Raw genomic sequence first — 57,671 nt, 5'->3', positions numbered from 1 at the left:
AGCGCGGGGAACGAGCCCACCGCCGCGGCGATCGGAAACACGATCCGCTGGAGCGGTCGCCCGAACGTCGGCCCCGACAGCCCGGCCAACGAGAACAGCATTCCGAGAGCGACGGCGACGGCTGGAACCCCGGCGTAGAGGAGGTTCCGGGAGAGTCGAGAGAGCTCGATCTGCAGGTAGACCGACTTGAAGTACTGACGCGCGATGTCAATCTCTCGTAGCCGATCGAGCAGGTCGTCGATCGTGGCGTCGGTCTCGTCGGACAGCGCGTCGTCGTGGCTCCGCCGGCACGGGCCGGTTCGTGACCGACTCGACCACCTCGCGGTAGTCAGCGGTCTCCTCGATTTCGGACTCGAGTTCGCCCGGCGACTTCAGCTCCCGTGAGAGCAACAGCTGATTGATCGAGACGACGACCGTGATCAGCGTGAAGTTCCCCGAGATCAGCCCGCTGAATGCGTCGAACAGCGACTGGGGGTCGGCCAGCGGCGCGAGGTTGCTGATCGTGAGGGACAGCAACGCCAGCGCGAACGCGGCAGCGAGAACCGCCGCGAGCAGGAACCGATTGCCGTCGAGCAGGATCCACTGTTTTAGATCGTCGATCCCGATGCCGGAGACCGGGTTCGCGTCGCTCTCGCCAGTCGAATCGACCATCCGTCGATGACGCGGTACGGGCCTGCGGGCGAAAAATCCGATCCGCGCACGTGCACGTCCGGGTATCGATCAGGGACCGCAAAACGACGGTCGGTTACGGCGCGATACGAAATCGAGAGCGGACGAGCGGTTACTCCTCGGCGCCTTCGAGCTCTTCGACGATCTCGTCGGCGTCGACGTCGGCGTCCTCGAGGGCCTCCTCGATGTCGCCGCCGCCCATGCCGCCCATACCGCCCATCATGCCGCCCATTCCGCCCATGCCCATGCCGTCGATGACTTCCTGGACGATGACGCGGTCGACGCCGATCTGGTCGATGATCTGCTGACCGATCTGCTGTTTGCCCATCATCCACTGCTGGTTCATCGTCATCTGGGGCGTGGCCTCGAGGTAGAGCGTCTCTTTCTCGACGGTTTCGGTCTCGAACTCGGGTTCGGCGTCCTCGTCGTCCTCGTCGGGCTCGACGGGGACCTCTTCCTCGACCTCGTCCGTCTCGATCCAGAGCTCGGGCTCCATCCCGAGGAACATCTCGAACAGGCCGGCGGCCTGCTTTTCGCGGTCGTCGACCTCGCCGAGAATCTCGTACTCGTACTCGACGTCCTCGCCGGCCAGCGGGTGGTTGAAGTCGACGCGGGCGCGGCCGCCGATGATCGTGCTGATGTAGCCCTGCTCGCCCTCGATCTGGACGTTCGCACCGGGGTAGCGGTCGTCCTCGTCGATCTTCTCGGCGCTGACGGTCTGGACGTCGTCGGGGTCGTACTCGCCGAAGGCCTCCTCGGCGGACACGGTTACGGTCCCCTCGTCACCGGGCTCGGAGCCGATGATGTCGTCTTCGACGGCGCCGAAGATGTGGCCCTCGCCGAGGACGATCGTCCGCGGCTTGAACTCCTGACCCTGGTCGTCGACACCCTCTTCTTCGGCGACCTCGGGATCGGTCGTGTCGACCAGCTGGTCGCCGTCAGCGGTGTACGCGGTATATTCTAGTTCGACGAAGTCGCCCTCCTGAAGCCCCTCGGCCTCGTCGGCGCCTTCGTCTGTTGCTTCTGCTTCGACGTCATCGGCCTGCTCCTCGAGCTCGGCCTCCTGTTCCTCGGTCATACGTTGTACGTCCCGCCGTCTACATTTAAGGACGACGCTTTTGCGCGAGGAGGAGAACGACCGATACTTACGGCCGGTCCGCGTGCGCTCACCCATGTACGAGGTCGAAGTGAAGGTCTCCGCGGATCTCGAGGCCGTCCGGGACCGCCTCGAGGATCTCGGCGCGACCCGAAAGCGGACCGTCGTGCAGGCGGATACGTACTACGACGCGCCCCACCGGTCGTTCCCCGAGACCGACGAGGCGCTGCGCATCCGGCGGGAGTCGTCCGACGACGGCGACGAGAGCCGGATCACCTACAAGGGGCCGCTGCTGGACGACGAGTCAAAGAGCCGCGAGGAGTTCGAGACCGGCGTCGACGACGGCGAGACGATGGACGCCGTCCTGACGAGCCTCGGCTTCGAGGCGGCCGCGACGGTCCGCAAGGAACGCGAGCGCTACTGGCTCGAGGGGTACACCGTTACCCTCGACGCGGTCGACGACGTCGGCGAGTACGTCGAGGTCGAGACCGAGGTCACCGAGGAGAACGATCTCGAGTCGGCCCGCGAGGGCGCCTACGACGTTCTCGAGCGACTCGACCTCGACCCTGACGACCAACTCAGGACCTCGTATCTGGGACTATTGCTCGAGTCCTGAGTCGACCCGTTTGTGACGGCTGGACGCACGATAACTCCTGACAGTTATGAGCGGGCTGGAGAGTCATATCCGCAAGTTATAGAACGGCGCTCCGCCAATCCCCGGTAATGAGCGAGCGGAACATTCGGGTCGAATCTATCGACCGCCAGGCAGTGGAAGACCAGGAAGTCGAAGTCGTCGAGCGAAAGGGGATCGGCCACCCCGACTCGATCTGCGACGGGGTCGCCGAGGCCGTCGCCGGCGCGCTGGCCCGCGAGTACATCGACCGCGTGGGCGAAGTACTTCACTTCAACACCGACGAGACGCAACTGGTCGCCGGCGAGGCTGCCCCCGCGTTCGGCGGCGGCGAGGTCGTCGACCCTATCTATCTCCTGATTGTCGGCCGCGCGACCAAACACTACGACGGCGAGACCATTCCCGCCGAGACGGTGGCCCTGCGGGCCGCGCGCGACTACCTCTCGGAGACAATCCCGCAACTCGAACTCGGCGAGGACATCGTCGTCGACGTCAAGCTCGGCGAGGGCAGCGGCGACCTCCAGGAGGTCTTCGGGGAGGACGAGGTCTCTGTGCCGATGGCAAACGACACGAGCTACGGCGTCGGCCACGCGCCGCTGACCGAAACCGAGCGGATCGTCCTCGAGGCCGAGCGGCGACTCAACGGGGAGTTCGCCGACGAAAATCCGTACCTGGGGCCCGACGTGAAGATCATGGGCAAACGCGAGGGCGACCGAATCGACGTCACCGTCGCGGCGGCGATGGTCGACGAGTACGTCCCGGACATGGACGCCTACAGCGACTCCGTCGACGAGGTCCAGGCGTACGTCGAGGAGATCGCCGGCGAGTACACCGACCGCGAGGTCGCCGTCCACGTCAACAACGCCGACGACTACGACGAGGGTTCGATCTACCTCACCGTGACAGGCACCTCCGCCGAACAGGGCGACGACGGCTCCGTCGGTCGGGGTAACCGCGCCAACGGCCTGATCACGCCCAACCGATCGATGTCGATGGAGGCGACCAGCGGCAAGAACCCCGTCAACCACATCGGAAAGATCTACAACCTGCTCTCGACGGAGATCGCCGAGTCGGTCGTCGACGACGTCGACGAGATCCGCGACCTGCGCGTGCGCCTGCTCTCCCAGATCGGCCGCCCGATCGACCGGCCCCACGTCGCCGACGTCGAACTGGTCACCGAGGAGGGCGTCGCGGTCGGCGACGTCGAGGGCGACGTCGAGGCGATCGTCGACGAGGAACTCGCCGACGTCACCGAGATCACGCGCCGCGTGATCAACGGCGAACTCTCGACGTTCTGAGCGGTCGAGTACTCTACCCCTTCTCGAACCGAGCGACGAGCCCGTGAGTCGGTCCCCATCGCCGGTTCCGACAGACCCTTCAGACCCAACGCTGTGCGGTTTACGTAGCGTCTTCCGAACGAACAACTCGAGAGCGATCGCCAGTGAAACTTCCCTCCACCGCCGCCGGTTCGAACCGCGTCGTCTTCGCCGTCGTCGCCAGTACCTTCTTCGTCGGCTTCGGCGGCGGCGTGGTCTTTCCGATCCTACCGAACTTGGGCGCGGTGTTGGGAATCTCGCCGTTTCTGGTCGGCCTGATCCTGAGCGCTAACCGGATCACGCGACTTGTGGCCAACGCGCCGGCGGGCGTGCTCATCGACCGCGTCGGCACCCGGACGCCGTTCGTCGCGGGGCTGGCGATCGAGGGACTGGCGACGTTCGGCTACGTCGTCGCCATCGTCTCGTCGTTCCCGGAGGGCTGGTTCATGCTCGCCCGCGTCTGCTGGGGGGTCGGCAGCGCGCTCGTCTTCGCGACCGCCTACACGATCACGGCGGACGTCAGCGAGGCCGACTCGAGGGGAACCAGCATGGGGATCGTCCGCGCGGGCATCACCTTCGGGTTCCCTGCGGGGCTGGTCATGGGTGGCGTCGTCAGCGACGTCTGGGGCAACGTCACGGCGTTCGTCCTCGCGGCCTCCTTCGCCGGCCTCGCGAGCGTCATCGCCTACCTGATCGTCCCCGAGACCCACGTCGAGGGCGAACAGCGCGCGGTCAAACCCTGGGACGTCGAGCGGAGCCTCCCGGCGCTGACGATCGGTCTCGTCAACTTCGGGCTCTACTTCGCGTACATCGGCGTCCTCTTCTCGACGCTGGTGCTCCTGATCGACGCGCGCGCCATCTCCATCTTCGGGCTCGACGCGCAGGGATCCTCGGGGATGCTGATGGCCGTCACCGTGTTGTCGGGATCGGTGTTCACCCTCGGCGGCGGCGCGCTCTCCGACTCGGTCGGCGCGCGCGTCCCCGTCATGCTCGGCTTCCTCGTCACCTCCTGCGTCGGCTTCGCCGTCCTCGCGTTCGGCTCGAGCCTCGAGGTGCTGGTGCTGGCCTGCGTCCTGATCGGCGCCGGACAGGGCGGGGTCGGGGGCCCGCTGACGGCGCTGCTGGCCGACCTCACCCCCGAGGAGCGGGTCGGCCGCGCGATGGGGACGAACAACGTCTTCGGCGACGTCGGCGGCGCACTCGGGCCGCTCGTCTCCTTGCCGCTGATACAGGACCTCGGGTTCGGATTCGACGGGCTCTACGCCGCCAGCGCCGTCATCCCGATGCTCGCGGGAGTCGTCCTCGTCGCGGGAATCTACGTCCACACCGGTCACGTGAGCCCGACCGTCAGCGAGTCGGCGAGTTGAACCGGGCTCGTTCCCCGCGTTCCGCCCTCGAATCCGCGCCTCGTAACCCCCTTATAGGGGCGACCCGCTATCCACGTTCATGTCCCCCCCTGGAGCCGATACTGTCCTCGTTCGTCACGGGGATCTCAACACCAAAAGTAACACCGTCAAGCGGTACATGGTGGACGTCCTCTGCGAGAACCTCGAGGCCCTCCTCGAGGATCGCTCGATCCCAGGCGACGTCGAGCGCAAGTGGAACCGACCGCTGATCCACACGACCGAGGACGCCGTCGAGGCGGCAACCGACGCGGCGACCGACGCCTTCGGCGTCGTCTCGGCCAGCCCCGCCCTGACCGTCAGCACCGAGAAGGAGCGAATCCTCGAGGCGCTGACCGAGGCCGCCCGCGAGTGTTACGACGGCGGCGCGTTCGCGGTCGACGCCCGTCGGGCGAACAAGGACGTCCCCTACAGCAGCGAGGATCTGGCCCGCGAGGGCGGCGACGCCGTCTGGGCCGCCGTCGAGGACGAGTTCGAGCCCGAAGTCGACCTCGACGATCCCGACGTCACCTTCGGCGTCGAAGTCCGCGATAAGTGTACCTACGTCTACCTCGAGAAGCGCTCCGGTCCGGGCGGGCTGCCGCTCGGTTCCCAGGAGCCCGCAGTCGCGCTGGTCAGCGGCGGGATCGACTCGCCGGTCGCGGCCTACGAGATCATGAAGCGGGGGAGCCCGATCGTGCCGGCCTACGTCGACCTCGGCGACTACGGCGGGATCGATCACGAGGCGCGTGCGATGGAAACTGTTCGGCTCCTCTCCGAGTACGCGCCCAATTTCGACATGGACGTCTACCGGATCCCCGGTGGCGAGACGGTCGACCTGCTGGTCCGAGAGATGGACAAGGGGCGGATGCTCTCCCTGCGCCGCTTTTTCTACCGAGCCGCCGAGACGCTGGCCGAGCGTGTCGACGCCCACGGGATCGTCACCGGCGAGGCCGTCGGCCAGAAGTCCAGCCAGACCCTCCAGAACCTCGGCGTCACCAGCCGCGCCGCCGACCTCCCGATCCACCGCCCGCTGCTGACCCGCGACAAGCAGGATATCGTCGCTCAGGCCCGCGATATCGGCACGTTCACCGACTCGACGATCGACGCCGGCTGCAACCGCGTCACGCCCGACCGCGTCGAGACCAACGCCCGCCTCGAGCCGCTGCTCGCACACGAGCCCGACGACCTCCTCGAGCGGGCCGAAGAAGCGGCGAAGCACGCGGACCTGGTCGCGCCCTGACCGCCTCGGTATCGGTCACCGCGTCGCGTTGTAACTCGGCCCCCTCGAGTCGCGTTCCGTTTTCACGCTAGAGTTCGTTGCGCCACATACCGAACGCTCGCCGTTTGCCGTCCGTCCGCGGCTATCGGAGAGCAACAGCTACGGTTCGACCGCCGAACTGGTCCCCATGAGCTCCGTTCTAGAGTTCGCGATCGAGCCCGACGAGTTCGTCCTCGGACCGGCGCTCTCGCGGACGCCCGGTATCGAACTCGAACTCGAGGAGCGGGATCGACTATCGGTTCCAGGACTGGCTGTGCTGTCCGGATTGCGAGGGGAACAGCGACGCGGGGATTCTGGCCTACGAAGCGGATATCGTCATCGAGTGTTACGACTGCGGGATGACCTCCGAGTACACGATCGGACAGGACGTTCCCGCCAGCAATCTCGACACTCGACACCGACGATATCGATCGGTTCACCGACGGACCCGACGACGTGAGCGAACGAAGTCGGTTCGCGGACGACGAACGGTTCTCCGAATCGAACTGAGCGAGGTTGACGACGCGACGAGACCCGCGAGCACCGCGGCGACCCGTCGACCGCGCTCGCCGGAAGGGAGCGAAACCCACATTACACAGACGCACCGACCACAGACTAGTGACTCGCGTCTGTCTCATCGGGGATTCCGACTGCAACCTCCAGTACGAACTCCTCTCCCGGGAGACCTCCCGCGAGGCCCTCGCGACGTACGATCTGCGCCGCCCGTTCGAGAACTCGATTTCCCTGCGGACGGTCAGCGTCGGCGCGGCCGTCTCCCTGCTGAACGACCTGAACTGGTATCTCACCCGGTTCGTCGACACAGCGCTCGTCCAAGAGCCGAGCGTCAGCGAGGACGAGTGGCTCTCGCGAGCGCTCGCGACGGAACTCCGCAACGGCGACCTCGAGCCCGCCGACACCGCCGAGTTCTGCAAGATCTACGGCCTCGAGCGAGTCGGGCCAGATCCCGACGCCGGAGCTGAATCTGCGGACGAGAGCGAGAGTGACGCCGTCGAACCGACGGCGAACGACGCCGAGTCGGACGAGTCGGCGGACGCGGACGAGACGCGCGCCGAGACGACGAGCTGGCGGCTCGTCGAACCACTGTACGTGCGCCGGACCGGCGGCGAACTCCCGACCTACGACCTCCGGGACGTCGACGAGACGCTCGTCGTTCGCCTCACGGAAGCGGAACACTCGCCGTAGCGACGCCACGGCCGAGAACTGAACGCACCGGAACCGGTTTGCTACGCGCCGTCGGCGTCGGAAGCAGACCCGCTCGCTTCGGTCGATTCGCTCGCGCTATCGACGGCGAGCGTTTTCTGAATGGACTCGCCGTCGCTGTCGACGATCGTCACGGACGCGTCCGTCGCGGGCTCGCCGTCGAACGTCGCGCGGACGAGCTGTCCGACGCCGATCAGCTGCTGGCCGCTCAAACGGCCCGATTCTTCGTCCGACTCCCCGCGAACCGCCGCTTCGACGACGAGCGTCGGGTCGCCGTCATCCTCGACGGTCACCGTCTCGAGTGCCAGCTCGTAATCGAGGGACCGCCCCGTCGCCTCGAGGCCGAGCAGGACCGAGTCGTCGAAGGTCGTCTCGTCGACGAACGCGGTGTACCGCTCTCCGTTGAGTTCGCGGTCCGCGAGCCACCCGCGGGCTCGATCGGCGCTGGGAAGCAACGTCGCGTCCGCTTCTCGAGGCTGGTTGTGGTCGAACGAAACGGTGTCGGACGCCTCGAGGCCGTCGTCTTCGCTGGGCGCGTCGCTCGCAGCCGGTTCGGGCTCGCTCTCGTCGGTGTCGACGTCGTCGGTGCCGTCGACGTCGTCCGAGACGTCGGCCTCGTCGAGACAGCCGGCGGAGAGAGTGATCAGTCCGGCGGCCCCGCAGAGGATCGTTCGTCGCGACCGGTCAGTCATTACTCGAGGGGAGACGGGGCTCGGTAAAAGGCATTCGCCAAGGTGAAAGAACGATTTTCGCGTCTCGAACGATTGGGAGTCCGTACGGCGACTCGAGCGAACGAGCGACCGGCCGTTAGTCGAACAGGCCCGTCGAGAGGTAGCGCTCGCCGCTGTCCCAGAAGACCGTGACCACGAGCGGGCAGTCGTCGACCCGGCCTCCGTCGGGCTCGGGCGCGGCCGCCGACTCGTCGAACGCACCCGACACGGTCGGGCAGTCGAGGTCGGGGTCGGCGATCTCGCGGGCGATCCGCTGGGAGACCAGGCTCGTCGCGCCGCTGGACTGGCCGACGAGGACGCCCTCGTCGCGCGCGAGGCGCCGACACTCGTCCTCGGCGTCCTCGAGTTTCACCGTCTCGACGCGGTCAATCAGGTCGAGATCGAGGTTGTCGCTGACGAAACCGGGCCCCATCCCCTGGAAGTTGTCGCTGCCGGATTCGCCGGTCGAGAGGACGGCGTTGCGCGCCGGTTCGACGGCGATGATCTCCATGTCGGGGAACTCCTCGCGGAGCCGCCGGCCGGTGCCGGAGATCGTGCCGCCGGTGCCGACGCCGGCGACGAAGGCGTCGATCTCGCGGTCGCCGACCTGTTCGACGATCTCCTCGCCGGTCGTCTTGTAGTGGGCCTCGGGGTTAGCGGGGTTCTCAAACTGGCCGAGCTGGATCGCGCCCTCGGCCTCGAGTTCGTTCGCTCGAGCGCGGGCGTCCTCCATGTTCCCCTCGACCAACTCGAGTTCGGCGCCGTAGGCGGCCATGACCCGGCGCCGCTCTTCGGACTTGTCCGCCGGCATGACGATCGTCAGGTCGTAGTCGCGGGCGGCCGCGACCAGCGCGAGCCCGATGCCGGTGTTGCCGCTGGTCGGTTCGACGAGCCAGTCACCGGGTTCGATCCGCCCCTCGCGTTCGGCCGCCCGGATCATCTCGCGGGCCGGCCGGTCCTTCGCCGAGCCGCCGGGGTTGAACGATTCGATCTTGGTAGCGATCGTCGCCCCTTCCGGCGAGTCGACCTGGACGAGCGGCGAGCCGATGGTGTCCAGGATGCTGCCTTTCATTGGCAACCCCTAGGAAGTCGATACGTAAACCGGTGCTGGACTCAGGCAGGACGTGCCGGCTATTCGTTCCCGTGACGGAAACACCGTCGTTAAGCCCCCGGACGCGCTATCGGGAAGTATGAGTCTCGAGACCATGGAGCCCAATCCCGCGTGGGACGAGGCCTCCTACGAGGACGCGATCGACACGCTCGAAGCGCACAACGACGAACTGGTGTACAAGGTCTGGGGCGGCGACTGGTGTAAGGACTGCCGGAAACTTCTTCCGGATTTCGGCGCCGCGCTCGATGCCGCGGGCGTCCCCGAGGACCGCATTGACGAAATCGCCGTCGACGAGGACAAGCAGGGTCCCGGCGTCGAGGAGTACGGCGTCGAGTACATCCCGACGGTCGTCGTCGAGAACGACGACGGCGAGGAAGTGACCCGATTCGTCGAGGAGGAGGACCAGCCGCCGGCGATCTGGCTGGCCGACCGCCTCGAGGAAGAACTGCAGTAAGCGATTCAGCTCGTCCCGATTCCGGCCGTTTCGACCCCGTTTCGTAGCGTTCGGACTCGTCCCGACAGCGGCGCGTCTCGTCTCTAAGGGGACCAACACTATCCCCTCCGGCGTCGGACGTGAAACGCTATGGCAGCCGACGCCGACGATCCGGTCTACTACGTGATCAGCGATCTCCATATCGGCGGCGACGAACAGCTGGGCGAGGTCGACTTCCTTCAGGAGTTGCTCGACTTCCTCGAGCGGCTCGCGACGACCGAGGAGGACGCAGAACTCGTCATCAATGGCGACGCGTTCGGGCTGTGGGAGTTCACCGAAGTTGACGGGCCGGCGAAGTTTGACGTTCTGACCGAACGGTACCCCAAACTGTTCGAACAGCTTCGCGAGACGGGCGAATCGATCCCGATCACGCTGTTGCCGGGGAACCACGACAACGAGCTCGCAGCCTACGACGAGTACGCCGAGCGGTTGGCCGCGTACAACGTCGACCTCGTCCAGGCCGAGTCAATCACCCGACCGGTCGGCGAACGGACGATCTACTTCGAACACGGCCACCAGCGCGACCCCAACAATCGGTTCGAGGACTTCGGCAATCCGTACGAGACGCCGATGGGATACTACTACAATACGAACGTCACGAGCAGGGCCGGACGCCTGTCCGAACGGGGGCGGTTCAACTGGTTGAAGGACGTACAGGCGGTGACGCCGACCGAGCGGGTCCCCCGCTGGCTCCTCTCGAAGTACTTCTACCGCGAGATGAACCCCCTCCTGCGGTACGCCGCGATCCCGATCCTTTTGTTGCTCAACATCAGCGTCCTGCTCGCGGTGCTCGCCGGGCTGGACGTGGCCGGCGTCTGGACGATGCCCGTCGAGACGGTGGACGCGGCGCTCGCCCGGCTGGGTCTCGTCGGGGAGGCGGTCCACTTCCTCCTCGTCGTCAACGCGGCGATCGCGGGCGTGTTGGTGCTCGCGGGAATTCCGCTCTACTTTGTCCTCCGCGACGTCGGTAAAACAGTCGATCGGTTCGGCGTGTTCGAGACGGATCTCACCGTCGACCCCGACGAGCCGTACGCGGCGGCCGCCCGCGAGCTGTTCGCCGAGCGGCCGGAGACGGCGGTCTTCTGCTACGGACACACCCACCGCCCGCTGTTGAAGGAGGTCGGCGACGGGGTGCTCGTCAACACCGGGACGTGGCTGAAGCGCCTTCACCGTCGAGACGTCGTCGCGGGGATACTTCCGCCGGTGTTCTACCCGTCCTATCAGCTGTGTGCCGTTCGGATCGCCGCCGAGTCCGACGGCGTGGCCGTCGAGTTCGAGCAGATCGAAAAGGACGATCCGAGCGCGGACGAGATCACCCGCACCGAGCGCCTGCTCACGCTCGGGCGAGCGCCGACGCCAACCCCGCCCGACCGAACGGTCGTCGGCGACGCGGACCTCGAGTCCACGTCCGAGCCGGACGAATGAGCGGGCGGGCGAGCACGCCTCTCGCTCGCACCGTCAGAACGGGCTTTCGTCTTCCTCGAGCGATTCCGCTCCCGAGGTCTCGACCGCCGCGTTATCACCCAGCCACTCGAGGGCGTCCTCGACGTCGTGGGTCGGCGGCGAGCACGTCCGATCGCGACAGACGTACAGCGTCGGCTCGCCGTCGCGGGCCTCGCGACCGTCCCAGATCGGCGGCGCCTCGTCGAGCCCCAGTCGGCCGAGCCAGTCCTCGAGTCCCTCTTCAGTCGGCGGTCGGAGCGCGAACAGCCGATCGGGGTGGTACTCGTCGGCGAACCGATCGCGCCACCCGTCGGGCAATTCGTCGGCCGCGACGGTGACTTCGAGCGCCCCCGCTTCGAGGCGATCGGCGGCCAGACACAGCGAGGCGTGCTCCATGGAGTTGGCCTCGATCTTGTTCGCGTGGGTCTCGAGGACCGTCGCGGCGATGCGCTCGAGGTCGTCTTCCGCGAACTCGTCGAGCGCGAGCAGCGTCTCGACCGCGACGCCGGCCGCCGACGGCGTCGACTGGTCGGTGAGTTCCTGCGGGCGCGTCACGAGCGACTCGCCGCTCTCGGGGGTGAAGTAGATGGTCCCCTGATCTTCATCCCAGAACTCGTCCTCGATGGTGCGAGCCAGATCGAGCGCGAACGCGAGATGGTCGACGTCGCCGGTGGCCTGATAGCAGCCGAGGGCCCCGCGAGCGAGGAAAGCGTAGTCCTCGAGGTAGCCGTCGACCTTGACGTCTCCGTCTTTGTAGCGCCGGTTGAGTCGCTGTTCCTCCGCGTCCCAAAGTCGATCCCGAACGAACTCGAGGGCGTCGACGGCCTGCTCGGCGTACTCGTCGTTCCCGAGGACGAGCGCGGCCTCCGTGCACGCGTTGATCATGAGGCCGTTCCAGCCGGCCAGCACCTTCTCGTCGCGGTTGGGGCGCGGGCGCTGTTCTCGGGCCTCGAACAGCCGCTCGCGGGCGTCCTCGAGCTGGTCTTCGATCTCGTCTTCTGCGAGGTCGTACTCGTTGGCCAGCGACTCGAGCGAGCGCACGCGGTTGGGCTGGTTCTGCCCCTCGAAGTTGCCAGACTCGGTGATGTCGTAGCGAGCACAGAAGAGGTCAGCAGTGGTCTCATCCTCGAGGACCTCGCGGACCTCGTCGGGCGTCCAGACGTAGAACGCCCCCTCCTCGCGCTCGCCGGTCTCGGGGTCCTCGCTCTGGGCGTCGAGCGTACTGAAGAAGCCGCCCTCGTCGTGGGTGAGTTCGCGCTCGAGGAAGTCGAGCGTTTCCGCGACGACCTCGGCGTAGCGCTCCTCGCCGGTGAGCTGGTAGCCGGCGAGGAATGCCCGCGGAATCTCGGCGTTGTCGTACAGCATCTTCTCGAAGTGAGGGACCGTCCAGTCCTTGTCGACGCAGTAGCGGTGGAAGCCGCCGCCGACGTGGTCGTAGAGCCCGCCCGCGGCCATCGCGTCGAGGGTTTCCTCGATCACCTCGAGGTACTCCTCGCGGCCGGTCCGATCGTACGCGCGGGCGAGGACGTGGAGTCGCGAGGGCTGGGGGAACTTCGGGCCGCCGGAGCCGAAGCCGCCGTACTGGCGGTCGGCGCTCCGGAGGACGGCGTTCGCCGCCGTCTCGAGAACCTCGCTCGACGGCGGCTCGGCGGCGCCTCCTGTGGCGCCTGCGCCGTCTGGGGTCTCCTCGAGGCGGTCCTTCGCGGCCTCGGTCCACTGGTCGGCGCGGTGTTCCATCTCCTCGCGGTCCTCCCCGCTCTCCCAGGAGTCGCTGATCCGCTGGCAGAGCTCGAGGAAGCCGGGCTGGTTGCGCTGGCTCTCCTTCGGGAAGTAGGTCCCGACGAAGAACGGTTTCCCCTCCGGCGTGAGCCACGCCGACAGCGGCCAGCCGCCCCGGCCGGAGACGAGCTGGGCGACGGTCATGTAGATGCTGTCGATGTCCGGGCGCTCCTCGCGGTCGACCTTGATCGGGACGAAGTTCTCGTTAAGCACGTCGGCGACGTCGTCGTCCTCGAAGCTCTCGTCTTCCATGACGTGACACCAGTGACACGCCGAGTAGCCGATCGAGAGGAAGATCGGCACGTCGCGTTCTTTCGCGGCCTCGAGGGCCTGTTCGTCCCAGGGCTGCCAGTTGACGGGGTTGTCCGCGTGCTGGCGCAGGTAGGGGCTCTCCTCCTCCTCGAGCCGATTGCGCGCGGTCGGATCGGTCATGGTTTCGCGTACGGCTGTCAGTTGTAAAAGGCCGCGGTACGAGGGAGAGAATCGGATTTGAGGGACGTCGCTTTCTGCGGGGGCAACGGGTGCTATCGTGGCAACGGGGAATCGCCACACCCTCCCCAACCGATTCGCTCGCGTCGATGGATTCACTCCGTTCATCCCTCGCCCCGCTCGCTCATCCCTCACGCGTCTTCGAGTTGCCCCTCACTGGTCGTTCGGCGCAACTCGGCGCGTGCCACCGCGAGTGATCGACCTAGGCGCTGCAGAGAGCAGAGATCGGAGCTCGAATAAACGGCTGCTCGAGCCCGTTACTCGGCTTCTTCCTGCAGCAGCCGCCGAAGAACGAGGTGGAGGACGCCGCCGTTCTCGACGTACTCGACCGCCATCGGGGTGTCGACCTGTGCGGTCACGTCGAACTCGGTTACGTTACCTTCGTCGTCTTCAGCGGTGACCGTCAGTTTGGCGTTCGGCTCGAGGCCGTCCTCCAAGCCCTCGATCTGGAAGTACTCGTCGCCCTCGAGGCCGAGTTCTTCCCAGCCCTCGCCGTCGTCGAACTGGAGGGGCAGGACGCCCATGCCGATGAGGTTGTCGCGGTAGATCCGCTCGTAGCTCTTGCCGATGGTCGCGCGGATGCCCAGCAGGTCAGTTCCCTTGGCGGCCCAGTCGCGACTCGAGCCGGTGCCCAGTTCCTCGCCGGCCATGACGATCAGCGGGGTGTCCTCCTCGCGGTAGCGCTCGGAGGCCTCGAAGACGGTGGTCTCTTCGCCCGTCGGATGATGAATCGTGTAGCCGCCCTCCTTGCCGTCGAGCAGCTCGTTCTTGATGCGGACGTTGGCGAACGTGCCGCGCATCATGACCTCGTGGTTGCCGCGTCGCGAGCCGTACGTGTTGAACTCGTGGGGTTCGACGCCGCGCTCTTTGAGCCACTGGCCGGCGGGCAGATCCTCGCCGAAGAGGCCCGCGGGGCTGATGTGGTCGGTCGTGACCGTGTCGCCGAGGGTGAGCAGCGCGCGGGCTCCCTCGACGTTCTCGACGCCGGGGGCCTCGAGCGGGAAATCCTGGAAGAACGGCGGCTCGCGGATGTACGTCGATTCGTTGTCCCAGTCGTAGACGTCGCCAGTGGGCGCATCCAGCGCCTCCCAGCGGTCGTCGCCCTCGTAAACGCTGGCGTACTTCTCTTCGAACAGCTCCGGCGAGACGCTCTCGTGGATCGTCCGTCGGATCTCCTCGCTGTCGGGCCAGACGTCCTCGAGGTAGACCGCCTCGCCGTCGTCGTCGGTGCCGATCGGTTCGTGCTCGAGGTCGATGTTCATCCGCCCCGCGAGGCCGTAGGCGACGACCAGCGGCGGGCTAGCGAGGTAGTTGGCCTTGATCTTCGGGTGGATGCGGGCCTCGAAGTTGCGGTTGCCCGAGAGGACGCTGGTCGTCCAGAGGTCGTGCTCGTCGATGGCGTCCTCGATCGGTGCAGGCAGCGGTCCGGAGTTGCCGATACAGGTCGTACAGCCGTAGCCGACGACGTGGTAACCCAGTTCCTCGAGGTCGTCGAGCAGGTTCGCTCGCTCCAGGTACTCCGTGACGACTCGGCTGCCGGGCGCGAGGCTGGTCTTGACGTAGTCGGGTACCTCGAGTCCCCGCTCGGCCGCGTTGCGCGCGAGCAGGCCGGCGGCGACCATGACGGAGGGGTTCGAGGTGTTCGTACAGGAGGTGATGGCGCTGACGAGCACGTCGCCGTGGCCGATCTCGATCTCCGTGCCGTCCTCGAGTTCGACGGGGACTTTCTCGCCTAAGGCGAGGCCGGGACCGGACGCGGTCGCGTCGTCTGCGGCAGCACCGCCGCCGTCGCCGATCGCTGGTTCGCCACCCGGTCCGATGACGCCCTGCTCCTCGAGCAAGCTCGGGAAGTGCTCGTCTAAGTCACCCATCGGGATCCGGTCGTGGGGCTTCTTGTGGCCCGCGAGGCTGGGTTCGACGTCGCCGAGGTCGAACTCGACGGTCTCGGTGTATTCGGGCTCCTGATCGCCGAACAGCCCTTGAGCCTCGAGGTACTCGCGGACGAGTTCGACGTGATCCTCGTCGCGACCCGTCAGTTCGAGATACTCGAGGGTCTTCTCGTCGACGGGGAACATGCTGATCGTCGACCCCTGCTCGGGGGCCATATTCGAGATAGTCGCCCGATCCGCGACGGAGAGCTGCGAGACGCCGGGACCGTAGAACTCGACGAACTTGTCGACGACGCCGACCTCGCGGAGCGTCTCGGTGATGTGGAGCACGAGGTCCGTCGCCGTGGCTCCTTCGGGGAGTTCGCCCGAGAGACGGACGCCGACGACCTCCGGTAGCGACATGTTGATCGGCTGGCCGAGGAGGGCGGCCTCGGCCTCGATGCCGCCGACGCCCCAGCCGACGACGCCGATGCCACCGATCATGGGCGTGTGGCTGTCGGTGCCGACGAGCGTGTCGGGCAGCAGCCACTGCTCGCCGTTCACTTCGCGCTCGTGGACGACGCGGCCGAGGTGCTCGAGGTTGACCTGGTGGACGATTCCCGTCCCCGGCGGGACGACGTTGAAGTCCTCGAAGGCCCCTTCGGCCCACTTGATCGCGCGGTAGCGCTCCTCGTTGCGCTCGTACTCGATCTCGACGTTCTTCTCGTAGGCGTCCGCGCTGCCGAAGTGGTCGACCTGCACGCTGTGGTCGATCACGAGGTCACAGGGGACTTCGGGTTCGACGACCGTCGGGTCAACGCCCTCGCGTTCGGCGGCCGAGCGCAGCGCCGCGAGGTCGACCACCGCGGGCACGCCGGTCAGGTCCTGCAGGACGACCCGCGAGACCGTGAACGGTACCTCCGCGTCCGGCACGTCGGGCTCCCACGCGGCCGCCGCGCGGACGGCGTCGGCGTCGACGGTGTCGCCGTCGGTCGCCGCGTTTCGAAGCACCGACTCGAGCAACACCCGGACGCTCACGGGCAGTTTCTCGAGTTCGCAGAGCCCCTGTTCCTCGAGGACCGTGAGATCGGCCATTTTGTACGTCTCGCCGTCGTGTTCGAACTCCCGGACGGCGTCAGAGAGTGAATCGTTTGACATTACGACACCTTGGGGACCGCGACATTTGAATCTAGCGAGATTCCGAGGTAGAGGCTATATACGCCCTACATTTGACGGTATAGCGGCTTCTCGGTTTGTGAATCGTCTCGATCGAGGCGCTATTCTGGACGAGTTACAGAAAGGGCGCAATATTCGCCTCATATCACAGCGAATGTGAACGTTGTGCTCAGGGAGAGAATCGCACAGTCAATCCGATCGAGCGTACTCGACGAAGCCGAACCCGTCGCGCTCGTCGCGAGCGACGACGCGCCAGTCCTCACGGTTCCAGTCGGGGAACCGGGTGTCCCCGTCGGGTTCCTCGTGGACCTCGGTCACGATCAGGCGATCGAGTGCGGGCAGGAACTGCTCGTAGACGGTCGCGCCGCCGGCAACGAAGATCCGGTCCGCGCCATCGTGGCGTTCTCGCGCGGCCGTCTCCGCCGTCTCGAGCGCTTCCTCGAGGCTCCCTGCGACCACGGCGTTCTCGGGCGTCTCGAGGTCCCGACTCGTCAGAACCACCGTCGTCCGACCGGGCAGCGGTTTGCCCAGTGCCTTGAGGATCCCCTCGTAGGTGACCCGGCCCATGATCACCGGGTGGTCCATCGTGGTCTCCTTGAAGTGCTGTAAGTCCGCGGGGATATGCCACGGCATGTCGCCGTCCTTCCCGATGACGCCGTTGTCGGCGACGGCGACGATGCCGACGAGTTCGCGGTCGGTCTCGGGCGGAACTGTCTCGTCAGCGGTCATTCGGCCACTGAAAACTCGATGCCCTCGTGGGACTCGTAGCTCTTCAGTTCGACGTCCTCGTAGGCCAGTTCGTCGATCGAGACGTCGGCCACCTCGAGCGTCGGCCGCTCGAGGGGCTCTCGGGATAACTGCTCGAGTAGCCCCGGCACGTGGTCGAGTCGCTCGTCGTCCCCGGCTTCGTCGGGGGCCTCGGACTCGAGCCACGCCTTGACCTCGAGGTAGTCCTCGCGGTTGTCGACATCGTCAAGACGAGACTGGAGCGCCTCGAGGTTGTCGGCGTACCACTCGCCGCGGTCGCCGCGGCCGCAGTAGACGTGCGTGTCGACGACGGTGTGGGCGAACGTACCCGGTTCGAAGCCGGTCTGCTGGGCGATGACTTTGGTCAGCAGCGCGTACGCGGCGATATTAAAGGGAATTCCCAGCGCGGTGTCGCCCGAGCGCTGGGTCAAGTGGCAGTTCAGGCGGTCGCCCTGCACGTTGAAGACGAAGGAGTAGTGACACGGAGGAAGCGTCGAGACGGCCGCGTTGGCGGGATGCCAGGCGTTGACGACGAGCCGGCGCGAGTTGGGCGAATCCGAGAGCGTGTCGATGACGTACTGGAGTTGGTCGAACGTGCGGCGACCGTCGTCCTCGACGGTGACCCACTGCTGGGCGTCGTCGGGCCAGGACTCGCCCTCGAGTTGCGCCTCGTCTTCTGGGATCGGGAACCGACGCCAGAAGCGGCCGTAGGCAGTGTCGAGTCGGCCCTCCTCGTCGGCCCACGCGTTCCAGATCTTGGTCTCATCTCGGAGGTTGCGGATGTGCTCCTCGCCGGAGAGATACCAGCAGACTTCGTGGAGCATCGAGTTCCAGCGGTAGCCGTCCATCTGCTTGGTCGTGAGCAGGGGATAGCCCTCCTGGAGATCCACCTCATAGTGTTCGCTGAACGACGAAATCGTGTCGACGCCGGTCCGGTTGGGCTTGTAGGTACCCTCCGAGAGAACCGTGTCGACTAGCTCGAGGTACTGTTGCATTGTCACCCTGTTCGGAACGGCTCCGTAAAATGCGTTCGCGTTTCCCGACGCTCGAGTCACATCACTTTCACTCCGGTGTCCAAACCCTCTTTGTCGCCGCCCGCCTCCCGACCATCAATGACCGCTCGAGCCGGCGTCCGCCTTCTCGCCCTTCCGCCGTCGGCGCTGGCCGACCGCCCCGTCGCGACCCTCGAGGACATCGATCGGACCCTCGAGCCCGACGCCATCTGGGTGCTGGGGCCGGCCCGCAAGCCGCAGGCGTTCGCCCGGGCTCGCAGCGCGTTCGATGCGCCGGCATTTCACCCGCCGCTCGAGACCGGCGGAAACGAGCCGGTTCACCGTCACGTGATCGCCGACGGCGACGGAGCCGAACTCGAGATCGCCGTCGCCCAGAGCCTCCGGGTGCTCCGCTCGGATCCCGAATCCGCCTCGAGCACGCTTGGGGATGGAGACGACCGCACTGCGCTCGTCTGCGACGACGTGGCGACGACCGTCCGGCCGACGGCCCTCGAGACCAGCCTCGAGGGCGCCGAGACGCTGGCAAGCGCACTCCCGGCGGGAACAGTTACGACCCTCTTGACGGGAACCGAGCCGGCGGAATACGACGAGTTGTGGCACCTCGAGCCCGGAACTGGCGCGGTCCGCAGCGTCGACCACGAACTACGCGCCGGCGTCGAACCGCTCGACGAGGACTGCATCTCCGTCCGCGTTCGGGGTGCCGGCCCCGTCGAGGGGTATGGTCGCTCTCGATCGATCGCAGTGCTGACGCTCGCTCCCGACGGCGTCGAGCGCGTCGAGACGCACGACGTGACCGACTTCGGCCTCGAGGCCGTCTCCGGCATCGGTCCGAAAACGGCCGAACGACTCGCAGAGCGCGGCGTGACGACTCGAGAGGAACTACTCGAGACGCCGCTCGAGACGCTCGCTGGGCTGCCGAACGTCGGCCGCGACGGCGCCCGGACGATGCACAAACACGCGCGGGTGCTCGAGACCGGCGAGCCCCGTCGGCTCACCGACGAGTCGCTGCCGGGCGCGGACTGGTCGACGCCGCCGCTGTGCGTGGACATCGAGACCGACGGCCTCTCGCCGACGATTATCTGGCAGATCGGCGTCTACGACCCCGTTGCAGATACCTACCGGGCGTTCGTCGAGCGCGACGATCCGACGGATCCGGCCTCGGTGCTCGGGGCCTTCTGCGACTGGTTGCTGGGAATGCACCCGGACCGTGCGCTGCTCACGTGGAACGGCTGGGGATTCGACTACCGGCATCTGGGCGCATTCATCGCGAAGCACGTCCCCTACTACGCCGACGAGTGGGAGTCGATCCCCAAGTTCGATCTCTACCTCTGGGCCGTGAAAAGCGACAACGCCCTGCTGCCCGGCCGGACCAACAAACTCGAGGCTGTCGCCGAAGCTCTGGGTTACGAGGACGCGGCGACGGGACTCGACGGCGCAGCGACGGCCGCGGCCTACCAGCGGTTCATGCGCACGGGCGCGGAACTGGAGTGGGACCGCCACGAGGCCTACTGCGAGGACGACTGTCGGGCACTCTGGCACGTCTACGAGCGACTTCAGGACGCGCCGCGAGCGGACGCTAGCTCGAGAGACTCTCCCTCGAGGACCGGCGTCTCGGGTTCTAAATCTGGATCCGAATCCGACTCTCGTGAGACCGACGCGACGGACCGAACGACGACCGATCGTCCCTCGAGCGGCGGTAGCGGCACCGAGAGCGAACAGACTGGACTGAGTGATTTCTGACCCATGAGCAGCGAACGAGACCCCGAATTCGGAGATGCGGACGTCCCGGTTACCGGCGACGAACTGGTCGACACCTTCCCCGGGTATCGCGACGAGGACGACATCACCGTCCTCGAGCGCCCCGGTCGAGAGGCGTCGACCGTCCCGAACGAGCGCGCGCTCCGCCCCGAACTGGCCGATCCGCTCGAGCACGATCTCTATTCGCATCAGGCGGAAGCACTCGAGGCGCTGGCCCGCGACGAGAACATTTGCGTCGCGACGAGCACGTCCTCGGGGAAGACCCGGATCTACGCGCTGCAGATCGCCAGAAACTACCTCGAGGCCTGCGCCCGGAACGAGGACGCGACGGCGTACGTCCTCTACCCGACGAAGGCGCTCTCGCGGGATCAGGAGCGCGAGTTGAACGACCTCTTCGATCAGTTGGGCCTCGAGATCACGGTCCGCGTCTACGACGGCGACACCGAGCGCGGGAGCAACCGCAAGCGGATCCGCAAGGAAGCCGACGTCATCATCTCGAACTTCGCGGGCGTGAACACGTACCTCCACGACCACGACCGCTGGGCGCGGTTCCTCTCGGCTTGTGACCTCGTCGTGATCGACGAGTCCCACACCTACACGGGCGTCCACGGAATGCACGTCGCCTGGATCGTCCGCCGGCTGAAGCGGGTCCTCGAGTACTACGACGCAGACCCGCAGTTCGTCCTGACAAGCGCGACGATCGGCAACCCGGGCGAGCACTCCGCGGCGCTGATCGACGAGTCCGTGACCGTCGTCGACGAGGACGGCTCGCCGACGGGGCCGCGGGATCTCGTGCTCTGGAATCCGCCCCCTCGAGCGCGGGAAGACACAGCGGACGAGCGCGACGAGTGGCGCGAGGACGACGCCGAGACCGAATCCACCGGCGATCCCGACTCAGGGGACACCGTCGTCGAGCGCGTCCCCGCCACCGTCGAGGCCCCGCGGCTACTCTCGAATCTGACCTACAACGACGCCCAGACGCTGCTGTTTACTCCCTCGAGGAAACTCGCCGAACTCTCGGTCAAGCGGGCGTCGAAACACCGTCACGATAACCGGCGTTACTACACGAACCCCGACCGCGGGAGTGCGATCGAGCCCTACCACGCGGGCCACTCACGGAAGAAGCGCCACGGCACCGAACACCAGCTCAAGACCGGCGTGCTGGACGGCGTCGCCTCGACGAACGCCCTCGAGCTGGGGATCAACATCGGCGAGATGGACGCGACAGTCCAACTGGGCTATCCGGGCCAGCGCCAGTCGTTCTGGCAGCAGATCGGCCGCGCGGGTCGCGGAACGAAGCGCGCGCTCTCGGTGCTCGTCGCCGAGCACCGCACGCTCGACCAGTACGTCGTGAACAACCCCGATTACCTCCTCGAGTCCGACGTCGAGGACGCGGTTGTCGACGTGGACAACGACGCGGTGTTCGCCCAGCACCTGCGCTGTGCGGCCGACGAACTCGCAATTGACGAGTCGGACGTCGGTGCGCTCGCCGACCGCGAGCGCCTCGAGCGGGCGATCGAGATGTGGCGGCGCGCGGGCCAGTTGCGGGGACGCCTCGAGACGGGCGTCTCCTACGTGGGACCGCCCCGTCCGCAGCAGACGATCTCGCTGTACGCGACGACGGGTGAGGAGTACGAGGTCGACCTCGCGGACGGCGTCGACAAGCACCACGATCCGGGAATGGAGCCGCTGGCGAGGGAGCGCGTGCTGCGGGACTTCCACGAGGGCGCGGTTCGGCTCCACCAGGGCCAGCAGTACGAGGTCGTCGACGTCGACCACGGCGCACCACGGCCCTCGGTGACGGTCCACCCGACGGACGTCGACTACTACACGCGCACCCGAACCGACGTAACGGTCCTCGACGCGGTTTCCGAGGAGTCCCGCGACATCGGCGACTTCACGCTCCACTTCGGCCGCGGCCGGGTACTCGTCTACCACGGCACCTACGACAAGGTCGCGGTCCACGGCGGCAAGAAGAAAGAGCAGGGAATCCCCACCGAGAACCCGCCGCTCGAGATGGAGACCCAACTGTGCTGGCTCGATGTCCCCCAGTACGTCGAGCGGGCGCTGATCGAGAAGTACCGGAGCTTCGAGGTGCCCGAACTCGAGGACGGGCTGGCCGAGACGGCCCACCTCGGTTACGCGGGGGGCCTCCACGCCGCCGAACACGCGACAATCGGCGTCGCCCCGCTCGAGTTGATGGTCGACAAACGCGATTTGGGCGGGCTGGCGACGTTGACAATCGATTCTCATCTCGATCAGGAGCAAGGAGCGGAGGCGGACGGGAACCAGGGGTTCGGTGCTGCGGGGAGCCCAGGCGGTGACGGCGCGCCGCGAAACATCGCCGCGGCCGAGGCCACGGTGCGGGAGATCGCGAACGGCCTCGAGCGCACGCCCGCCAGCGGCTGGTTCATCTACGACGGGATCGAGGGCGGGCTGGGCTTCGCACGGGCGATCTACGAGAATTACGAGGCCGTCGCCGAACGCGCTCGAGACCTCATCGCGGATTGCGACTGCGGGAACGTCGACGGCTGTCCGGCCTGCGTGATGGACGACCAGTGTGGCAACGACAACCAGCCGCTGCACCGCGACGCGGCCGTGGACGTGCTGGATCAGTTGCTAGGTAACGAGGGCGAGGCCGCGCTCGAGGTCCACCTCTCCGACGAGGAGTACGGTGGGGGTCGACGACCGCCGCTGTTCTATGCCTGAAATTAGATCAATAATGTAATAGTATTCAGAGCCGAATACAGGATGTGCCCGCACTCGGGATCACGTCGATCGAACAGGTCGGTACTCTACTCGTTAGGGGTCTCGTGAGCGGTCTGGCCTGCTATCTCGCGATTCGCGTCACTGACGGACTCTTCGCCCAGTTAGCTGCGGCCGTCTTCTTCACCATCGTGCTCGCCGTACCGTGGGAACTGGTGGATCGACTCGTCGGACGCGAACCGAACGACGGCGAGTGACGTCGCTGCGCTCAGGGTGACGAGCCACCGATATCGGAGGGTTCGTACTCGAAGCCGCGTTCCTCGATAGACTCGAAGCGGCCGTGATGCTCGCTGTGAGTCCCCGACGGTCCGTGGCTGTCGCCGGGCTCGACTGGCGAGTGATCGACGGACGCTCGAGACCCGTCAGTTCGCGTCGTCACCGGCTGTTGCTCCGCGTTCCTCGAGTGCGGATCGAAACCTCGAGGATCGATCCACCACTCGACATCGATCACTCGAGGCTCGGATACGCCAGTCTCCAGAGACCCCACGGGATGGCCAACGAGAACGGGAGTAAAAACGAGACCGGGAGCAGCGCGATAACCGACGTCCACGGCCTGTACGTGAGGACGAGGGCTCCGGCGAACCCGACGCCGAGAACGACCGCGGCCCCTGCGAGCCGTCGATCGATCGGGTCCAGTTCCGCCGTCCGCATCCGTAACTCGAACGCGGAGACGAACGCGTCGGGATCGGCCACGGGACCGAGATCCCGCTGGAACTCGTCGTCGCCCCACCCCATCGTGACGTCGAAGGTCCGCGTCCCGAGCAGGTGGTCCGGGAGGTGATCGACGACAACCGTGGCGTCCCGGAGCTCCTGAAGGGGGACGGACCACTGCGGTTCGTCGACCCACGTATCGTACGCGACGAGTCGATCCTCGTACCGGCGGTACTCCAGCGGTCCGTACCTGAGAACGGTCTCCACGAACTCCGCCGCGGGAATCACCAGGAGCAGGAGCGCGAACACGACGCCGGTACCGACCGTGAGCGACAGCGGGGTGTCGTCGCCGGAGACTACCGAGAGCACGACGACCAACGAAATCAGAATCCACTGTGCGAGAAAGACGGTTCTGAAGAGCGTCTGGTGGATGGCGGTGTACAGGACGGCGGTGTCGTCGGTCGAAATCCGAACGTCGGGGTCGCCGTCGGGTACCGCCGGCGGATCGGCCGGCTCCGTCGGATCGTCCGGACCGGCGAGCCAGCCGGTGAGTCGTCCCGGTTTGCCGTGGGCCGCGCGGAAGGACGCCCACTCGACGAGCACCTTGACGAAGACGAATCCGGCGAGGAGCGCGACCCCGCCGACGTCTTCGGGACTCGCGACTGCCATGAGGACGAACGCGAGAAGGAACATCTGGCCGAGGTGCGCCTGAACGACTTCGTAGGCGGAGACCGTCTCGTAGCGGCCGCCGCGGAAGTAGTCGCGCCACGTGTCGGCCGCGGTGGCGGCCACGAGGGCGACGACGCTCAGCACCACCTCCGATCGCCAGAGCACGTCCGCGACGGGAATCGCCGCGCTAATGGCCATCGCGACGACCATCGATATACCCGCGAACCAGGTGAAGACGGTGCCGACGAACGGCACGTTCCGGGGGTAGACCGGCGGGAGCCACGATACCAGTTCCACGCTGCCGCGTCGCTGCTTCAGTTCGTCCGAGACGCTAGGTTCCCCGTCGTCGACAATTTTCGGCGGCTGCCGGGCGAACAGCGCCTTCGCCGCCGTGAGCGGAAACGCCAGAACCACCTCGAGCGCGTAGACCGTCACCAGCGTCGCCGCGTCCCAGCCGAACGCGAGGATGCCAGCGAACGGAAGCAGGTTCGCAACGAGGATGGGAGCGAACCCCAGCCAGGAGGGAGAACGTTCGAGGGTGCGCGGTGTGACCATCGACTACGGCGTTCGTGTTCGTTCCTGTGTTTTATAATTGCACCGAACTATCGGATGAAACCGGCGTCACTCGGTGACCGCGACAGCGGATAGCCACGACCGAGCATATTTCGGCTCGAGGATACTGTGTCGCTACGCGCTACGAGCGGTCGGACGCAGTCCGCTGAGGCGACCGACAGGATGCGGAGATTCTGTTGTTCTACGTGCGAGGTACAGTCAGTAATGTACTATTTCTGTGGGAGCGAGTGCGAAATATGCTCGTCCTCGGAACTGCGCTGCTCGAGCGGATCGGTACCGTGACCGCCAGAGGTTTCGTGAGCGGATTTGCCGTCTACCTCGCAAGTCGCGTTGCCGACGGAATTCGCCGCCGAGTTAGCTGCGGCCGTCTTCTTTACCGTCGTGCTCGCCGGTCTGTGGGAACTGATCGATCGCCTCAGCGGACGCGGCCCGAATGGAGGCGAGTGACGACGGCGCTAACGAACGCTCGAGGCCGTCTCATCTGAGTGTCAGAAGGGGTATTGTTCTCACCAAACACGACTGAGATCTGCCTGCGTTCCAATCCGTCCTCGCGGACTGGGATGTCAACCGGATCTACAGGGCTACCACGGCCACAGCAGCGGTATTTCTTTCGCTGGGCGTAACGAACGGAGCGATCGCCGCGGTTGCGACCACTGCGCTCTTGCTCGCCGGATTCGGTGTCTGCCGGTCAGTCGGAACGCGAATCGCCGACCGGTCACGGACGGCGAACTCGTGAGCCGTCGATAGCCACCAAACCCCTCATGATCGTGCATAGGTTCGACTCGAGGAAAGAGCAACGCTTACAGGTTCGTGCGTCCCGCTATCGACCATGCGAGAGAACGTGCTCCTGATCGGCGGCGGTGGCCGCGAACACGCCATCGCTCGCGCGCTTGAGGACAGCGAGGCCGACCTCTACGCCTGTGCGGGGAACCGAAATCCGGGTATCGCCGAGATCGCGACCGACTTCGAGACGCTCGAGACGACGAATCCGAAGGCCGTCGTCGAGTACGCGGAGGACGTCGGCGCGACGATCGCCGTCATCGGCCCCGAGTCGCCGCTGGAAGCCGGCGTCGCGGACGAACTCGAGGCCGCGGGGGTCTACCCGTTCGGCCCGAAGGAGGAAGACGCCCGGATCGAGACGGACAAGGCGTTCCAGCGCCGGTTCATGCGGGAGAACGACGTCCCGGGCTGTCCGGACTTCGAGACCTTCGACGACATGGACGCGGCCTGTAACTTCATCGACGAGTACGACGGCGACCTCGCGATCAAGCCCGCCGGCCTCACTGGCGGGAAGGGCGTGAAGGTCATCGGCGATCAGGTCACCGCCGAGGAGGGCAAGGAGTACATCCGCGAGTCCGACTACGACCGGATCGTCCTCGAGGAGCGGCTGATCGGCGAGGAGTTCACCGTCCAGGCATTCGTCGCCAACGGCGAGTTCCGCACCGCGCCCGCGGTTCAGGACCACAAGCGCGCCTACGAGGGCGACGAGGGGCCGAACACGGGCGGGATGGGCAGCTACTCCGACGCGACGACCCACCTCCCCTTCATGACCGAGGACGAGTACGACGAGGCTGTCTCGATTATCGAGGCGACCGTCGACGCCCTCGAGGACTATCGGGGCATCCTCTACGGCCAGTTCATGCTGACCGAGACCGGCCCCCGCGTCGTCGAATTCAACGCCCGCTTCGGCGACCCAGAGGCGATGAACACCCTCCCCGTCCTCGAGACCGACTTCCTCGACGTGCTCACCGCGGCTCGGGACGGCGAGGCGCCGCCGGAGCTCGAGTTCGCCTCCCAGGCGACGGTCTGTAAGTACGCCGTCCCCGAGGGGTATCCGACCGATCCCGAGGCCGGCGCGAAGGTGCAGGTCGACGAGGAGAGCGCGGGCGACGCCGTGCTCTACTACGCCAGTGTGGACGAGCGCGACGACGGCATCTACACGACCACCTCCCGCGCGTTCGCCCTCGTCGGCGTCGCCGACTCGATCACCGAGGCCGAGGAAATCGCGGAGGACGCCCTCGAGGTCGCCGGCGACGAGGGGCTCCACGTGCGCCACGACATCGGCAAACCCGACCTCGTTCAGCGCCGTATCGACCACATGACCGAGATCCGCGGCGAGTAACGCGACGTCAATCGATCGTCGGGACGCCGTCGGGCCGCTCGGGCCGGTCGTCGACCGACTGAAGGAGATCGACGGCGATCGGAAAGGCCGAGTCGATCGCCACCGACTCGTTTTTCGCGTCGTAATCGACGATATCCGCGTCGTCGAGCGCCGGCAGGTGGACGTGATACAGTCGCGTCGCGATTCGGGATTGGCGGTCGTCGCTCGTTGCGGACGACCGTTCGGTGCGAGCGTCGTCGACGAACGCGCTCAGTTCCCCGACGGAAACGACGTGCTCGTCGGTGCGTGCGAGGTGTCGGCAAACGAGACGCCGCCGTGAGTCTCCGAGCGTCGAGAACACGCGATCGAGCGTTTGATCGGTCATTCGTATCGGTAGTGGCCGTTCGAACGGATGCATCGCGTCCCTGAATCTTGAGGCAGTTAAGACCGGGTCCGTAGCAGCACCTCCCGAACGAGCGTCGCGGTCCCGCGTCGCAGGCGCTCCGAAAGCGCCTGCGAGGAGATGTTCAGCGTCGCCGCGAGTTCGGTCTGCGTAGTCGTTCGCGGGACGTCGAAGTAGCCGGCGTCGTACGCCGCCGCCAGCGCCGCGTACTGGTCGTCGGTCAACTGGGACTCGGCGGAGCAGTCCGCGTCGGCCTCCCGATAGAGCGACCGGAGCTGGAAGTCGAGGTCTCGGTCGCGCAGGGCCGACCGGTACCGCGCGAGCGTTTCCCTGTCCGGGATTCGCATGCGGTTCTCCCACCCGTCGTGCGTGGCGCTCGCCTCGAGCAGGACGATGTCGAGTTCGCTCCACAGCGGAAACGTCGTGCCGTCACGCCCGCGATCGGTCAGAAAGACGCGGTACAACCGCCGCGGACCGCTCTCCACGAGCAGTTTGCGTTCGGTGACGGTCGGGTCGTCGTCGAGACCGGCCTCGAACGCGGACTGCTGGTCTCCCTCCGCCCAGAAGAGCCATCGGATCTCCCCCGTTTCGGTGAGGTACTGCTCCTCGCTGTCGACCGTGGTGTTCGGCGCCCGGTCGAGCGCCGCCATGAGAAGGGGAGAATCGACGCGGTAGTCGACGATCAGCATACCGGTGGAACGGTACCGGTTCGGAAAGAGACGCGCGTTCTGTTCACACAGTGACCATGTCCCGCATCACTCAAGTTTTCGGCCGCCGTCCGTACCGGAGTCCCGATACCGCCGCTGCCGTTGCCGGACGAACCGGCCTTCGTCGCCGATCCGCGCAAGCGACGGCAGCGATCGATCCACGGACGGGTCAGCTATCGGCTCGCTCGAGAACGGAAGGCGGGAATCGGCGGTGTTCGAGCTCACTCGTTGGATCGGCTCGCCCGTCGACGGTCGTGTCGACCGTTGAACGTCTCAGCTCTGATTCTGTTCGCCGGTGAACTCGTCGGTCTGATCAGAGACCGACGACTGGACGTCGTCCGTATCGACGGACGATCCCAGTTCGTCCTGGTTGATCGCGTCGTCGAGCGTTTGCGTGTCGGTTACGGCCTGCAGGCCGTCCTCTTCGACGGCCGATTTGATCGACTCGGCGTCGATGGCCGAATCGAGCGTCGCGTCGTCGGCGCCGGTTTGCGATTTCAGCGCGCGGCGAACAGCGACGTAGCCGGCCAGGACGATCCCGCCCGACGCGATCGCGCCCGGAATACCGTACCGTTTGTACCCGAACTTCACCGCTTTCTTACCGACCGTGAATGCGCCGATCATTGTACGTTGTGTTCGCACGGACGGGGGAAGAGCGACGGGCTTTCGTACGACGACGTGCGGATTCAGCCGCCGGAGGGCGGCGCTCTCACTCGAATACGGGAGCGACGTCCGTGACGGCCTCGAGCAGCAGCTCCGTTCCCAGATCGATCTCGCGTTCGGTAACGTCGAGTGGCGGCAGCAGGCGCAGCGTCTTGTAGCCACAGCCGAGGGTGAGCAGCCCGCGCTCGAAGGCCGCCTCGAGGACGGCCTCGCGGCGCTCCTTGGTATCGAACTCGACGGCGAGCATCAGCCCGCGACCCCGGACCTCGAGGGCGCCGGGCGCGTCGCCGTCCGCGATGGCGTCCTCGAGTCCGGCCCGCAACTGGCGGCCGCGCTCGCGGGCGTTGGCCAGCAGGTTCTCCTCGTGGATGGTATCGATCGTCAGCGCGCCCTGCAGCGAGGCAATGATATCGCCGGCGCCCCACGTCGAGGAGAGGCGCCCCTTCTCGGCGGGGAACACGTCCGATCGGGAGATCGTCGCACCGACGCGCAGCCCCTTCCCAGCCGTGATGACGTCCGGCGTGAGATCGAGATGGTCGACGGCCCACAGTTCGCCCGTCCGTCCGACTCCGGACTGGATCTCGTCGGCGACGATGCTGAGATCGTATCGGTCGCGAAGCGCCTCGAGGTCCCGCGCGAACTCGGGGTGGGCGACCCGGTAGCCGCCCTCGCCCTGGATCGGCTCGAGGATCAGGTAGGCGACCTCGTCGGGATCGATCACGCCGCGCTCGGGGTGGAGTTTGTCCGCGACGACGTTGCCGCCGGGGCCGTCGGTACGCCAGCAACGCTCGTACTCTTCGTCGGTCGAGGGATAGGGCACGCTGACGACGCCCGGAATCTCGGGGTAGTCCCGGCGATGGACGGCCTTCGAGCGATTCAGGGAGAGCGCGCCTAGCGTGCGGCCGTGGAAGGCCCCGTCGAAGGTGAACGCGCGGCGGCCGCCCGCGGCGTAGCAGATCTTGATGGCGTTCTCGACGGCCTCGGCGCCGGAGTTCGAGAGGAAGACTCGATCCATGTCGTACTGGTCGGTCATCGCAACCAGGCGATCCATCAACTGGGTCGGCCCCGGAAACTCGGGATTCTCGGGGGGACCCCCGCCGCTGACGTAGAAGTCCTGGCCGGCGATCTTCAGCGGATCGACGAGGTCGAACGCCTCGAGTTTCTCGCGGATCGCGGGGTTGTTGTACCCCAGCGGCGCCGCGGCGACGTGACTCGTGAAGTCCAGCAGGACGTTGCCGTCGACGTCGGTGCAGAACGGCCCGACGGCCTCGGCGGTCGCGTCCCAGACGAACTCGTAGACGTACGTGCTCGGCGCGGCGAGTCCGTGGTGGTAGTCGACCCACTGCCTGGCGCGTTCGTCGGGGATCGTCCCGACCTGCGGTTCGACCGTATCGCGGTCCATACGTGGTGTGTTATCACGCGGAAGTGAAATAGGCGCCGACCCGTTTCACGAGACGGCGAAGGGCCGGAGCGGCAACGGCCGATGCTCGCTCGTCTGTCCACCGACTCGAGCGGGACGAACGCCGGCGGTATCGGCCCAATAGCTGGTTCGGTGACGCGGATGCGGTAGCTGAACTCCCAAGCCAGCATATCGTGTTATCACACCACACAGCTGTTGCCGGGGTGGGAACTAATGGCAGAAACAGCAGCGGATCCGAACCGACTCGCTACCGAATACGCGGCCATCCGGAACGAGAAGACGTTCTCGAGGCTCTCGGAGGTCGTCGCCGACTCGTTTGCGTTCACCTCGCCGACCGCCGGCACGATCGAGGGATGCGAGGCGTTCGAAGCGACGCTCGAGAGATCACGGACGCGTTCCCCGACTTGGCGATCACCGTCCAGGAGACGCTGTCCGGCGAGAATCCGCTCATGTCTGAAGGCGCGCTCTCGGCACGCACGAGGGTGAGTTCGACGGGATTCCGCCGACCGGCGAACGATTCGAGATCAGCGATATGGCTCGGTTCGTCGTCGAAGACGCTAAGCTACGGGAAGAGCGTGCGTTCTTCGATCGGCAGGAACTCTTCGACCAGTTCGGGTCCTTCGAGGAGTGACGGCGATCTTCTTTTCTCGTTTGTCGCTCGGTTCTCCCTCTAGACGACGATCGCGACCGTCGCAACCGCGCCGCCGAGCAGCAACAGACCGCTGTAGACCGCGACCTGATTGCGGAAGCCGTCGTTCGAGGACGTCGAGGCGAGCAGGGCCTTGACGACGATGCTCGAGACGGTCGCAAGCAGGATGGCGATGGTCGCCTCCGCAGGCCCCAGTTGGCCGCCGCGATAGAGGACGACCGCCGAGGTGGTCGCGCCGGCGCTCGAGACGAAGCCGCTGGCGACGGCGGTGGCGTAGAAGCCGAGCGTCCCGAACCAGGTCTCGGCCAGCGACCCGAAGACGAGGACGACGAGGAAGACGGCGCCGAACGCGAGCGCGTTCTTCAGCGAGAAGGGGGACTCGAGTTCGATCGGACCCGACTCGCCCCAGTCGGCGGTCCAGGCGGCGACGGCGAACGCGACCAGGATGACCGCGCCTAGCGGGACGACGGCCTCGAGGAGGATCGGACTCCCGCTGCCGACGGTGAACCCGACGGCGATGGCGAGGTTGCGAACGGCCATCGCCGCGTTGGCCAGCAAGATTGCGGCGACGGCGTAGGAGGCGGCCTCGGGGCGCTGGTTGACGTGGTCGAGCATCGTCCCGACGACGGCCGTCGACGAGGCCAGCCCGCCGAAGAACCCGGTCACGGCGATGCCGCGGCCGCCGTACGTCGAGACGATCGCGTAGTTGGCGATGCCGATGCCGGCGACCGCGACGACCATCAGCCAGATCACCTGGGGCTCGAGCGGGATCGAGACGCCGCCGACGTCCGCGGTGACCTTGGCGGGGAGGACCGGGTAGATGACGAACGCGAGGATGGCGAACTCGATCGTCGAGCGCATCTCCTCGTGGGAGAGCCCCCAGGCGAACTCGTGGAGTTCGCGCTTGAGGACCAACAGCAGCGACGAGAGGACGGCGACCGTGACCCCCTCGATGATGAAGCCGGCGGCGACCAGCACGCCGACGCCGTAGGCGACGAGCATCGAAACCGAGGTGGTCAGCGAGAGGCCGGCGTCGTCCTCGCTCAACAGCCCCTGAACTGCCAGCAGGACGCCCTGAACGATCACGAGCACGCCGCCGAGAACGAGCAGCGTTTCGCCGATCTCACTCTCGAAGACCAGCAGCGTAAAGACCGCTCCGAGGAGGCTGATCAGCGAGAACGTCCGGATCCCGGCCGACTTCTGGGACCACTCCCGCTCGAGGCCGAGGAACATCCCCAGCGCTCCAGCCAGCGCGATCCGGACGACCGTCTCGTCCAGCGGCGCATCGGCGATCTGCAACGCGATCTCGTTCACTGTCGGTCGTTCACGGCGTGTTACCATAAACGGCGCGCCGGCTCGCAGGGCGACCGTCGCCTCGAGCGACGGACGGAAACGCGGAAAAGCGCCGCGGAACTCGAGGAAGGGAAGTGACGAGACGATCCTCGACGCCGAACCGCAAACTCGCGAGCGAAGCGATCGGGCGCGATCGAGCGACGCGCTACGTGCGACGAGGCGAGCGGCTCGTCATTACAGGTCGACGTACTGTCCCTCCCACTCGCGACGAGCCTCGAGTTCGCGGCGACCGCGCCGGGTCAGGGTGTAGAAGTTCGTCCGGCGGTCGCGCCGTCCCTTCTCGACGAGGCCCTTGTCGACGAGGGTGTCGAGGTTCGGGTAGAGTCGACCGTGGTGGATCTCCTTCTCGTAGTAGTTCTCGAGTTCCTCCTTGATCGCTAGCCCGTGGGGCTCCTCCTCGCCGGCGATGACGTACAGCAGATCTCGCTGGAATCCTGTCAGGTCGTACATTGGGAAAGTACCAGTTGCACTTACTGTCGAATTTTAATAAGGCTATCGGGTTGTTTCGATCGAAACAGCGATATTACCGATTGACCGCGTCGTTTGCGTGCGATTCCGAATAGATAACGGCTATGATGGGTTCTCGCGCTAATTCACGTAACGTGCAGTTCATGTTTACACACCGTCCGTATCGTTTCGGTATTTTAATGATATCGGAGTGCGAGAAAGGCGGCTTCGAGTAGCAGTGAGATTCGGTTGCGATTGAGAACGCGGTCGCTGTGAGATGTGAGTTCGAAACAGGAAAGCAGATCGCGTGACGGGAAAAGTGTCACGCGATCGCTTGCCGCCCTGAATTGGTCCCCGCTGACGCTTCGGCCCTCCAAGCGAAGCGTCATCTGAACGCTTTCGCCGAGAATACTTAAAAGTAACGACACCGGCTCGGCGTTTGATACGTTCCGCGGATCAGATGTGCTCCTCTTCGAGCACCCAGCCGATGGCGCGCTTGTAGTGGGTGAACATCTGCCTGACGCCCTCGTGGCGCATGTCTTCGCTCTCGAGGTGCTCGGTGAGGAACTCATACTGCTCGCGGATTTCTTCTTCGTCGCGCATACTCGCCACTAGGGCCGGAGAACGGAAAAAACGGTCGCCGGACGGGGTTCGAGCCGTCGTCCAGCGGTGGACACGGACCGACGGGGGCGCTGCTCTCGGGAGGTGCCGGTCAGTCGTTCGACTCCACCCAGTAGCTCGAGATCCAGCTATCGACGGGATGGAAATAACTGGGGATTGGGACGGTGGCTACCGATCGACGCCGACGCTTTCGGCGATAAGGAAGCGATTTGAGAGCGACAACAGTTCACAAACCGTTCGCGAGCGATTCCGATCGCCGAGAGGCAGACGGAGACGGCCGACTCCGACTCCGTCGCTGTCGCTCCCCGATGAGCGTCTGAAAAAGCGATGGGACACGGCGGCCGACGATCGACCGCCAGATTTCTGTCGGCTACCGCTGCGCGCTGTCGATCGGTATTAGCTGCCGTCCGATTCGTTGTTCGACTCGTTTTCCTCGCCGTTGCCGCCCAGCATGCCGTCGTCGGACTCGTTCCCGGACTCGTTACCCGAGCTGCCGCTCTCGCCGAGGGTCAGCGTTACCTCCTCGTCGTCGCCAGCGATCTCGACGTCGTCTTCGGCTTCCTCGCCCTCGCTTTCCGCGGTGACGGTGTACTCGCCGTCCTCGAGTTCGTCGAACTCGACCTCGCCGTTCTCGTCGGTCTCCTCTTCTCGCGGCCACTCCTCCTCGCTGGTACCGAGTCCGCCGTCCTCGGTCTCGTTGCCCGATTCGTTGTCCGACTCGTTCTCGCCGCCGAGCATGTCGTCGGACTCGTTGGATTCGTTGGATTCGTTGTCCTCCTGGACGAACGAGCCGACTTCCGACTCGTTGTCGGAGTCATTTTCCTCGCCGTTGCTGCCCAGCATGTCGTCCGATTCGTTGGACTCGTTGCCCGACTCGTTCTCGCCGCCGTTGCCGCCGAGCATCCCGCTGCCGGCCTGCTCGAGCGTGACGGTCGCACCCTCGACAGGTTCCTCCTGATCGTCCTCGACGGTGACCATCAGGGAATACGTCTCGTCTTCCGACCCTTCGGTCTCGTTCCCGTTTCCGGTGTCGTTCGTCTCTTCGCCGTTTTCGCTTTCGTTGTCTCCGCCACCGGGTCCGCTGTCAGCGCAGCCAGCGAGTACGAGCGCGCCTGCGGTACCTGTTGCGGCGACGAACTTGCGTCGATTGAGTTCTGAATCGGACATATTCCTGGAAAGGACGTTCCATGTGGTTGCAGTGTGGCCTGCAACTGCCGTCCGTTAATCACCTATTGAACGTCGACTAGCCGTTCGTGATCGTCATCGGTTTCGTACCGTTCGACCGATAAATCCGGCGGTAGACGACGTAACTGTCAGGAATTCGGGGCGCTCACGTCAGCGGTCGAACCGATCACAAACGTTTCTCGATCGCGTCGGTTCCGGTACCTCGGAGGAGCGAGCCCGATCGATCGGATGGTGTCCCTGTCACCACCTTCGCGTCTGAAACGGGCGGCCATCCCCGCGGCGTTCGGTCGACTCCGGTGTGATTTTGGGTCGTCCGCGCGTAGGACCGTTCATGAAGATCAGGGGCGAGCGCGAGTGCAAGGAGTGCGGGACGCGGTGGTCGTACTACGAGACCGGCAGCGTCGGCTGTCCGGCCTGTGGGAGTCTCCACAGCGTCGGCGTCGGCGACCGGAACGAACACACCGATCTCCAGGTCACGTTCGATCTCACGGCGATCCGCAACGCCATCGACGACCAGCCCGTCGGCGACCTCGCCGAGCGGGCCCGCGAGGAGTGTCGGGAGTACGTCCGCCGGCGCGGCTTCGTCAACGCGGGCACGCTCCGGGGACTCGACGACGACTACCTGGCCGCAAACGAACTCCTCCACGTCGCCGATATCGTCCGCCGGGAGATCGACCTCGAGGAGCGCGAAGAACTCTACTTCCTCTCCTTGCTCCGGGACGCCGACGGCGGCGGTCCGCGATCCGACGGCGGCCAGCGGCCGCCCGCTGCGGAGGTCCCGCCCGGCCTCCGGAGCGCGCGCGGCCTCGCCGCCGCGAACGCCGTCCGCGACTACCGCCGGGATATCCGCACCTGGGCCGAGGATCGCGACCTGACGACCGCCGAGCGCGGCGCTCTCGAGACGCTCGGCGAACACGTCACCCGTATCCGGATGCTCGACGGCGACGTCGATCCCCGGACCGCCGATCGACTGATCGAGGCCGCCCGCGACCTGGCGAACGGCCTCTGCGGCGACGAACTCGCGTTTACCCGCGCGCAGGACCGCCTCGAGGACCTCGAGTTCGGAGCCGGCGGTTCGGGCGGCCGGTTCGGGAACTGAGTCGGCGACCGCGACGGGTCTGGAAGCACCGACCTCGCGAATGCCGGGTACCGATCGGTTAATTATCTTACTATCCCGGTGTAAATCTTGCCGCTCTTATACTGTCGATCGAGAACATCCTGACGAACGTACGGACCGCCCTCGATCGGCCCGGATCGCTCGATGGAACGGGTTCCTGCGCGAGCCAACAGCGGCCGGCGCGAGCGACCGCTCGCGGGGGTCCTGTACACACGAACACACTATGGCGCACGGACCATCCGAAGAAGAACCGGATACGAGCGAGAGTCGCACAGCGCGCGAACAGACGGCGGAGAGCGGACCGTCCCCGTACGTCCCCGCGGGGAAGAGCGTGGCCGAACTCACGATCAAGGCGGTCGCGATCGGCCTCGCGCTCAACGTGGTGATGCTGACCGCGAACATGTATCTCGGGATGCGCTCGGGCATGACGATCAGCGCCTCCATCCCGGCGGCGGTCATCAGCATGGGCCTCTTCTACGGGCTCCGACAGGCCGGGATCGGCGGGACGATCCTCGAGAACAACATCGTCCAGACGATGACCTCCGCAGGCGAGGCGCTCGCGGCGGGTGTCATCTTCACGATCGCGGGCGTGACCTTCCTCGATCAACCGATCGACATCGTCAGCACCGCGATCGTGGCGATTCTGGGCGGTCTGCTCGGGGTCCTGTTTATGATCCCGATGCGCCGCTACCTCATCGTCGACAAACACGAAGAGCTTCCCTATCCGGAGGGGACGGCCTGTGCCGATGTACTCGAGGCGGGCTCGCGCGGCGACGAGGGCGTGAAACTCATCTCCTTTGGCTTCCTCGTGAGCTTCGTCTACATGTGGCTGGCCAGCGGGATGGCCGCCTTCCGGACGACGATCCAGACGGCGTTCTCGGCGGGTGAAACCGACGGGTTCGCCATCGGCGGCGACTTCACGCCCGCCCTGATCGGCGTCGGCTACATCATCGGACCGCGGATCGCCGGCTACGTGTTCGGCGGCGGGCTGATCGCCTGGATGATGCTGATCCCGCTGCTCATCACGGGCGGGTTCGTCCCCGAATCGGCCGCCGACGCGGCGCTGATGACCCAGGCCGACGCGGTCTGGGACGAGTACATCCGCTACGTCGGCGCGGGCGCGATGATCGTCGGCGGGTTCTACGCCGTGCTCTCGATGCGGGGCACGATCGCCGACGCGCTGGGAACCGCAGTCGCGGAGATTCGCGGCTCCGGGGCGGCCGCGACCGGCGAGCGCAAACGCACCCAGCGCGACCTCCCGATGAAGGTCGTCGTGGTCGGCGCCGCCCTGATCGCGCTCGCGCTGGTCGCGGTCCCGCAGGTCCAAGTCGGCCTGCTGGGCGGGATCATCGCCGTGATCGCCGCGTTCCTCTTCGTCGCCGTCTCGGCGTACCTGGTCGGGGTCGTCGGCAGCTCCTCGAACCCCGTCTCCGGGATGGCCGTGGCGACGATCCTGATCGCCGCGCTAGCGCTGCGATCGACCGGCGTCAGCGACCCCGTCGTGGTGCTGGTGACGGCCTCGGTCGTGGCCATCGCCGCGGCGGTCGCGGGCGACACCTCACAGGACTTGAAGACCGGCTACCTGCTCGGCGCAACCCCGCGAAACCAGCAGATCGCGCAGGTGATCGGGATCGCCATCTCGGCGCTGTTCGCCGGCTGGGTGCTGTACTTCTTCCACCAGGCCTACGGCATCGGGAGCGAGACCATCCCCGCGCCACAGGCCGGGATGATGGCGCTGATCTCCGAGGGCGTCCTCACGGGCACCGCCCAGTGGGGGATGATCCTCATCGGCGCCGTCTTCGCGTTCGTCCTGATCCTCATGGACGTCCCCGTCCTACCCTTCGCGGTCGGGATCTACCTGCCGATCACGCTCGCTACACCGATCTTCCTCGGCGGCCTGCTTCGGGCCGGCATCGACCGGTACGTGGCCCGGAAGGACGACGAGGACGGATCGCTCGCCGAGCACACGACCTCGAGGGGCCGGATCGTCGCGGCCGGGCTGATCACCGGCGAGGCGATCATGGGGATCGTCATCGGCGCGCTCTACATCACCGGGATCGGAAACGCCGAGGGAGCGCCGTTCCCGCTCGGACTCGGCGGCCAGACGCAGACGATCCTCGGCGTCGTCGCCGTCGTCGCGCTCGTCGGGCTCTTCGTGGCTAGCGTGCTCCGGAACGCACCCGACGCGGCGGACCGATGAGTTCGCACGGGCCGAGGGCCGTCCCGATCCGGACCGCCGACGACTGGGAGGAGACGACCGTCGACGGCGAGTCTCGAGTCACCATCTACTGGACGAAAACCCCGGGGAACCGGGTCGACCGGTTCCTGTTCGACCTCTTCGGAACGAGTCGGGAGCGGGAACTCGCGCTGGATCCCGTCGGGACGACGGTCTGGCGCCACTGCGACGGCGACCATACCGTCGCCGAGATCGCATCGGTCGTCGCGGACTCCCATGCCGACGAGCGCGTCGCCCCCGTCGACGAGACGCTCGCGCACTTTCTCATGCAACTCGAGGAGCGCGGGCTGATTCGGTTCGACGACGGGTGAACGGAGAGACGAGTCCAAGCCCCACGGTCGAGCGACGCACCCGAACGCCGGGTTCACAGCGGGCTCGAGAACGATCCGGCGGCTCGAGGAGAACAGAGTACTGAAGTCTCGAGAAACCAGTCAGGGATCGCGTCGTCCGATCAGGGCAGGTCGACGTCGACGTCTTCCTGCAGGCTCGCGGCCTTGACCGTGTTGTAGAGTAACATCGCTCGCGTCATCGGACCGACACCGCCCGGGACGGGCGTGATCGCGCTCGCTCGTTCCTTCGCGCTCTCGAACTCGACGTCGCCGACGAGTTCGTACCCCTTCTCGTTGTCCGCGTCGACGCGGTTGACACCGACGTCGATCACGACCGCGCCCTCGCCGATCATCGAGCCGTCGACGAGTTCCGGCGCGCCGGCGGCGGCGACGACGATGTCCGCGCTTCGGGTCTTCGCGGCGAGATCGTCCGTTCGGGAGTGACAGACCGTCACCGTCGCGTTGCCGTCGTCGGCCTTCTGGATCAGCAGGTTGGCCAGCGGCTTGCCGACGATGTCCGAGCGGCCGACGATCGTCACGTCCTTGCCCTCGGTGTCGACGTCCGCGGCCTCGAGCAACTTCTGGACGCCGTGGGGAGTGCAGGGACGGAAGCGGGCGTCGCCGGCGACCAGCCGGCCGACGTTCTCGGGGTGGAAGCCATCGACGTCCTTCGCGGGGTCGACCCGGCGGATGACCTCGCGGTAGTCGACGTGGTCCGGGACGGGCGCCTGCACGATGTAGCCGTGGACGTCGTCGTTCGCGTTGAGGTCGGCGATCTCGTCGTACAGCGTCTCGGGCGAGGCGTCGCCGTCGACGTCGACGTGGTAGCTCTCGATGCCGACCTCCTCGCAGTCACGTTGCTTCATGTTAACGTAGGTCTGGCTTGCGGGGTCGTCGCCCATCAGCACGGTCGCCAGCCCCGGCCGCGCGCCCGCGTCGGCGAGCGTCTCGATCGCGTCGGTCAGGTCGTCTCGAATCTGACTCGCGACGGCGTCGCCGTCGATGATCTCGGTCATTACTCGAGTGGGCGACCGCGAGGCTAATCAACCCTCGGATTCGTGCTCAGAACGGCGTCTCAAAGACGGTGGGATAGGCATGATCGTGGATAGAAGCTGCGTCGCCGTCCGGAACCCGATGATCTGCTAACCGGCGCCGCCGCTCTCGGTTCCGAACAGTTCACAGCCGCGAATTACCGCCGAACCTCCCGAACCGTCCATAATCAGGACGGGACGGTCCGGTAGCAAACGTCCTCGAGTATCGAGGTAGTTACCGCTCGATATCGGCGCTTACCACCAGCGGCCCCGGGCGCGACCGCGACCCGGGTTCGATCGCTGGTTGCTGAGTTCGTGACGGACGGTGTCGCCCATCGTGCCGACGCGGAAGTCCTGTTCGGTGCGCTCCCGAATGCCGTTCGTGACGTACGCGAAGGCGATGTCGTTCTCGGGGTCGGCCCAAGCGACGCTGCTACCGAGCCCGGCATGACCGAACGCCGTCGGCGGCGCGGTGACGCCGAGGTTGCTCTGGACGACGCCGCCGAGGAAGAAGCCCATCGCGAACCGGCCGGAGACGTCCCGGCTCATGTCGTCGTCGGTCTCAGCCTGCAGCGAGGTCCACTCGTCGATCGTCTCCGGGGTGAACAGGCGCGTGCCCTCGAGTTTGCCGCCGTTCAACAGGCAGGCGTAGAACCGAAGCATGTCGCTTGCCGTTCCGATCCCGTTCGCGGCCGGGATGATCGCCTGCTTCTGGACGAAGTCGCTGTTGAAACTATCGGCGGTGTCCTGGTTCGTTCCCGACTGGACGCCCGAACTGGCCGCCGTGATCTGGTCGTAGGGTTCGAAGCCGACTAGCGTGGCGACGTCGACCTCTTCGCCTTCGGGGAGCCCGATACTGGTGTTGTCCATTCCGAGGGGCTCGAAGATCTCGTCCCGCGCGAACCGGTCGATCCGTCGACCGGAGACCTTCCGAACAATCTCCCCGACCAGCCAGCCGAAGCTGAGCGTGTGGTAATTCGGCTCCGTCCCCGGCTCGTAGACCGGTTCGGCCGCCTCCATTCCCTCGGCGATCGCGTCCGGATCGCTCCACAGGTGAGCCTGGCCGTCGATTTCGACGGCCGGAACGCCCGCCTGATGCGAGAGCACGTGGCGGATCGTCGTCTTCGCTTTCTGCGTTCCCTCCTCAGCGTAGTCGGGCCAGTGCTCGACGACGCGGTCGTCGTAATCGAGTTCGCCTCGCTGGGCGAGCAGATGGACGCAGGCCGCGGCGTACGGTTTCGTACACGAAAACAGAACGTGTCGCGTTTCCGTGGTCGTTTCGCCCCCCTCCGGATCGGAGAGACCGCTGGCCGTATCGACCACGAACTCCCCGTCGTGGTAGATCGCCAGCTGGGCGCCGTGGTGGAGCTCCTGTTCGAGCTGCCGATCGAAGGTCGCCTTGATTCGATCGGTGCCCGTCTTCAGAACTGCCGACTCTGTGTCGTCACCGTCGTCCTTCCAGTTCCCCTCTCCCCGTTCGGATCGATCGTTCCCCCCCTGTGCTGCTGCGCTCGTCGACGCACCGGTAGCAAGCGTTGCCCCCACTGTACCGAGCGTCGCAAGCACACGTCGTCGATCCATCGAAGTCCTCTGTGATGGCATCACGCAAACTATATAATCCGACGTATATGAATCCGTTCATAATCAGTTCAGAATAGAATATAGTCACTAGAAGTGTCCAATAGCTAGATACCGGCATTTAAACTCATCACCAACAGGCCAGCCGTTTCAGTTTCCGTGACTGTTCAGGCTCCGGTCTCGCCGTCGACGACCACGGGGTGGTAGGTCGTTTCGAGGTCGCCGTACTCGTCCGTGTCCGCGGTGTCGATCAGCCGGAGCGCCTGTCGCTCGTGACACTCCCGCGCGGCTTCAAGCGCGTCCGCATCGACGTCGACGGCGTTCGACTCGAGCACCGGTGCGACTCGGTCGGTCCACGCCCCGTCCTCGAGCAGACACACCACCCGGTCGTCGACCGTGAGGGGCGGTTTGCCGGCGACGTGATCGGCCGAACCGACGATATCGTAGGTTTCGATCCCCTCGAGGATCCCGACGACGTCGGCTTCGGGAACGTCAGTGGGAGCCCCAGCCATGACCTTGTCGAGCACGAGCGCGTCGATCGGCGCGTCCATCGTCTCGGGTCGCGGGGTCGGATCGCCGTCGCGCTCGCGGGCGATGGTCTCCTCGGCGACGGGGTCGCTGTCGTCCGGCGTCCCCGGCAGCGGCTCGGGACGGTACGGATCGCCGTCGTCGAACCGGACCGGAACGAGGCCGATCGTCTCGGCGGCCGTTATCGCGTCGAACAGCAGCGGCCGATCGGCGTCGTAGGACTCGAGGTCCAGTCCCAGCCCCTCCGGCGAGGCGGCGCGCACCAGCGGATCGGGGACGGGCGCGACGATCTCGCCGTCCTCCTCGCGGAGCTGGCGCGGGTACGGCGCGTCGCCGGTTTGGGGCTCCGGAATCCCGCTGAGCACGAGCATGGGTTCGCCCTCGTACTCGTCGACGCCCCAGTCGACGTGGTCGCCCGGCTCGGCGCCCATAAAGTCGGCGACCGGCGTCAATTCGAGGGCCAGTTCCGAGGCCGCCGTCGTCGCGGTCTCGCGAAGCTCAAGCAGTCGATCGTCGTCGAGAACGGTTCCGGTCGGATTCGTAGCCATTGACGGCGGTACGTCCAGCCGGTGGAAAAGCCGCGTGCCGGCGAGTGACAGGGGGCTCCGAAATCAGCGGCCGCGGCGTCGTTGCTTATTCGTACAGCGGGTTCGCGTCACACAGTGTCGCGACTTCCTCGCGGACCTCCTCGAGGACGGCCTCGTCCTCGGGGTCGTCGACGACGCGGGTGATCAGGTCGGCCACCGTACGGCAGTCGTCCTCGTCGAAGCCGCGGGTGGTCAGCGCGGGCGTGCCCGCGCGGATGCCCGAGGGATCGAACGGCGAGCGCGTCTCGCCGGGGACCGTGTTCCCGTTGAGGACGATGCCGGCCTCCTCTAGGGCCTCCTCGGCGTCGCCGCCGGAGGTGTCGGGATGGCTCTCGCGGAGATCGACGAGGACGAGATGGTTGTCCGTGCCCTCCGAAACCAGCGAGAAGCCGTTTTTGGCGAGGCGCTCGCCGAGGGCCTTCGCGTTGGCGACGGTCTGTTCGGCGTAGTCCTCGAACTCGGGCTCGAGGGCTTCCTTGAAGCCGACGGCCTTGCCGGCGATGTTGTGCATGAGCGGGCCGCCCTGTCCGCCGGGGAAGACCGCCGCGTCGATGTCGTCGGCGTACTCCTCGTCGCACATGACGATGCCGCCCCGACCCGAGCGGATCGTCTTGTGGGTCGAGCCGGTGACGAAGTCGGCGGTGCCGACCGGCGAGGGGTGGACGCCGGCGGCGACGAGGCCGGTGATGTGGGCGATGTCCGCGAGGTGGAGCGCGCCGACGCTGTCGGCGGCCTCCTGGATGCGCTCCCACTCGATCTCACGCGGGTACGCGGAGTAGCCGGAGACGATGATGTCCGGCTCGAACTCCTCGGCGTGTTCGGCCAGCCCCTCGTAGTCGAGGTAGCCCGTCTCGGCGTCGACCTCGTACTGTTCGACCTCGTAGAGCTGCCCGACGAAGTTCGCCGGGTGGCCGTGGCTCAGGTGGCCGCCATGGTTGAGATCCAGCGAGAGGATCTTGTCGCCGGGCTCGAGCATCGCGAAGTAGACGGCCTGGTTGGCCTGCGTGCCCGAGTGGGGCTGGACGTTGACGTGCTCGGCGCCGAACAGTTCGGTCGCGCGGTCGATGGCCAACTGTTCGACCTCGTCGGCGTACTCGCAGCCGCCGTAGTAGCGCGAGCCGGGATAGCCCTCGGCGTACTTGTTCGTCAGGGCGCTGCCCTGCGCGTCGATGACCGCCTGACTGACGTGGTTCTCGCTAGCGATCATCTGCAGCGTCTCTCGTTGGCGGTCGACCTCTCCCTCGAGTGCATCGGCGACGGCGGGATCGACGTCCCGTACGTGCTCGTGCTCCATGTCCGATGTGCCGGCTGGCGACTGTATAAGTGTACCCGTCTTCGGCGAATCTCACCGCTGGAACGATCCCGACGTATCAATTCGATTGGAACCCACCGCCGGAAATCGGCCAAACGACGGTCGCTCCCGGCACCTCTCCTGAATTATCAAAGTTTTGACTGCCGATACAACTAACTTTCCCGGGGAACATTCAGCGTACCGAATGATAGAGTGGGCGGTAGACGACGGGGCGCTCTGCGTGACTGACGCCGACAACGCCGAACTGTCGGTTCGCGGTAGCGGTCTCGTCGTCGGCGGAACCGGACCCGACATCCCACGGCCCGTCGACGAGACGGTCGTCGTGACGACGGACGAACTCCGATTCCCCCACGCGGTCGCCTACGCGTTTTCGCTCGGCTCGGACGAGCAACACGAACTCGACCCCGACGGGGCGCCGCTCTCGCTGTCCCCGGGCGAGTACGTCGTCGACATCGACACGGAAATCAAGACGTACCTCCGGTTTTCCGGGACGGCGACGATCGAGAAAACCGGCGGCTACGAGGAGACCGTCGTCAGATTTCCCGATCGCGTGCGCGTGATCATCGGCTTCCGGAGTCGCCACGAACTCCCCGCGGGAACCATCACCGTCCCTGACACGCCCGAGGGGATCGCCGCCGGACTCACGCATCTCGCCACCTCCCACAAGACCGATGGTCCGGATCGTACCTATCCGACCCTCCGGGGCCACCCGTCGCTGCTCGAGTGCGGCGACAGCCTCGAGATTCCGGACTGCATCCGAGAGGACTTCTCGCCGTCAGGGATCGAACTGGTCGTCCCGGCCGACTACGAGTCCCTGTTCGTCGCCGCGCCGCTGGCCTACTACCTGCAGGCGACGATCGAACCCCGCGAGCGTCCCCCAACCGGGCCGAGCCACGCGACGCTTCGCGTCCCGGAGTTCGCCGTCGAAAAGCGGCTGTCGCCGATGCCCGGTCTCGAGCGCGACGTTGATCGACTGCTCCGGAAGGCCTTTTTCTTCGACTGTCTGGTCCGCAACGCCGGCCCCTACGGGACGAACCTGGCCGAGCAGAGCATGCTCGAGGTCCTCGGTCTCGACGCCGAGGAACTCTACGAGGCCGGCCCCCAGCGCCGACTCGCGACCTACCTCGAGGTACCCGACGCCGCCATCGAACACCGCCTCCCCGACTGGCACCTCTCGACGTACGTCCGCCCTGACTACGACAGCGTCGAGTCGCTCCCTTTTCTGCTCGACCGGATGAGCCTAGTCCACATGCCACGGACCTCCGAACTCGAAGGGAAGGAACTCGTCGAGCGCTCGCTGGAGGACTTCTACCGCGGCGGAAACAACGGCCCCGATGGCCGCAGCCGGGCGAGCACCGGGAAGGTTGCGTCGGTCGACATCGTCAAACCCGAACTCCACAACGGGCGGGTTCACGGCTGGCTCGCCGACGGCGTCCCGATCGACGTCTTCAAGACGACCCCCGAGGCCTACCACAACCGGCTGGACTACCTCGAGCGCGCGACCGACTCGACGTCGATCGCCGTCGTCCTGAACGATCCCGAGATGGCCGGCGAACACGACGACGTCGCCGAGATCTACCGCCAGCGATCCGAGGAGCTCTCGATGGAGGTGACCGTCGACGAATCGCTCTCGACGGCCGAACTCGCGCGCGTCTTCGAGGACGACCACGACTTCGTCCACTACATCGGCCACTGCGAAACCGACGGCCTGCGCTGTTCCGACGGCTACCTCTCGACCTCGTCTCTCGGTCGCTGTAACACCCAGACGTTCTTCCTCAACGCTTGCGGCTCCTACTACGAGGGGATGGGGCTCATCGAGCGGGGGAGCGTCGCCGGCGCGGTCACCTTCTCGAAGGTCCTCAACGACCACGCCGTCAAAGTCGGCTCGACGTTCGCCAAACTCCTCGTCCACGGGTTCAGCATCGAACGCGCGATGGGGCTTGCGCGCAGGCGTATCATGATGGGGAAAGACTACGCCGTCGTCGGCGACGGCACGCACTCGCTGACCCAGGGTGAACACCGCGTCCCGACCACGCTCACACTCGAGAAACTCGAGGACGAGCGCGCCGAGTACCTGGTCACGTTCGACTGTTACTCGACGCGGGTCACGGGCTCGTACTACTTCCCGCACGTCGAGGGCAACGAGTTCGCCTACCTCTGTGGCACGCAGTCGAATTTCACCGTGACGAAGTCGAAACTGGCCACGCTACTCCAAGAAACGGAAGCGTCGGTGATCTTCAACGGCGACGTCTACTGGTCGACGGAGTTGGCATCGCGGTTCGTCGAGTGATTCCGACAGAGAAAACAGGAGAGAGCCTACGACGGTAGTCGTGGGGTGAATCCGTCACTTGTGAACTACATCACAAGCGTCTGACCGCGGGAGTCTTGAGGTGGGGAACGTTGCCTCCGTGGAATCGGCATCGTCCGACAGCCACGCGGAAGAATCCCACAACTTCAGTCGTGGGAGGAGGTCAAGGGCCGCCGTACGTGCTGACGCGCTTGGCTCGCATCGTCGGTCGATCCGCTCTCTCGGCCGTATACGCCCGACAGAGGAATTCACGCGTAATCAACCGTAATCGCTCGCAGCTAACACCCATACGACCTAACAATAACAGATCGTTACTATATATCTATCGTCAATTCTACAACTGTTTACGAGTGGCTAACGGCGGTGCAGTCGAACGATCTGACGGTTCTAACAGATTGCCGACAGGACATAGATTCGGCGCCATCTCGTCGGACAACTGACGAGAGCGCGGACAAAAATTACCGGCGTCGCCGTCGCACACGATGTTCTGGTGTGGATTCGGCCACCAAAATTAAGTAATATCCGTACGTTTACTTCTGTATAGACATGACCTCGAATTTACTCAACCACCAGATTGACGATATCCTCGACTCCGTACTCGAGGAGGCGACCGGGGACGTCTACATGGTCAACCCGTCGGGGGACGCCATCGAAGAGTTCGTTTCCGTCGCGACTGCGTTCGACGGCGACCTGCCGTCCGTCCACATGCTCGCTGACGAACGAACGCTAAAAGACGTCATGGACGACTTCATCGTCGCCTCGAACGCCGCGGACCTCATCAGCGAGGACGCCCTCGCGCTCCGCACGCTCGAGGAGGCGCCCGAGAACTCGCTTTTGGTCACCGAGGACCGAGTGATCGCCATCGTCCACGCCGGCGACCGCGTCGGCGGCCTTGTCACGGACGACGAGAGCTTCGTCGAAGACACCTACGACACCTACGCGGCCCGCTGGGACGACGCCGCCGAATTCAACCTCCGGACGCCGCCGATCACGGCCGTTCGCGAGACCCTCTCCGAGGAGATCAGCCCCGAGGCCGAGGACGACTTCACGTCGATCCTCAACTCGCTCGAGACCGCCCGCGGCGACGGCGACGGACTCGACGAAGTAACGATTTCGCTGCTCGTCGCGGCCAAGAACGAGGCCCTACTGTACGACATCAGCAAGTGGGGCGAGGACGTCGGCATCGCGTCCAAGGCCACGTTCAGCCGCACGAAGACCAAACTCGAGGATATGGGCCTCATCGACACCGAGAAGGTCCCGATCGACGTCGGTCGCCCGCGCCTTCGCCTGAAGATCGGCGACGACCGACTCCAGGAAGCGGACAACGGGCAGCTCGCGACGGTCGCACAGTCGATCCTCAACTAAAAACGAACTTTTCCTCTGCGGGTGCGCCTTCGGCGCACCCTCGGGAAAACTTCGATGAAAAGCACTCCTCTTTCCGTTCACTCGCTCGGTAGCGACGCTTCGCGTCGCCCCTCTCTCGTTCACATCAGTCGTCGGCCCGCTCGCTCGGCCTCCGGCCTCGCTCGCGGTTGCTAACGGATGATAGCCTGCCCTCCCCCGAGTCGCGCGTCTCTCGCAGCGCTCGAGACGCGCTCCCGGCCAAGAGTTTTCGTTCGGAGCATGACGCAAACCCCAAGTCGCCGCCGCGAGACGACTCGAGTATGTACGAGGCCGTCCACGCCCACCCAGACGGAGAGAGCACGGTCGCCCGGTTCGCCAAGACGGCGGCCGACTACGGTTTCGAGGGCGTGGTCGTGCGCAACCACCACGACTCGCGCGCGGAGTACGACGCCGAGGCGATCCGCGAGGAGTACGGGATCGACGTCGTGGAGGGCCTCGAGATCCGCGCCGACGACCCCCAGGAGGCCAGTGGCTCCGTCGGGAACTATCGGACGACCGAGACGATCGTCGGCGTCCACGGCGGGACGAACGCCATGAACCGGTTCGCCGTCGAGAGCGAGAAGGTCGACGTACTCGCCCATCCGATGGCCGACAACGGCGACGTAAACCACGTGCTGGTGAAGGCGGCGGTCGAGAACGGCGTCCGCCTCGAGTTCGACCTCTCCGGGGTGCTCCGGACCAGCGGCGGACGTCGAGTCAGGGTCCTCCAGTCGCTGCGCAAACTCGAGGAGATCGTCGGCCACTACGACGCCCCCTACGTAGTCAGCGCGAACCCGCGCTCGCACCTCGAGTTGCGCGCTCCCCGCGAACTGACGGCGCTCGGCGAGGAGATTGGTCTCTCGACGGCGTTCGTCGAGCGAGGGTTAGCAGAGTGGGGGCGGCTCGCCGAGCGCAACCGCCGGATCCAGTCCGAGTCGTTCATTGAGCCCGGGGTCGAACGGGGTAGGTATGAAGAAGAGCCTTGAGGACCACGCCGCCCGGTTCGACGAGAAGGCCGGCGAGTACGACGAGTCGAAGTCCGACGAGTACCGCGCCTGTGCGAATCTGGTCGTCGAACACGCCGCCCCCGGCGAGGACGACGTCGTCCTCGATCTCGGAACGGGGACCGGCGCCATCGCGCTCGCGCTCGCCCCCGACGCCGACCGCGTGGTCGGCCGCGACATCAGCGAGGGGATGATGGAAGAAGCCGAGCGCAAGGCCGACGAGGAAGGCCTCGAGAACCTCGAGTTCGACTACGGCACCTTCCGGGAGCCCGAGTACGACGGCCCGGTCGACACCGAGTCGTCGGAGACGCCTCGATCCCACACTCGTTCCGCTCGCGTGGACGTCGTCACCTCGAACTTCGCTATGCACCACCTCTCGGACGACGAAAAGCGCGAGGCGATCGACGTCATCGCCGCCCTCGAGCCCCGAAAGTTCGTCCTTGGGGACGTGATGTTCTTCGGCGAGCCGGATTCCGACGCGCCGTTCTACTCGCCCGAGGTTGACGATCCTGCGACGGTCGGCGCGCTCGCCGACGCCTTCACCGACGCCGGCTTCTCGCTGACCGCCGTCGAACGCGTCCACGACCAGGTCGGCGTGCTGGTCGCCGAGCGGTCGACGACCGCCACCGACGCCGAGGGCGAGGTCGGCGATCCCGGCGACAACCCCGCCGCGGACGAATGAAACACCTCCCGAAACACCTCCAGCCGCGGTGGCGGTATCTCGCCGTCGAACTCGAGACCTGGCCCGACGCCGTGATCGATCGCCGGGCGTTCCAGCGGGAGTGCTGGTACGCGGCCCAGAACCTGCTGGGAGATCCGGGCAGCGCCCACGCCGATATGACCGTCCTCAGGTTCGAATTCGCCGGCGAAACCGGCGAGGCGATCGTCCGCGTCCGCCGCGGCGAGACCGAGCCGGCCCGCGCGGCCCTCGCCTGTATCGACGAGATCGACGGCGCTGCGGTCGGCGTACGGGTCTGCGGTATCAGTGGTACGATCCGTGCCGCTGAAGAAAAGTATTTAGGACGCCGCGGGCAAGATTCCGAGAAGAGAAACGTCGTGTTCGGGAACGAGGAGCGAGTCGCCGTCCTGCGGGAATGCGTTGCAGACGTACGACTCGATGAGGCGTTCACGGGTGCGACAGACCTCGATTACGATTTAGCGTGATACTATGCAGGGACAAGCCCAACAGCAGGCGTACGACCGCGGCATCACGATCTTCTCGCCCGACGGCCGACTCTACCAGGTCGAGTACGCTCGCGAGGCGGTCAAGCGAGGAACGGCGAGCATCGGCGTCCGAACGAGCGACGGCGTCGTGCTGGCCGTCGACAAACGAGTCCCCTCCCCGCTGCTCGAGGACTCGAGCGTCGAGAAAATTCACAAGGCCGACGACCACATCGGCATCGCCAGCGCGGGCCACGTCGCCGACGCCCGCCAGCTGATCGACTTCGCGCGCCGCCAGACGCAGGTCAACCAGCTGCGCTACGGCGAACCGATCGGCGTCGAGACGCTGACCAAGGAGGTCACCGACCACATCCAGCAGTACACGCAGGTCGGCGGCGCCCGTCCGTTCGGCGTCGCGCTGATCGTGGGCGGCATCGACAACGGCGAACCGCGCCTGTTCGAGACCGACCCCTCGGGGACGCCCTACGAGTGGAAGGCCCTGGCCGTCGGCGCCGACCGCGGCGAACTCCAGGACTACCTCGAGGAGAACTACGACGAGGAAGCCGACCTTGACGGCGGCATCGCGCTCGCGCTCGACGCCCTCGCGTCGGTCAACGACGGCTCGCTCCTCCCAACCGAGGTCGGCCTCGCGACGGTCGACGTCGAGACCGAGTCCTTCGAGCAGTTCGACTACGACCGGATCGAGTCCCACCTCGAGGAGAACGACATCTTAGACGAGGGCGACGACGCCGCCGCGGACGACGAAGAGCAAGAGTAACCGACTCGCTCGATTTCGACTCGAGTACCGCCTTCGTCCCGCGCGTCGACGACGACGGGTTCGACCCACGGAACGATTCGCTTTTCCCGTTCAATCTGTGCGCGTGAGCGTGCGAACTATTCACCGTCTACCTCCACCCGCGCCCGATGGACGACCGGATCCGTACCCGCTCAGCGGCGGCGCTCGCGAGCGGCGGCTCGTTTCGACCGACCGGACGACCGGCTGTCGCCGGTTCGAAGCGGGGTCGAACCCGGAACCCGCGCCGTGATATCGGGAAACACTCTTTTCATTGGCGAGGGAAGCAACCGATATGATATCGCTCGACGAGGCGGTGACGGCGCGACTCGAGTCACACGGGGCGCGCTTCGAGGTGCTCGTAGACCCGGACGCGGCACTGGAGATCAAACGCGACGAGTTCGACGGCGACCTCGAGGACGTGATCGCCGCCGAGGACGTCTTCGAGGACGCGTCGCGGGGCGACCGTCCCGCCGAGGACGACCTCGAGAAGGTCTTCGACACGACGGATCCCCTCGAGATCATCCCCGAAGTGATCAAGGAGGGGGAGATCCAGATCACGGCCGATCAGCGCCGCGAGATGCAAGAACAGAAGCGCAAGCAACTGATTGACACCATCGCGCGCAACGCAGTCAACCCCCAGATGGACAACGCGCCCCACCCGCCCGAGCGCATCGAGAACGCCCTGGAGCAGGCCGGGTTCACGGTCGATCCGATGGAACCCGTCGAGAGCCAGGTCGACGACGCGCTCGACGACCTGCGTCCCGTTATTCCGATCCGATTCGAGGAGGTGACCATCGCCGTGCAGATCCCCGCCGAGTACGCCGGCAGCGCGCAGGCGCAGGTCCGCCAGTTCGGTGACTTAGAGCGCGAGGAGTGGCAGGCCGACGGCTCGTGGGTCGGCGTCATCACCTTCCCCGCGGGGATGCAAAACGACTTCTACGACGTCGTCAACGAACACTCCAGCGGCGAGGCCGAGACGGAGATCATCAAAGACAAGGACGACCTGAAGACGCGGTAGGACGTTCCGGCGGGCGGTGCGGCCTTCTCACCCGCGGTGGTAACCGATCAGGAAACCGCTGGCGAAACCGGCCCCAACCGAGACCATCGAGAGCGCCGACACGAGCCAGTGAACGCCCTCCTGGGCGCGGTCGCCCGTCTTGAGCAGTCCCGCGGAGAGGCGGCTCCAGTCGACTGTGACGATCTCCTGGGACTCGAGGTAGCGAAAGGCCATCAACTCGACGCCGACGATGATCGCGAGCACTTTCGCGATCTGTTTCGTGGCGAATCCGAGCACCCCACCAACGACCGCGCTGCCCCCGAACTCGAGGCCCAGCCCCGTCGGATCGACGTCTAGCATCACGGTGTCGTATTCGGGTCGTCTCCAATGACTGTTATGGCTTCGTGATATTCTTGATAGCTGACGTCAGCTTCGATCTGCGACGCGCTGCTCGCTGCGGATCGAGTCGCGTTCCGGCGCGTCGACTCCGCCGCATGGCCTGTGGACGCGCCACGGGATTCAAGACCGTCGGGGGCGTACGGTCGGGTATGTGCCGTATCCGTCGAACAGTAACGGAGGTGTTCGACCGCCATCCGTAGCGCGATCGGGCAGCCGCGGTCGCGAGTATCGAGCCGCCGTACCCAGCCCGTGGGACCAACGGGCCGTCGGGTCGCCAAGCGACCCGTCTCACGTCGTCTCGAGCCTTCTTCTCCGAGCAAGAGCTACGAGCACGTCTTTCCACCCGCATGAGAGCAATCATCGCCAAGCGCGTCGATTCGGGAACGCCCGACACGAGTGAGATCCGCGACCTCGCCGCGGCCGCGGGGTACACCGTCGTCGGTGAGATCACCCAGTCGCGGAAGGCCGATCCCGCCCTCCAGCTGGGCGAGGGGAAAGCCGAGGAACTCGCCGACGAAGTCGTCGCGACCGACGCGACGACCGTCATCTTCGACAACCGGCTCGGCCCCTACCAGACGTATAACCTCGGGCAACTGCTCCCCGAAGGCGTCGAGGTGATCGACCGGTTCACGCTGATCCTCGAGATCTTCGGGCAGCGCGCCCAGACCCGCAAAGCCCAGCTCCAGGTCGAACTGGCCGAACTTCGGTACGAACTGCCCCGCGCCGAGGCCAAGACGAGCCTCGCCAAACGCGAGGAACACCCCGGCTTCATGGGGCTCGGCGAGTACGACGAGAGCCGCGAGCAGGACATTAAGGACCAGATCAGCCGGATCAAAGACGAGCTCGAGCGGATCGAGCAGACCGAGCAACACCGCCGGGAGCGTCGGCGCGACTCCGGCTTCGATCTGGTCGCGCTGGCGGGGTACACCAACGCCGGCAAGTCGACCCTGCTGCGCCGGCTCGCCGACGACCTCACGGTCGAGGAAAACGAGGACCTCCATCCGGATCTCGACGCGACCGCCGAATCCCAGGACAAACTGTTCACGACGCTGGGAACGACGACCCGCCGCGCGGACATCGAGCCCCGCGACGTGCTGGTGACCGACACCGTCGGCTTCATCAGCGATCTGCCCCACTGGCTGGTCGAGTCGTTCAAGTCGACGCTCGACTCCGTCTACCGAGCCGATCTGGTGTTGCTCGTCGTCGACGTCAGCGAGGACATCAACGAGATCCACGAGAAGCTCGTCACCAGCCACGACACCCTCTACGAGCGCAACGAGGCGCCGATCGTGACGGTGCTGAATAAGATCGACAAGGTCGACGACGAGGAGCTCGCAGAGAAGCGCGACGCCCTGTCTGCGCTCGCCCCGAACCCCGTCGCCGTCAGTGGCCGGGACGGGACGAACGTCGACGCCCTGCTCGAGCGCATCGACGAGGAACTGCCCGACTGGGAAGAAGAGCGCCTCCTCCTGCCGATGACCGACGACACGATGAGCGTCGTCTCGTGGCTCCACGACAACGCCAACGTCGAGGAAGTCGCCTACGGCGACGAGGACGTCGTCGTCTCCTTTGAAGCTCGGCCGGCGATCGTCTCGCAGGCGCGCTCGCGGGCCAGCGAGTTGCGGACGGCGGCAGCCGAATCGGCCTGATCGAACGGCGACGGACGCTCGATCTCTCTTCTTCCCGGCTCGGTCCCCGACGATGACGTCGCGACGTCGGTGGCCTAACCCCACCTTATAAATCGATGACTCGAGTCTCCTAGGTTATGGAACGTGTTGCAATCATCGGTGCGTCGATGACCCAGTTCGGGCAACGCGAGGGGGAGTGGGTCCTCGACCTCCTCGCGGAGGCCGGCCTCGAATGTCTCGAGGATTCCGGCGTCGACGCCAGCGACCTCGACCACCTGTACGTGTCGAACATGGCCAGCGGCGAGTTCGAGGGCCAGACCGGAATTCCCAACGCCTTGGCCCACGACATCGACGCGATGCCGGCGTACACCCAGCGCGTCGACCAGACGAGTTCCAGCGGCGGCGCGGGGATCTACGCCGCCTGGCAATCGGTCGCCAGCGGCGCCAGCGACATGACGATGCTCGTCGGCGGCGAGAAGATGACCCACCGGACGACCGGCGAAGCGACCGACGTCATCGCGTCGCTGACCCATCCGGCGGAGTACAAACACGGCGTGACGCTCCCGTCGTTCGCGGGGCTGACCGCCCGCCACTACCTCGAGCGGTTCGACGCGCCGCGAGACAGTCTGGCAAAGGTGGCCGTCAAGAATCACAAGAACGGCGTCGACAACCCCAACGCGCAGTTCCAGAAGGAGATCGACGAGGAGACGGCCCTCGAGTCGCCGATCGTCGCCGATCCGCTCCGGCTGTACGACTTCTGTCCGATCACGGACGGCTCCGCGGCGCTGATGCTCTGTCCGGAATCCGTCGCCGAGGAGTACACGGACGACTACGTCGTCATTTCGGGCATCGACGGCGCCACGGACACCCACGTCGTCCACGAACGAGAGGATCCGACCGTGATGGGCGGCGTCGTCGAGAGCGGCGAGGGCGCCTACGAGATGAGCGGCTACGGCCCCGACGATATCGATGTCGCCGAACTCCACGACATGTTCACTATCCTCGAGTTCCTCCAGATGGAGGGGCTGGGCTTCGCTGAGCAAGGAGAAGCGTGGGAACTCGTCGAGAGCGGCTACACCGAGCGCGACACGGGCGAACTGCCGATCAACACCTCCGGCGGACTCAAGTCGAAAGGCCATCCGCTGGGCGCCAGCGGGGTTGCACAGGCGGTCGAGATCTACGAACAGTTAATGGGAGAAGCCGGACCGCGGCAGGTCGACGCGGACGTCGGCCTCTGCTGTAACGTCGGCGGCTTCGGCAACTGCGTTATCACCACCATCATGGAGGCGGCACGATGACTATGGAAGCCTACGAGTACGAAGATGGCTCGATCAGCTACCCCGGCCACCCCCGCGGGCCCGGCGGCACCGAGCCGGTAGAGACGATCGATCTCAGCGAGTATACCGGCGAAGTCGTCACCTGGACGACGAGCACGGCGACGCCGCCCGGCGTTCGCGAGCCGAACACGCTCGCTATCGTCGAGTTCGACGTAGACGGGGAGTCGGTCCGCGCGCTCGGTCAGGTGACCACCGACGAGATTGAGACCGGCGACAAAGTCGAACCGGTCCACGTCGAGGAACTTCGCGAGCCCGGCGCCGGCATCCGCGAACCGGAGAGTCAGGACTGGGACGGCTACCGGTTCCAGCCGGTCTAGGCCGCGTCGGAACCGTTTTCGCTCGAGTCGGCGTCGTCGTCATCAGCAGCGGCGTCGTCGTCATCAGCGGCGGATTTATCGCCATCGGATTCGCCGGAGGCATCATCGTCGGTACCGTCGGCACCGTCGTCGCGGCCGTACTGATCCTTCAGGGTCTCGAGTTCGGCGTCGACGTCGACGCCCGGGTCCGGCTCCGACTCGTCGTCCGACGCACCGTCGAGCGGGTCGCCGTCCTCGATATCGATTCGGACGGCGTCCGTCGCGTCGGTCGATCGGCGCTCGAGGTCGTCGCCGGCGTCCCGGAGTCGCCGGTCGACGTCGTCGCGCAGTTCGCGGGCCTCCGAGAGCAACTCGCGAGCGCCCTCGTCGGCGGGGAGGTCGCCGTCCGACGCCGCCCGTTGGAGTTCGGCGAGGACGGTGTCGAGTCCGGAGAGCGTCGATCGGCGGAGGTCGTCGGCGCGCTCCCCGGCGGTCCGCGTGGCTTCGGTCGTCCGGTCGCGAACGTCCCGTTCGGTCCGGGCGAGTTGCAGGGCTCGCTGGAAGCCCTTGAGCGCACGGACGCTGGTCTCGAGGGCCGCGATCGCGGCGGGAATCGCGACCTCGTCGGTGAACGCGAGGAGTTCCCGAGGCGTCGGCGGTCGGGGCGCCGGCGGGCGGAACGGCGGCCGGCGCCGGGTCGACTCGAGCTCTGACCGGAGTTCCTCGATCGTCCGTGTGAGTTCGCGGACGGCCTCGGCGAGTTCGTCGTCGGGATCGGCCATAGTTCAGCTACGGCGGCCGGAACAAAAAGCCGGGTGATCGGACCGATCGCTATTATTCGCCCGGTGGTCGCGTAGGTGGATCCCGGCCACAATATTTATTATAATACCGGAGACTCGATAAAAAGGATGACAACTGAACGAGGGGGCGCTGCGGTGGAGCAAGCCGACTTTGCCCAGACGCTTGCGAGACTCAAGCGCGACGGGAGCAACGTCTTGCTCGTCGGCGCGGAGACGGCCGACGTGCACACGTCGCTCTGTCATCGGCTGCTGGGCGAGACGGGGGACGGCGCGCGGTATCGACTGTTCGTAACCGACGGATGCGAGTCGCTCGCGAAAGCGAACGACGAGTCGGACGAAGGGACCGCTCGGACGATCGACTACTCGGCGCTCGATCCCACCGCAAGCGAGGACGCCGAACTGCGCGGTCGCACGCCGCTCGGGGCGCTGGGGATCGAGATCGCCAACGCGATCGACGGCTTTCAGGGTGACGCCGACGGCCTCGAGCCGTCCCAGCTACGGGTCTGCGTCGACTCGCTGGTGGCGCTGCTCGAGGAACACACGGCGGAGAAAGTGTTTCGACTGTTGCACATGACGACGTCGCGGGTGGACGCCCTCCAGGGGATGGGTCACTACCACCTGCCGCTCGATCGCGACCACGAAGCGGTCCACCTCTTCGAACCGCTGTTCGACGCGGTCGTCGAGATTCGCGTCCGTGACGGCGTCGCCGAACAGCGGTGGGAACTCAGGGATCGGGAGACGCCGACCGACTGGTTCACCGTCTGATCGGATCCGCGCCGGGCCGGTAGGTCGGTCGCGACGAGGGAGGTTCCGAACCGTTCGTTCGAGACAACACTCACGAAATAACGATAGTTATCAACGTTGTCTATACAGCTGTAATCTAATGACCAGGTTGTGATAATAACGGTCAGTCTGGAAACGGGTACTCGCCAGAAATAGCGTGTAACGCCCGTCTTCGGACCGAAGCACTCCAGGGATATTGGTGTTACGGCAGAAGGACTATATACGGAACGACCTATCGGATTAGAGAGTACAATATATGGAAGTCAATGCTGAGCTTCTCGGCGGAGCTGCCGTCACCGTCTTCCTCGCGCTCCTCTTTTTCGGCGTCGTCGTGCTGTGGGACGTCGCGCTGGCGTTACGGAGCGTCGGAGACAAGATCGACAAGCTGGAGGACAATATCGACGACGATCTGACGGATATCGGCCACTCGCTGGACAACATTTCGAACGGACGCGGCGGCGGTGGCGGGACCCAGCTGCACCTCAGCGGCGGGACCATCAGCTCCGGCCCGAACCCCGGACAGGCGCAGGGCCAGACAGCACAGACGACACAGAGTCCGGGATCGCAAGCAGCCGGCGGGCCACAGCCCGCAGAACCGCAGCAGGCGGCCCAGCACTCCCCCAACGGGAACGGTGGCGCCGCCGCTGACGCGACGACGGCGACGGCTCCCGGTGCCGAAACGGGTCCGACGAGAGCCGAGACCGCGGCGGGAGCGGCGCGCGGTACCGGCGGCGTCAAAACGGAAACTGCTGACGCTCGCGCTGCCGATCGAGCCGCCGCCGGCGGGGCCGAAACGTCGGCCAACGGCGCTGCTGTCTCCGGGGTCGACGAACCGTCTCCCGACCTCGAGACCGACCCGACGGCGCCCGGAACGGACGCGGCTGAAGCGGCTCTCGCCGACGAACGGTCGACGGCCCCAACCGAGGCAGCGACTGCTGCCGACGCTGACGCTGGCGATACTACCGTCGATGCCGACGTGGCGGACGAACCGGATGCGGATTCCAGCCACGAGGCGGCGACGGAGAGCGACGCCGCGACCGACGAGACGCCGAATGATCGGGCGGCACGCAACCAGGGTCGGTTCATCTCGCACTCCGACGGGACGGCGTGGTACGCGATTCGGCTCGATCGCAACGCGATCGCCGACCCGGGACCGACGATCGCCGGCGAGCTAACCGACGGCTCGGAGCGGGACGACGCGGTCATCGCCGCCGGGCCGGTTGACTCGACCGCGACGGAGGAGACGGATACGTTAGCCGCGGCCGCCGACGAGTCCGAGGCCGACGAAACTGATTCCGTTGTGGCGGCGCCGCCGGCCGAGACGGCCGAAGACGATCTCGAGCGGGAATCGGCAGCGCCAACGACCGCCGACGCGTCGAACGACGACGATCCCGAAGCGGCCTCGGTCGACGCCGACGCGGACATCGACGAGACGGACGACACTGCTGTCGGCTCGGACGAGGACGACGGTGCGGCCGAGGGCGAAACTGTCGGTGAGGACGGAACCGAAACCGACGCCGAAGCGCTCGAGCCGGAGGCCGACGAGAGCGAGGCCGACGACGCTGCTGCGGACGACCGGCCGACGGCGGAGACGGGCCTCGAACTCGACGACGCTGAGACTGAGACGAACGAACCGGATGCTGAAGAGGCCGAGGCGGACGCCGACGACGAAAGCGACGAGTCGGACGCA

At 66.1% G+C, this 57,671-nt stretch carries 50 protein-coding genes and 1 pseudogene (2 of these 51 running past the window's edge); 27 read left to right on the top strand and 24 right to left on the bottom strand.

Translation table 11 applies throughout. The features are described 5' to 3' along the window. The 3 genes from EH209_RS24825 to EH209_RS21225 all read right to left on the bottom strand — a co-directional run. Positions 1-101, bottom strand: partial view of a hypothetical protein gene (locus EH209_RS24825; protein WP_249038869.1) — the 5' portion only. The gene continues 88 nt to the left of window position 1, outside the view; 101 of the gene's 189 nt are visible here — the first part of the coding sequence; the start codon lies at positions 99-101; its stop codon lies beyond the left edge, outside the window. 106 nt (positions 102-207) lie between these two features. Continuing rightward, on the bottom strand, positions 208-651 hold the full coding sequence (locus EH209_RS24820; RefSeq protein ID WP_249038868.1) for a hypothetical protein: 444 nt from the start codon (positions 649-651) through the stop codon (positions 208-210). A gap of 130 nt (positions 652-781) precedes the next feature. After that, entirely contained in the window at positions 782-1,747 is a 966-nt protein-coding gene (locus EH209_RS21225) for an FKBP-type peptidyl-prolyl cis-trans isomerase (RefSeq protein ID WP_126664805.1), read from the bottom strand. A 94-nt stretch (positions 1,748-1,841) separates the two neighbouring features. Between EH209_RS21225 and cyaB the strand changes: the two genes are divergently transcribed. The 5 genes from cyaB (at position 1,842) to EH209_RS21195 (ending at position 7,558) form a co-directional block, all read left to right on the top strand. Beyond that, positions 1,842-2,381 carry a class IV adenylate cyclase gene (cyaB, locus tag EH209_RS21220; RefSeq protein ID WP_126664804.1) on the top strand — a complete coding sequence of 180 codons (540 nt, stop codon included), beginning with the start codon at positions 1,842-1,844 and terminating at the stop codon, positions 2,379-2,381. Positions 2,382-2,488: 107 nt separating this feature from the next. Then, positions 2,489-3,694 (top strand): methionine adenosyltransferase, encoded by a 1,206-nt coding sequence (locus EH209_RS21215; protein WP_126664803.1) that lies wholly within the window; start codon positions 2,489-2,491, stop codon positions 3,692-3,694. A gap of 143 nt (positions 3,695-3,837) precedes the next feature. After that, positions 3,838-5,079 carry an MFS transporter gene (locus EH209_RS21210; protein ID WP_126664802.1) on the top strand — a complete coding sequence of 414 codons (1,242 nt, stop codon included), beginning with the start codon at positions 3,838-3,840 and terminating at the stop codon, positions 5,077-5,079. A gap of 79 nt (positions 5,080-5,158) precedes the next feature. After that, entirely contained in the window at positions 5,159-6,337 is a 1,179-nt protein-coding gene (locus EH209_RS21205) for a tRNA sulfurtransferase (RefSeq protein WP_126664801.1), read from the top strand. 636 nt (positions 6,338-6,973) lie between these two features. Beyond that, entirely contained in the window at positions 6,974-7,558 is a 585-nt protein-coding gene (locus EH209_RS21195) for a DUF5804 family protein (protein ID WP_126664800.1), read from the top strand. 41 nt (positions 7,559-7,599) lie between these two features. Here the strand turns inward: EH209_RS21195 and EH209_RS21190 are convergent, their stop codons facing one another. Both EH209_RS21190 and EH209_RS21185 read right to left on the bottom strand, forming a co-directional pair. Next, positions 7,600-8,268, bottom strand: a complete 669-nt coding sequence (locus EH209_RS21190; protein ID WP_126664799.1) for a hypothetical protein — start codon at positions 8,266-8,268, stop codon at positions 7,600-7,602. Between the two features lie 115 nt (positions 8,269-8,383). Next, positions 8,384-9,358: a PLP-dependent cysteine synthase family protein gene (locus EH209_RS21185; RefSeq protein ID WP_126664798.1), complete on the bottom strand. Its 975-nt coding sequence runs from the start codon at positions 9,356-9,358 to the stop codon at positions 8,384-8,386. A gap of 118 nt (positions 9,359-9,476) precedes the next feature. Here EH209_RS21185 and EH209_RS21180 point away from each other — a divergent pair, with 118 nt between their 5' ends. Continuing rightward, on the top strand, positions 9,477-9,851 hold the full coding sequence (locus tag EH209_RS21180; RefSeq protein ID WP_126664797.1) for a TlpA family protein disulfide reductase: 375 nt from the start codon (positions 9,477-9,479) through the stop codon (positions 9,849-9,851). Positions 9,852-9,980: 129 nt separating this feature from the next. After that, positions 9,981-11,315, top strand: a complete 1,335-nt coding sequence (locus tag EH209_RS21175) for a metallophosphoesterase (RefSeq protein WP_126664796.1) — start codon at positions 9,981-9,983, stop codon at positions 11,313-11,315. Positions 11,316-11,348: 33 nt separating this feature from the next. Here EH209_RS21175 and EH209_RS21170 read toward each other — a convergent pair whose 3' ends face one another. The 4 genes from EH209_RS21170 to thyA form a co-directional block, all read right to left on the bottom strand. Then, positions 11,349-13,544: a thioredoxin domain-containing protein gene (locus EH209_RS21170; protein ID WP_126664795.1), complete on the bottom strand. Its 2,196-nt coding sequence runs from the start codon at positions 13,542-13,544 to the stop codon at positions 11,349-11,351. A 314-nt stretch (positions 13,545-13,858) separates the two neighbouring features. After that, positions 13,859-16,627, bottom strand: a complete 2,769-nt coding sequence (gene acnA / locus EH209_RS21165) for an aconitate hydratase AcnA (protein ID WP_126664794.1) — start codon at positions 16,625-16,627, stop codon at positions 13,859-13,861. A 207-nt stretch (positions 16,628-16,834) separates the two neighbouring features. Then, positions 16,835-17,374 (bottom strand): dihydrofolate reductase, encoded by a 540-nt coding sequence (locus EH209_RS21160; protein WP_126664793.1) that lies wholly within the window; start codon positions 17,372-17,374, stop codon positions 16,835-16,837. Next, the gene (gene thyA, locus EH209_RS21155) at positions 17,371-18,387 is read right to left on the bottom strand and encodes a thymidylate synthase (protein ID WP_126664792.1); all 1,017 of its coding nucleotides are present in this window, start codon (positions 18,385-18,387) and stop codon (positions 17,371-17,373) included. The genes EH209_RS21160 and thyA overlap by 4 nt, the downstream gene beginning before the upstream one ends. A gap of 117 nt (positions 18,388-18,504) precedes the next feature. Between thyA and EH209_RS21150 the strand changes: the two genes are divergently transcribed. The 3 genes from EH209_RS21150 to EH209_RS21140 are packed head-to-tail and all read left to right on the top strand — an operon-like array spanning position 18,505 to position 23,126. Continuing rightward, on the top strand, positions 18,505-20,145 hold the full coding sequence (locus tag EH209_RS21150; protein WP_126664791.1) for a ribonuclease H-like domain-containing protein: 1,641 nt from the start codon (positions 18,505-18,507) through the stop codon (positions 20,143-20,145). A 3-nt stretch (positions 20,146-20,148) separates the two neighbouring features. Beyond that, positions 20,149-22,872, top strand: a complete 2,724-nt coding sequence (locus tag EH209_RS21145; RefSeq protein ID WP_126664790.1) for a DEAD/DEAH box helicase — start codon at positions 20,149-20,151, stop codon at positions 22,870-22,872. Positions 22,873-22,916: 44 nt separating this feature from the next. Then, positions 22,917-23,126 (top strand): hypothetical protein, encoded by a 210-nt coding sequence (locus EH209_RS21140; protein WP_126664789.1) that lies wholly within the window; start codon positions 22,917-22,919, stop codon positions 23,124-23,126. A 250-nt stretch (positions 23,127-23,376) separates the two neighbouring features. On the opposite strand, the gene EH209_RS21135 is transcribed toward EH209_RS21140, so the two are convergent. Continuing rightward, positions 23,377-24,804 carry a DUF6498-containing protein gene (locus EH209_RS21135; protein ID WP_126664788.1) on the bottom strand — a complete coding sequence of 476 codons (1,428 nt, stop codon included), beginning with the start codon at positions 24,802-24,804 and terminating at the stop codon, positions 23,377-23,379. An 847-nt stretch (positions 24,805-25,651) separates the two neighbouring features. Between EH209_RS21135 and purD the strand changes: the two genes are divergently transcribed. Then, positions 25,652-26,944: a phosphoribosylamine--glycine ligase gene (purD, locus tag EH209_RS21130; RefSeq protein WP_126664787.1), complete on the top strand. Its 1,293-nt coding sequence runs from the start codon at positions 25,652-25,654 to the stop codon at positions 26,942-26,944. A 7-nt stretch (positions 26,945-26,951) separates the two neighbouring features. Here purD and EH209_RS21125 read toward each other — a convergent pair whose 3' ends face one another. The 4 genes from EH209_RS21125 to EH209_RS21110 all read right to left on the bottom strand — a co-directional run bounded on the left by EH209_RS21125 (position 26,952) and on the right by EH209_RS21110 (position 30,098). Then, on the bottom strand, positions 26,952-27,308 hold the full coding sequence (locus EH209_RS21125; RefSeq protein WP_126664786.1) for a DUF7344 domain-containing protein: 357 nt from the start codon (positions 27,306-27,308) through the stop codon (positions 26,952-26,954). 56 nt (positions 27,309-27,364) lie between these two features. Next, positions 27,365-28,015, bottom strand: coding sequence for a helix-turn-helix domain-containing protein (locus EH209_RS21120; protein WP_126664785.1), 651 nt, complete (start codon positions 28,013-28,015; stop codon positions 27,365-27,367). A 291-nt stretch (positions 28,016-28,306) separates the two neighbouring features. Further along, positions 28,307-28,657, bottom strand: a complete 351-nt coding sequence (locus tag EH209_RS21115) for a hypothetical protein (protein WP_126664784.1) — start codon at positions 28,655-28,657, stop codon at positions 28,307-28,309. Positions 28,658-28,742: 85 nt separating this feature from the next. Continuing rightward, entirely contained in the window at positions 28,743-30,098 is a 1,356-nt protein-coding gene (locus tag EH209_RS21110; RefSeq protein ID WP_126664783.1) for an aminotransferase class III-fold pyridoxal phosphate-dependent enzyme, read from the bottom strand. Between the two features lie 499 nt (positions 30,099-30,597). On the opposite strand from EH209_RS21110, the pseudogene EH209_RS21105 reads away from it, so the two are divergent. Then, a pseudogene (locus EH209_RS21105) lies at positions 30,598-30,747 on the top strand (ester cyclase); the annotation flags it as partial. Between the two features lie 39 nt (positions 30,748-30,786). Here the strand turns inward: EH209_RS21105 and EH209_RS21100 are convergent. The 4 genes from EH209_RS21100 to EH209_RS21090 form a co-directional block, all read right to left on the bottom strand. Further along, positions 30,787-32,079, bottom strand: a complete 1,293-nt coding sequence (locus tag EH209_RS21100; protein ID WP_126664781.1) for an MgtC/SapB family protein — start codon at positions 32,077-32,079, stop codon at positions 30,787-30,789. Between the two features lie 213 nt (positions 32,080-32,292). After that, on the bottom strand, positions 32,293-32,568 hold the full coding sequence (locus tag EH209_RS21095) for a PadR family transcriptional regulator (protein ID WP_008895436.1): 276 nt from the start codon (positions 32,566-32,568) through the stop codon (positions 32,293-32,295). A 453-nt stretch (positions 32,569-33,021) separates the two neighbouring features. Further along, the gene (locus EH209_RS24275; protein ID WP_008895435.1) at positions 33,022-33,168 is read right to left on the bottom strand and encodes a hypothetical protein; all 147 of its coding nucleotides are present in this window, start codon (positions 33,166-33,168) and stop codon (positions 33,022-33,024) included. A gap of 414 nt (positions 33,169-33,582) precedes the next feature. Further along, positions 33,583-34,353, bottom strand: coding sequence for a hypothetical protein (locus EH209_RS21090; protein WP_126664780.1), 771 nt, complete (start codon positions 34,351-34,353; stop codon positions 33,583-33,585). A gap of 349 nt (positions 34,354-34,702) precedes the next feature. On the opposite strand from EH209_RS21090, the gene EH209_RS21085 reads away from it, so the two are divergent. From EH209_RS21085 to EH209_RS21075, 3 genes are all read left to right on the top strand, one after another. Beyond that, a complete protein-coding gene (locus EH209_RS21085) occupies positions 34,703-35,470 on the top strand; it encodes a DUF7117 family protein (protein WP_126664779.1) in 768 nt (255 codons plus the stop codon). 241 nt (positions 35,471-35,711) lie between these two features. Continuing rightward, positions 35,712-37,688: an OPT family oligopeptide transporter gene (locus tag EH209_RS21080; protein ID WP_126664778.1), complete on the top strand. Its 1,977-nt coding sequence runs from the start codon at positions 35,712-35,714 to the stop codon at positions 37,686-37,688. Continuing rightward, positions 37,685-38,035, top strand: coding sequence for a PqqD family protein (locus EH209_RS21075; protein ID WP_126664777.1), 351 nt, complete (start codon positions 37,685-37,687; stop codon positions 38,033-38,035). The genes EH209_RS21080 and EH209_RS21075 overlap by 4 nt, the downstream gene beginning before the upstream one ends. Before the next feature lie 140 nt (positions 38,036-38,175). Here EH209_RS21075 and folD read toward each other — a convergent pair whose 3' ends face one another. The 4 genes from folD to glyA form a co-directional block, all read right to left on the bottom strand. Then, positions 38,176-39,069: a bifunctional methylenetetrahydrofolate dehydrogenase/methenyltetrahydrofolate cyclohydrolase FolD gene (folD, locus tag EH209_RS21070; RefSeq protein ID WP_126664776.1), complete on the bottom strand. Its 894-nt coding sequence runs from the start codon at positions 39,067-39,069 to the stop codon at positions 38,176-38,178. Positions 39,070-39,339: 270 nt separating this feature from the next. Beyond that, positions 39,340-40,665 (bottom strand): serine hydrolase domain-containing protein, encoded by a 1,326-nt coding sequence (locus tag EH209_RS21065; RefSeq protein WP_126664775.1) that lies wholly within the window; start codon positions 40,663-40,665, stop codon positions 39,340-39,342. A gap of 164 nt (positions 40,666-40,829) precedes the next feature. Then, positions 40,830-41,738, bottom strand: coding sequence for a hypothetical protein (locus EH209_RS21060; protein WP_126664774.1), 909 nt, complete (start codon positions 41,736-41,738; stop codon positions 40,830-40,832). An 85-nt stretch (positions 41,739-41,823) separates the two neighbouring features. After that, positions 41,824-43,071 carry a serine hydroxymethyltransferase gene (gene glyA, locus EH209_RS21055; RefSeq protein WP_126664773.1) on the bottom strand — a complete coding sequence of 416 codons (1,248 nt, stop codon included), beginning with the start codon at positions 43,069-43,071 and terminating at the stop codon, positions 41,824-41,826. Between the two features lie 202 nt (positions 43,072-43,273). Here glyA and EH209_RS21050 point away from each other — a divergent pair, with 202 nt between their 5' ends. The 7 genes from EH209_RS21050 (at position 43,274) to EH209_RS21020 (ending at position 50,759) form a co-directional block, all read left to right on the top strand. After that, positions 43,274-45,379, top strand: a complete 2,106-nt coding sequence (locus EH209_RS21050; protein WP_126664772.1) for a hypothetical protein — start codon at positions 43,274-43,276, stop codon at positions 45,377-45,379. Positions 45,380-45,943: 564 nt separating this feature from the next. After that, the gene (gene tbsP, locus EH209_RS21045) at positions 45,944-46,762 is read left to right on the top strand and encodes a transcriptional regulator TbsP (RefSeq protein WP_008895425.1); all 819 of its coding nucleotides are present in this window, start codon (positions 45,944-45,946) and stop codon (positions 46,760-46,762) included. 299 nt (positions 46,763-47,061) lie between these two features. After that, the gene (locus EH209_RS21040; protein ID WP_126664771.1) at positions 47,062-47,766 is read left to right on the top strand and encodes an RNase P subunit p30 family protein; all 705 of its coding nucleotides are present in this window, start codon (positions 47,062-47,064) and stop codon (positions 47,764-47,766) included. Further along, positions 47,750-48,466, top strand: a complete 717-nt coding sequence (locus EH209_RS21035) for a class I SAM-dependent methyltransferase (protein WP_126664770.1) — start codon at positions 47,750-47,752, stop codon at positions 48,464-48,466. Before EH209_RS21040 ends, EH209_RS21035 begins: the two co-directional genes overlap by 17 nt. Further along, a complete protein-coding gene (locus tag EH209_RS21030) occupies positions 48,463-48,948 on the top strand; it encodes an Rpp14/Pop5 family protein (protein ID WP_126664769.1) in 486 nt (161 codons plus the stop codon). Before EH209_RS21035 ends, EH209_RS21030 begins: the two co-directional genes overlap by 4 nt. Before the next feature lie 4 nt (positions 48,949-48,952). Next, a complete protein-coding gene (psmA, locus tag EH209_RS21025; RefSeq protein ID WP_008895421.1) occupies positions 48,953-49,723 on the top strand; it encodes an archaeal proteasome endopeptidase complex subunit alpha in 771 nt (256 codons plus the stop codon). Between the two features lie 310 nt (positions 49,724-50,033). Further along, positions 50,034-50,759 carry a ribosome assembly factor SBDS gene (locus EH209_RS21020; RefSeq protein WP_126664768.1) on the top strand — a complete coding sequence of 242 codons (726 nt, stop codon included), beginning with the start codon at positions 50,034-50,036 and terminating at the stop codon, positions 50,757-50,759. A 27-nt stretch (positions 50,760-50,786) separates the two neighbouring features. On the opposite strand, the gene EH209_RS21015 is transcribed toward EH209_RS21020, so the two are convergent. Next, on the bottom strand, positions 50,787-51,098 hold the full coding sequence (locus tag EH209_RS21015; protein ID WP_126664767.1) for an FUN14 domain-containing protein: 312 nt from the start codon (positions 51,096-51,098) through the stop codon (positions 50,787-50,789). A 386-nt stretch (positions 51,099-51,484) separates the two neighbouring features. On the opposite strand from EH209_RS21015, the gene hflX reads away from it, so the two are divergent. From hflX to EH209_RS21000, 3 genes are all read left to right on the top strand, one after another. Further along, positions 51,485-52,786, top strand: a complete 1,302-nt coding sequence (gene hflX, locus EH209_RS21010; protein WP_126664766.1) for a GTPase HflX — start codon at positions 51,485-51,487, stop codon at positions 52,784-52,786. A 116-nt stretch (positions 52,787-52,902) separates the two neighbouring features. Beyond that, on the top strand, positions 52,903-54,063 hold the full coding sequence (locus tag EH209_RS21005; protein ID WP_126664765.1) for a thiolase family protein: 1,161 nt from the start codon (positions 52,903-52,905) through the stop codon (positions 54,061-54,063). Then, positions 54,060-54,419 carry an OB-fold domain-containing protein gene (locus EH209_RS21000; RefSeq protein WP_126664764.1) on the top strand — a complete coding sequence of 120 codons (360 nt, stop codon included), beginning with the start codon at positions 54,060-54,062 and terminating at the stop codon, positions 54,417-54,419. The genes EH209_RS21005 and EH209_RS21000 overlap by 4 nt, the downstream gene beginning before the upstream one ends. Here EH209_RS21000 and EH209_RS20995 read toward each other — a convergent pair. After that, positions 54,416-55,180 carry a DUF7547 family protein gene (locus EH209_RS20995; RefSeq protein WP_126664763.1) on the bottom strand — a complete coding sequence of 255 codons (765 nt, stop codon included), beginning with the start codon at positions 55,178-55,180 and terminating at the stop codon, positions 54,416-54,418. The genes EH209_RS21000 and EH209_RS20995 overlap by 4 nt on opposite strands. A gap of 126 nt (positions 55,181-55,306) precedes the next feature. On the opposite strand from EH209_RS20995, the gene EH209_RS20990 reads away from it, so the two are divergent. Then, entirely contained in the window at positions 55,307-55,963 is a 657-nt protein-coding gene (locus EH209_RS20990; RefSeq protein ID WP_126664762.1) for a DUF7504 family protein, read from the top strand. A gap of 274 nt (positions 55,964-56,237) precedes the next feature. After that, a protein-coding gene (locus EH209_RS20985; protein WP_126664761.1) for an AAA family ATPase crosses the window boundary here: on the top strand, positions 56,238-57,671 show its 5' portion. The gene runs 552 nt beyond the window's last position; only the first 1,434 of its 1,986 coding nucleotides appear in the window; the start codon lies at positions 56,238-56,240; its stop codon lies beyond the right edge, outside the window.

Source organism: Haloterrigena salifodinae, from assembly GCF_003977755.1.
Classification (GTDB): domain Archaea; phylum Halobacteriota; class Halobacteria; order Halobacteriales; family Natrialbaceae; genus Haloterrigena; species Haloterrigena salifodinae.
Note: the sequence above shows the minus strand (reverse complement) of the source record. Positions and strands in the feature narration are given on the sequence as shown.

Coding starts and splice junctions, on each gene's coding strand:
- EH209_RS24820 (WP_249038868.1), bottom strand. CDS start 651: ATGGTCGATTCGACTGGCGAGAGCGACGCGAACCCGGTCTCCGGCATC.
- EH209_RS21225 (WP_126664805.1), bottom strand. CDS start 1,747: ATGACCGAGGAACAGGAGGCCGAGCTCGAGGAGCAGGCCGATGACGTC.
- cyaB (WP_126664804.1), top strand. CDS start 1,842: ATGTACGAGGTCGAAGTGAAGGTCTCCGCGGATCTCGAGGCCGTCCGG.
- EH209_RS21215 (WP_126664803.1), top strand. CDS start 2,489: ATGAGCGAGCGGAACATTCGGGTCGAATCTATCGACCGCCAGGCAGTG.
- EH209_RS21205 (WP_126664801.1), top strand. CDS start 5,159: ATGTCCCCCCCTGGAGCCGATACTGTCCTCGTTCGTCACGGGGATCTC.
- EH209_RS21190 (WP_126664799.1), bottom strand. CDS start 8,268: ATGACTGACCGGTCGCGACGAACGATCCTCTGCGGGGCCGCCGGACTG.
- EH209_RS21185 (WP_126664798.1), bottom strand. CDS start 9,358: ATGAAAGGCAGCATCCTGGACACCATCGGCTCGCCGCTCGTCCAGGTC.
- EH209_RS21180 (WP_126664797.1), top strand. CDS start 9,477: ATGAGTCTCGAGACCATGGAGCCCAATCCCGCGTGGGACGAGGCCTCC.
- EH209_RS21175 (WP_126664796.1), top strand. CDS start 9,981: ATGGCAGCCGACGCCGACGATCCGGTCTACTACGTGATCAGCGATCTC.
- EH209_RS21170 (WP_126664795.1), bottom strand. CDS start 13,544: ATGACCGATCCGACCGCGCGCAATCGGCTCGAGGAGGAGGAGAGCCCC.
- acnA (WP_126664794.1), bottom strand. CDS start 16,627: ATGTCAAACGATTCACTCTCTGACGCCGTCCGGGAGTTCGAACACGAC.
- EH209_RS21160 (WP_126664793.1), bottom strand. CDS start 17,374: ATGACCGCTGACGAGACAGTTCCGCCCGAGACCGACCGCGAACTCGTC.
- thyA (WP_126664792.1), bottom strand. CDS start 18,387: ATGCAACAGTACCTCGAGCTAGTCGACACGGTTCTCTCGGAGGGTACC.
- EH209_RS21150 (WP_126664791.1), top strand. CDS start 18,505: ATGACCGCTCGAGCCGGCGTCCGCCTTCTCGCCCTTCCGCCGTCGGCG.
- EH209_RS21145 (WP_126664790.1), top strand. CDS start 20,149: ATGAGCAGCGAACGAGACCCCGAATTCGGAGATGCGGACGTCCCGGTT.
- EH209_RS21135 (WP_126664788.1), bottom strand. CDS start 24,804: ATGGTCACACCGCGCACCCTCGAACGTTCTCCCTCCTGGCTGGGGTTC.
- purD (WP_126664787.1), top strand. CDS start 25,652: ATGCGAGAGAACGTGCTCCTGATCGGCGGCGGTGGCCGCGAACACGCC.
- EH209_RS21125 (WP_126664786.1), bottom strand. CDS start 27,308: ATGACCGATCAAACGCTCGATCGCGTGTTCTCGACGCTCGGAGACTCA.
- EH209_RS21120 (WP_126664785.1), bottom strand. CDS start 28,015: ATGCTGATCGTCGACTACCGCGTCGATTCTCCCCTTCTCATGGCGGCG.
- EH209_RS21115 (WP_126664784.1), bottom strand. CDS start 28,657: ATGATCGGCGCATTCACGGTCGGTAAGAAAGCGGTGAAGTTCGGGTAC.
- EH209_RS21110 (WP_126664783.1), bottom strand. CDS start 30,098: ATGGACCGCGATACGGTCGAACCGCAGGTCGGGACGATCCCCGACGAA.
- EH209_RS21095 (WP_008895436.1), bottom strand. CDS start 32,568: ATGTACGACCTGACAGGATTCCAGCGAGATCTGCTGTACGTCATCGCC.
- EH209_RS24275 (WP_008895435.1), bottom strand. CDS start 33,168: ATGCGCGACGAAGAAGAAATCCGCGAGCAGTATGAGTTCCTCACCGAG.
- EH209_RS21090 (WP_126664780.1), bottom strand. CDS start 34,353: ATGTCCGATTCAGAACTCAATCGACGCAAGTTCGTCGCCGCAACAGGT.
- EH209_RS21085 (WP_126664779.1), top strand. CDS start 34,703: ATGAAGATCAGGGGCGAGCGCGAGTGCAAGGAGTGCGGGACGCGGTGG.
- EH209_RS21080 (WP_126664778.1), top strand. CDS start 35,712: ATGGCGCACGGACCATCCGAAGAAGAACCGGATACGAGCGAGAGTCGC.
- EH209_RS21075 (WP_126664777.1), top strand. CDS start 37,685: ATGAGTTCGCACGGGCCGAGGGCCGTCCCGATCCGGACCGCCGACGAC.
- folD (WP_126664776.1), bottom strand. CDS start 39,069: ATGACCGAGATCATCGACGGCGACGCCGTCGCGAGTCAGATTCGAGAC.
- EH209_RS21065 (WP_126664775.1), bottom strand. CDS start 40,665: ATGGATCGACGACGTGTGCTTGCGACGCTCGGTACAGTGGGGGCAACG.
- EH209_RS21060 (WP_126664774.1), bottom strand. CDS start 41,738: ATGGCTACGAATCCGACCGGAACCGTTCTCGACGACGATCGACTGCTT.
- glyA (WP_126664773.1), bottom strand. CDS start 43,071: ATGGAGCACGAGCACGTACGGGACGTCGATCCCGCCGTCGCCGATGCA.
- EH209_RS21050 (WP_126664772.1), top strand. CDS start 43,274: ATGATAGAGTGGGCGGTAGACGACGGGGCGCTCTGCGTGACTGACGCC.
- tbsP (WP_008895425.1), top strand. CDS start 45,944: ATGACCTCGAATTTACTCAACCACCAGATTGACGATATCCTCGACTCC.
- EH209_RS21040 (WP_126664771.1), top strand. CDS start 47,062: ATGTACGAGGCCGTCCACGCCCACCCAGACGGAGAGAGCACGGTCGCC.
- EH209_RS21035 (WP_126664770.1), top strand. CDS start 47,750: ATGAAGAAGAGCCTTGAGGACCACGCCGCCCGGTTCGACGAGAAGGCC.
- EH209_RS21030 (WP_126664769.1), top strand. CDS start 48,463: ATGAAACACCTCCCGAAACACCTCCAGCCGCGGTGGCGGTATCTCGCC.
- psmA (WP_008895421.1), top strand. CDS start 48,953: ATGCAGGGACAAGCCCAACAGCAGGCGTACGACCGCGGCATCACGATC.
- EH209_RS21020 (WP_126664768.1), top strand. CDS start 50,034: ATGATATCGCTCGACGAGGCGGTGACGGCGCGACTCGAGTCACACGGG.
- EH209_RS21015 (WP_126664767.1), bottom strand. CDS start 51,098: ATGCTAGACGTCGATCCGACGGGGCTGGGCCTCGAGTTCGGGGGCAGC.
- hflX (WP_126664766.1), top strand. CDS start 51,485: ATGAGAGCAATCATCGCCAAGCGCGTCGATTCGGGAACGCCCGACACG.
- EH209_RS21005 (WP_126664765.1), top strand. CDS start 52,903: ATGGAACGTGTTGCAATCATCGGTGCGTCGATGACCCAGTTCGGGCAA.
- EH209_RS21000 (WP_126664764.1), top strand. CDS start 54,060: ATGACTATGGAAGCCTACGAGTACGAAGATGGCTCGATCAGCTACCCC.
- EH209_RS20995 (WP_126664763.1), bottom strand. CDS start 55,180: ATGGCCGATCCCGACGACGAACTCGCCGAGGCCGTCCGCGAACTCACA.
- EH209_RS20990 (WP_126664762.1), top strand. CDS start 55,307: ATGACAACTGAACGAGGGGGCGCTGCGGTGGAGCAAGCCGACTTTGCC.